The sequence below is a fragment of the Sutcliffiella sp. FSL R7-0096 genome (genome assembly GCF_038595065.1).
Taxonomy (GTDB): domain Bacteria; phylum Bacillota; class Bacilli; order Bacillales; family Bacillaceae_I; genus Sutcliffiella_A.
Genome location: NZ_CP152003.1, coordinates 2648850 through 2705603 on the forward strand (window position 1 = coordinate 2648850; position 56754 = coordinate 2705603).

65 protein-coding genes (2 of these 65 running past the window's edge) are annotated in these 56754 nt (G+C 40.3%); 16 read left to right on the forward strand and 49 right to left on the reverse strand.

Features of this window, described 5'->3' with window-relative positions:
* The 12 genes from MKY77_RS13470 to MKY77_RS13525 form a co-directional block, all read right to left on the reverse strand.
* On the reverse strand, positions 1-1383 hold the 5' portion of the coding sequence (locus MKY77_RS13470; RefSeq protein ID WP_339146387.1) for a VWA domain-containing protein. 1377 nt of this gene lie to the left of the window's left edge; 1383 of the gene's 2760 nt are visible here — the first part of the coding sequence; its start codon is at positions 1381-1383; its stop codon lies beyond the left edge, outside the window.
* A complete protein-coding gene (locus MKY77_RS13475; protein ID WP_339146388.1) occupies positions 1367-3178 on the reverse strand; it encodes a VWA domain-containing protein in 1812 nt (603 codons plus the stop codon). The genes MKY77_RS13470 and MKY77_RS13475 overlap by 17 nt, the downstream gene beginning before the upstream one ends.
* Positions 3178-4041: a DUF58 domain-containing protein gene (locus tag MKY77_RS13480; protein ID WP_339146389.1), complete on the reverse strand. Its 864-nt coding sequence runs from the start codon at positions 4039-4041 to the stop codon at positions 3178-3180. Before MKY77_RS13480 ends, MKY77_RS13475 begins: the two co-directional genes overlap by 1 nt.
* Positions 4042-4046: 5 nt before the next feature.
* Complete coding sequence (locus MKY77_RS13485) at positions 4047-5054, reverse strand: MoxR family ATPase (protein WP_339146390.1); 1008 nt, start codon at positions 5052-5054, stop codon at positions 4047-4049.
* On the reverse strand, positions 5055-6662 hold the full coding sequence (locus MKY77_RS13490) for a hypothetical protein (protein WP_342515356.1): 1608 nt from the start codon (positions 6660-6662) through the stop codon (positions 5055-5057). It abuts the gene before it with no gap.
* Positions 6663-7508: an ABC transporter permease subunit gene (locus tag MKY77_RS13495; RefSeq protein WP_339146392.1), complete on the reverse strand. Its 846-nt coding sequence runs from the start codon at positions 7506-7508 to the stop codon at positions 6663-6665.
* Entirely contained in the window at positions 7508-8440 is a 933-nt protein-coding gene (locus MKY77_RS13500; protein WP_339146393.1) for an ABC transporter ATP-binding protein, read from the reverse strand. Before MKY77_RS13500 ends, MKY77_RS13495 begins: the two co-directional genes overlap by 1 nt.
* On the reverse strand, positions 8437-10881 hold the full coding sequence (locus tag MKY77_RS13505) for a hypothetical protein (RefSeq protein ID WP_339146394.1): 2445 nt from the start codon (positions 10879-10881) through the stop codon (positions 8437-8439). Before MKY77_RS13505 ends, MKY77_RS13500 begins: the two co-directional genes overlap by 4 nt.
* A 113-nt stretch (positions 10882-10994) precedes the next feature.
* Positions 10995-12119 (reverse strand): Ger(x)C family spore germination protein, encoded by a 1125-nt coding sequence (locus MKY77_RS13510; RefSeq protein ID WP_339146395.1) that lies wholly within the window; start codon positions 12117-12119, stop codon positions 10995-10997.
* Positions 12116-13219 (reverse strand): GerAB/ArcD/ProY family transporter, encoded by a 1104-nt coding sequence (locus tag MKY77_RS13515; protein ID WP_339146396.1) that lies wholly within the window; start codon positions 13217-13219, stop codon positions 12116-12118. Before MKY77_RS13515 ends, MKY77_RS13510 begins: the two co-directional genes overlap by 4 nt.
* A 10-nt stretch (positions 13220-13229) precedes the next feature.
* Positions 13230-14729, reverse strand: coding sequence for a spore germination protein (locus MKY77_RS13520; RefSeq protein WP_342515357.1), 1500 nt, complete (start codon positions 14727-14729; stop codon positions 13230-13232).
* 66 nt (positions 14730-14795) lie between these two features.
* Positions 14796-15782: a nucleoside hydrolase gene (locus MKY77_RS13525; protein WP_339146398.1), complete on the reverse strand. Its 987-nt coding sequence runs from the start codon at positions 15780-15782 to the stop codon at positions 14796-14798.
* 127 nt (positions 15783-15909) lie between these two features.
* Here MKY77_RS13525 and MKY77_RS13530 point away from each other — a divergent pair, with 127 nt between their 5' ends.
* A complete protein-coding gene (locus tag MKY77_RS13530) occupies positions 15910-16173 on the forward strand; it encodes a hypothetical protein (protein WP_237662513.1) in 264 nt (87 codons plus the stop codon).
* A 145-nt stretch (positions 16174-16318) separates the two neighbouring features.
* Positions 16319-16834, forward strand: coding sequence for a PCYCGC motif-containing (lipo)protein (locus tag MKY77_RS13535; protein WP_339146399.1), 516 nt, complete (start codon positions 16319-16321; stop codon positions 16832-16834).
* A gap of 79 nt (positions 16835-16913) precedes the next feature.
* Here the strand turns inward: MKY77_RS13535 and MKY77_RS13540 are convergent, their stop codons facing one another.
* The 15 genes from MKY77_RS13540 to MKY77_RS13610 all read right to left on the reverse strand — a co-directional run bounded on the left by MKY77_RS13540 (position 16914) and on the right by MKY77_RS13610 (position 29142).
* A complete protein-coding gene (locus tag MKY77_RS13540) occupies positions 16914-17756 on the reverse strand; it encodes a DegV family protein (RefSeq protein WP_339146400.1) in 843 nt (280 codons plus the stop codon).
* A 175-nt stretch (positions 17757-17931) separates the two neighbouring features.
* Complete coding sequence (locus tag MKY77_RS13545) at positions 17932-18183, reverse strand: DUF2535 family protein (RefSeq protein ID WP_339146401.1); 252 nt, start codon at positions 18181-18183, stop codon at positions 17932-17934.
* 91 nt (positions 18184-18274) lie between these two features.
* Positions 18275-18940 (reverse strand): SOS response-associated peptidase, encoded by a 666-nt coding sequence (locus tag MKY77_RS13550; RefSeq protein WP_339146402.1) that lies wholly within the window; start codon positions 18938-18940, stop codon positions 18275-18277.
* Positions 18941-19016: 76 nt separating this feature from the next.
* A complete protein-coding gene (locus tag MKY77_RS13555; protein ID WP_339146403.1) occupies positions 19017-19727 on the reverse strand; it encodes a lysophospholipid acyltransferase family protein in 711 nt (236 codons plus the stop codon).
* A 48-nt stretch (positions 19728-19775) separates the two neighbouring features.
* Positions 19776-20258, reverse strand: coding sequence for a dihydrofolate reductase (locus MKY77_RS13560; RefSeq protein WP_339146404.1), 483 nt, complete (start codon positions 20256-20258; stop codon positions 19776-19778).
* The gene (locus MKY77_RS13565; RefSeq protein WP_339146405.1) at positions 20255-21049 is read right to left on the reverse strand and encodes a thymidylate synthase; all 795 of its coding nucleotides are present in this window, start codon (positions 21047-21049) and stop codon (positions 20255-20257) included. Before MKY77_RS13565 ends, MKY77_RS13560 begins: the two co-directional genes overlap by 4 nt.
* A 125-nt stretch (positions 21050-21174) precedes the next feature.
* Positions 21175-21924 carry a toxin gene (locus MKY77_RS13570; protein ID WP_339146406.1) on the reverse strand — a complete coding sequence of 250 codons (750 nt, stop codon included), beginning with the start codon at positions 21922-21924 and terminating at the stop codon, positions 21175-21177.
* A 222-nt stretch (positions 21925-22146) separates the two neighbouring features.
* Complete coding sequence (locus MKY77_RS13575; protein ID WP_339146407.1) at positions 22147-22683, reverse strand: phosphatidylglycerophosphatase A; 537 nt, start codon at positions 22681-22683, stop codon at positions 22147-22149.
* 19 nt (positions 22684-22702) lie between these two features.
* On the reverse strand, positions 22703-23290 hold the full coding sequence (locus tag MKY77_RS13580) for a YpjP family protein (protein WP_339146408.1): 588 nt from the start codon (positions 23288-23290) through the stop codon (positions 22703-22705).
* Positions 23291-23656: 366 nt separating this feature from the next.
* On the reverse strand, positions 23657-23788 hold the full coding sequence (locus tag MKY77_RS13585; RefSeq protein ID WP_339146409.1) for a YuzL family protein: 132 nt from the start codon (positions 23786-23788) through the stop codon (positions 23657-23659).
* Positions 23789-23849: 61 nt separating this feature from the next.
* A complete protein-coding gene (locus MKY77_RS13590; protein ID WP_339146410.1) occupies positions 23850-24623 on the reverse strand; it encodes a class I SAM-dependent methyltransferase in 774 nt (257 codons plus the stop codon).
* 330 nt (positions 24624-24953) lie between these two features.
* Entirely contained in the window at positions 24954-25391 is a 438-nt protein-coding gene (locus MKY77_RS13595) for a BrxA/BrxB family bacilliredoxin (RefSeq protein WP_339146411.1), read from the reverse strand.
* 15 nt (positions 25392-25406) lie between these two features.
* The gene (locus tag MKY77_RS13600) at positions 25407-26528 is read right to left on the reverse strand and encodes a conserved virulence factor C family protein (protein ID WP_339146412.1); all 1122 of its coding nucleotides are present in this window, start codon (positions 26526-26528) and stop codon (positions 25407-25409) included.
* A 72-nt stretch (positions 26529-26600) separates the two neighbouring features.
* On the reverse strand, positions 26601-28508 hold the full coding sequence (locus tag MKY77_RS13605; protein ID WP_339146413.1) for an ABC-F family ATP-binding cassette domain-containing protein: 1908 nt from the start codon (positions 28506-28508) through the stop codon (positions 26601-26603).
* 4 nt (positions 28509-28512) lie between these two features.
* Positions 28513-29142: an HD domain-containing protein gene (locus MKY77_RS13610; RefSeq protein ID WP_339146414.1), complete on the reverse strand. Its 630-nt coding sequence runs from the start codon at positions 29140-29142 to the stop codon at positions 28513-28515.
* A 219-nt stretch (positions 29143-29361) separates the two neighbouring features.
* On the opposite strand from MKY77_RS13610, the gene MKY77_RS13615 reads away from it, so the two are divergent.
* The gene (locus MKY77_RS13615; protein ID WP_339146415.1) at positions 29362-29613 is read left to right on the forward strand and encodes a hypothetical protein; all 252 of its coding nucleotides are present in this window, start codon (positions 29362-29364) and stop codon (positions 29611-29613) included.
* A gap of 4 nt (positions 29614-29617) precedes the next feature.
* Here MKY77_RS13615 and MKY77_RS13620 read toward each other — a convergent pair whose 3' ends face one another.
* The 5 genes from MKY77_RS13620 to MKY77_RS13640 form a co-directional block, all read right to left on the reverse strand.
* The gene (locus MKY77_RS13620; protein WP_339146416.1) at positions 29618-30460 is read right to left on the reverse strand and encodes a DegV family protein; all 843 of its coding nucleotides are present in this window, start codon (positions 30458-30460) and stop codon (positions 29618-29620) included.
* A gap of 44 nt (positions 30461-30504) precedes the next feature.
* On the reverse strand, positions 30505-31362 hold the full coding sequence (locus tag MKY77_RS13625) for a TatD family hydrolase (protein ID WP_339146417.1): 858 nt from the start codon (positions 31360-31362) through the stop codon (positions 30505-30507).
* A 167-nt stretch (positions 31363-31529) separates the two neighbouring features.
* A complete protein-coding gene (locus MKY77_RS13630) occupies positions 31530-32009 on the reverse strand; it encodes a glutathione peroxidase (protein ID WP_339146418.1) in 480 nt (159 codons plus the stop codon).
* Between the two features lie 128 nt (positions 32010-32137).
* Entirely contained in the window at positions 32138-32629 is a 492-nt protein-coding gene (locus tag MKY77_RS13635; RefSeq protein WP_339146419.1) for a hypothetical protein, read from the reverse strand.
* Complete coding sequence (locus tag MKY77_RS13640) at positions 32629-34320, reverse strand: formate--tetrahydrofolate ligase (protein WP_339146420.1); 1692 nt, start codon at positions 34318-34320, stop codon at positions 32629-32631. Before MKY77_RS13640 ends, MKY77_RS13635 begins: the two co-directional genes overlap by 1 nt.
* Before the next feature lie 225 nt (positions 34321-34545).
* Between MKY77_RS13640 and MKY77_RS13645 the strand changes: the two genes are divergently transcribed.
* Together MKY77_RS13645 and MKY77_RS13650 are read left to right on the forward strand one after the other, a co-directional pair.
* Positions 34546-35499 (forward strand): hypothetical protein, encoded by a 954-nt coding sequence (locus MKY77_RS13645; RefSeq protein ID WP_339146421.1) that lies wholly within the window; start codon positions 34546-34548, stop codon positions 35497-35499.
* Positions 35388-35684, forward strand: a complete 297-nt coding sequence (locus tag MKY77_RS13650; protein ID WP_339149819.1) for a hypothetical protein — start codon at positions 35388-35390, stop codon at positions 35682-35684. Before MKY77_RS13645 ends, MKY77_RS13650 begins: the two co-directional genes overlap by 112 nt.
* Positions 35685-35717: 33 nt before the next feature.
* Here the strand turns inward: MKY77_RS13650 and MKY77_RS13655 are convergent, their stop codons facing one another.
* The 3 genes from MKY77_RS13655 to MKY77_RS13665 form a co-directional block, all read right to left on the reverse strand.
* Positions 35718-35870: a DUF3934 family protein gene (locus MKY77_RS13655; protein WP_339146422.1), complete on the reverse strand. Its 153-nt coding sequence runs from the start codon at positions 35868-35870 to the stop codon at positions 35718-35720.
* 297 nt (positions 35871-36167) lie between these two features.
* Positions 36168-36857, reverse strand: coding sequence for an AIM24 family protein (locus MKY77_RS13660; protein WP_339146423.1), 690 nt, complete (start codon positions 36855-36857; stop codon positions 36168-36170).
* A gap of 15 nt (positions 36858-36872) precedes the next feature.
* Positions 36873-37553 (reverse strand): class I SAM-dependent methyltransferase, encoded by a 681-nt coding sequence (locus MKY77_RS13665; protein WP_339146424.1) that lies wholly within the window; start codon positions 37551-37553, stop codon positions 36873-36875.
* 70 nt (positions 37554-37623) lie between these two features.
* Here MKY77_RS13665 and MKY77_RS13670 point away from each other — a divergent pair, with 70 nt between their 5' ends.
* The 6 genes from MKY77_RS13670 to MKY77_RS13695 all read left to right on the forward strand — a co-directional run bounded on the left by MKY77_RS13670 (position 37624) and on the right by MKY77_RS13695 (position 41758).
* Entirely contained in the window at positions 37624-37848 is a 225-nt protein-coding gene (locus MKY77_RS13670) for a DUF3892 domain-containing protein (protein ID WP_082153463.1), read from the forward strand.
* 23 nt (positions 37849-37871) lie between these two features.
* A complete protein-coding gene (locus MKY77_RS13675; protein ID WP_339146425.1) occupies positions 37872-38015 on the forward strand; it encodes a hypothetical protein in 144 nt (47 codons plus the stop codon).
* Between the two features lie 163 nt (positions 38016-38178).
* Positions 38179-38811, forward strand: a complete 633-nt coding sequence (locus MKY77_RS13680; RefSeq protein WP_339146426.1) for an FMN-binding negative transcriptional regulator — start codon at positions 38179-38181, stop codon at positions 38809-38811.
* Positions 38812-39167: 356 nt separating this feature from the next.
* Complete coding sequence (locus tag MKY77_RS13685) at positions 39168-40196, forward strand: ATP-binding cassette domain-containing protein (RefSeq protein WP_339146427.1); 1029 nt, start codon at positions 39168-39170, stop codon at positions 40194-40196.
* Positions 40159-40950 carry an ABC-2 family transporter protein gene (locus tag MKY77_RS13690; RefSeq protein ID WP_339146428.1) on the forward strand — a complete coding sequence of 264 codons (792 nt, stop codon included), beginning with the start codon at positions 40159-40161 and terminating at the stop codon, positions 40948-40950. Before MKY77_RS13685 ends, MKY77_RS13690 begins: the two co-directional genes overlap by 38 nt.
* A gap of 4 nt (positions 40951-40954) precedes the next feature.
* Entirely contained in the window at positions 40955-41758 is an 804-nt protein-coding gene (locus MKY77_RS13695; RefSeq protein WP_339146429.1) for an ABC-2 family transporter protein, read from the forward strand.
* A 370-nt stretch (positions 41759-42128) separates the two neighbouring features.
* Here MKY77_RS13695 and fetB read toward each other — a convergent pair whose 3' ends face one another.
* From fetB to MKY77_RS13715, 4 genes are all read right to left on the reverse strand, one after another.
* Entirely contained in the window at positions 42129-42881 is a 753-nt protein-coding gene (gene fetB, locus MKY77_RS13700) for an iron export ABC transporter permease subunit FetB (RefSeq protein WP_339146430.1), read from the reverse strand.
* Complete coding sequence (locus tag MKY77_RS13705) at positions 42878-43597, reverse strand: phosphate ABC transporter ATP-binding protein (RefSeq protein WP_339146431.1); 720 nt, start codon at positions 43595-43597, stop codon at positions 42878-42880. Before MKY77_RS13705 ends, fetB begins: the two co-directional genes overlap by 4 nt.
* A 92-nt stretch (positions 43598-43689) precedes the next feature.
* Positions 43690-45861, reverse strand: a complete 2172-nt coding sequence (locus MKY77_RS13710; RefSeq protein WP_339146432.1) for a DNA topoisomerase III — start codon at positions 45859-45861, stop codon at positions 43690-43692.
* Positions 45862-45966: 105 nt separating this feature from the next.
* Positions 45967-46212, reverse strand: coding sequence for a hypothetical protein (locus tag MKY77_RS13715; protein ID WP_339146433.1), 246 nt, complete (start codon positions 46210-46212; stop codon positions 45967-45969).
* A gap of 199 nt (positions 46213-46411) precedes the next feature.
* On the opposite strand from MKY77_RS13715, the gene cspD reads away from it, so the two are divergent.
* Entirely contained in the window at positions 46412-46612 is a 201-nt protein-coding gene (gene cspD / locus MKY77_RS13720; protein WP_060663892.1) for a cold-shock protein CspD, read from the forward strand.
* 125 nt (positions 46613-46737) lie between these two features.
* Positions 46738-47019, forward strand: a complete 282-nt coding sequence (locus MKY77_RS13725; protein WP_339146434.1) for a DUF2564 family protein — start codon at positions 46738-46740, stop codon at positions 47017-47019.
* A 363-nt stretch (positions 47020-47382) separates the two neighbouring features.
* On the opposite strand, the gene MKY77_RS13730 is transcribed toward MKY77_RS13725, so the two are convergent.
* Positions 47383-47571, reverse strand: a complete 189-nt coding sequence (locus tag MKY77_RS13730; RefSeq protein ID WP_237664554.1) for a zinc-finger domain-containing protein — start codon at positions 47569-47571, stop codon at positions 47383-47385.
* A gap of 21 nt (positions 47572-47592) precedes the next feature.
* Positions 47593-48246, reverse strand: coding sequence for a reverse transcriptase-like protein (locus tag MKY77_RS13735; protein WP_339146435.1), 654 nt, complete (start codon positions 48244-48246; stop codon positions 47593-47595).
* Between the two features lie 176 nt (positions 48247-48422).
* Between MKY77_RS13735 and MKY77_RS13740 the strand changes: the two genes are divergently transcribed.
* Together MKY77_RS13740 and MKY77_RS13745 are read left to right on the forward strand one after the other, a co-directional pair.
* On the forward strand, positions 48423-48815 hold the full coding sequence (locus MKY77_RS13740; RefSeq protein ID WP_339146436.1) for a reverse transcriptase-like protein: 393 nt from the start codon (positions 48423-48425) through the stop codon (positions 48813-48815).
* 283 nt (positions 48816-49098) lie between these two features.
* Positions 49099-50238, forward strand: a complete 1140-nt coding sequence (locus MKY77_RS13745; protein WP_339146437.1) for a zinc-dependent alcohol dehydrogenase — start codon at positions 49099-49101, stop codon at positions 50236-50238.
* A 101-nt stretch (positions 50239-50339) separates the two neighbouring features.
* On the opposite strand, the gene MKY77_RS13750 is transcribed toward MKY77_RS13745, so the two are convergent.
* A complete protein-coding gene (locus MKY77_RS13750) occupies positions 50340-50612 on the reverse strand; it encodes a DUF6123 family protein (RefSeq protein WP_339146438.1) in 273 nt (90 codons plus the stop codon).
* Between the two features lie 62 nt (positions 50613-50674).
* Positions 50675-51163: a divergent PAP2 family protein gene (locus MKY77_RS13755; RefSeq protein ID WP_339146439.1), complete on the reverse strand. Its 489-nt coding sequence runs from the start codon at positions 51161-51163 to the stop codon at positions 50675-50677.
* Positions 51164-51265: 102 nt separating this feature from the next.
* On the opposite strand from MKY77_RS13755, the gene sspL reads away from it, so the two are divergent.
* On the forward strand, positions 51266-51406 hold the full coding sequence (gene sspL, locus MKY77_RS13760) for a small, acid-soluble spore protein L (RefSeq protein WP_237664547.1): 141 nt from the start codon (positions 51266-51268) through the stop codon (positions 51404-51406).
* Positions 51407-51435: 29 nt separating this feature from the next.
* Here sspL and MKY77_RS13765 read toward each other — a convergent pair whose 3' ends face one another.
* The 6 genes from MKY77_RS13765 to MKY77_RS13790 all read right to left on the reverse strand — a co-directional run.
* The gene (locus MKY77_RS13765) at positions 51436-52305 is read right to left on the reverse strand and encodes a 5'-3' exonuclease H3TH domain-containing protein (RefSeq protein ID WP_339146440.1); all 870 of its coding nucleotides are present in this window, start codon (positions 52303-52305) and stop codon (positions 51436-51438) included.
* A 398-nt stretch (positions 52306-52703) separates the two neighbouring features.
* On the reverse strand, positions 52704-52838 hold the full coding sequence (locus MKY77_RS13770) for a hypothetical protein (protein ID WP_010193767.1): 135 nt from the start codon (positions 52836-52838) through the stop codon (positions 52704-52706).
* 74 nt (positions 52839-52912) lie between these two features.
* Entirely contained in the window at positions 52913-53752 is an 840-nt protein-coding gene (locus MKY77_RS13775) for a sulfurtransferase (RefSeq protein WP_339146441.1), read from the reverse strand.
* A gap of 17 nt (positions 53753-53769) precedes the next feature.
* Positions 53770-54027 (reverse strand): YpbS family protein, encoded by a 258-nt coding sequence (locus MKY77_RS13780; protein ID WP_339146442.1) that lies wholly within the window; start codon positions 54025-54027, stop codon positions 53770-53772.
* A 182-nt stretch (positions 54028-54209) separates the two neighbouring features.
* Positions 54210-54968, reverse strand: a complete 759-nt coding sequence (locus tag MKY77_RS13785; protein WP_339146443.1) for a nucleotidyltransferase domain-containing protein — start codon at positions 54966-54968, stop codon at positions 54210-54212.
* 12 nt (positions 54969-54980) lie between these two features.
* Positions 54981-56754: the final stretch of a dynamin family protein gene (locus tag MKY77_RS13790; protein WP_339146444.1), read on the reverse strand. Its footprint extends 1913 nt past the window's final position; 1774 of the gene's 3687 nt are visible here — the last part of the coding sequence; the start codon falls outside the window, past its right edge; its stop codon occupies positions 54981-54983.

Sequence of the window (56754 nt, forward strand, 5' to 3'; positions counted from 1 at the left end):
AATCGGTTCCGTCTCCACCACTGTCCAAGGCTCTGTATCAAAGGCAATAAAACCAAATGTATCCTCATCCTTTAATAGTTCCACGGACCTCGCAGCTGCTTCTTTAGCCAATTCAAATTTTTCCCCCATCATACTTCCCGAACGGTCCAGGACAATGATTAATCCAAGTGAAGGTATTTCCTTCTTTCCTTTCACATCCATATCCACCGGAAGGATCTTCTCTATTGGGGTTTGGAAATAACCACCAAGGCCATATGATTCATTGCCGCCTGTCATCATAAAGCCGACGCCAAAGTCCCTGACCGCTGTTTCAATTAGTTCCATTTGTGGTCCACTTAAAAGATGACCTGAAACATTATGAAAAATGATGCTCTCATAGGCCAAAAATCCACTAAGTGTCGTCGGCAACAGGCTTGGATGTATGCGATCCACCTTCCAGCCGCTTGCATCCAACGCACGCAACACATTATCACCCTCACCATCTTGGTCCACCATAAGAACTTTAGGTTGACCAGAAACCTGTGTTAAAGAATGAGAGATGTTATTTTCTACAATTTTATCTTGATTCGGGAAAATTTCTGCCTTGAACGTGTACAAACCTGGGTCTGCTAGGGGAATGGAATAGGAATAGTTATTCGTCCCTTTTGACACGACAATTTCTTCTTTAATCACGGTTTCGTTATTCTGCGTGATATGCAAAGTGGCAGTTGTGTCCACATTAGCCTCTAAACCGATTTGAAATGGGACCGCCTCTCCTTTAAAGCTTGATTGCGGGGTATGGAAAGCTTGTAAGGATACATCCTCCACAAAGGGTGGTTGGAAAGCCATTGCATCCAATTCTAAATTTCTCCCCGAATAGAATGTGGATTGTTTGGCACTGTTCCCGTTTGTTTCTATTCCATCGGTCAATAAAACTATTCTGCCTTTACGATCTTCTGGAATATAATTTGCTGCAAACTTCAAGCCCTCTTCCAGATTAGTGAACTGTGGATTATCATTTATGGAAATTTGCTGAACGGTCTCTTGCTGATTAGTAAAAGATCGTTCCAATTTAGGCTTTTCCGAAAAAGTGACTATGCTATAACTGTCCTCTTCTTTCTTTTGTTTGATCGCCTCATTAATGGAGGATAGGATTTCGCTTTCCACCCTTTTAACACTATCTGACTGATCGACAAGGAAAACGGTATGTGTACCTTTTACAGGGGAAAGGAGAGAGGGCATGCATAGTCCAAGTATAAGCATTAAATAGATGATGCTTCGCAAGGAGAAAATGACATACTCTTTTTTCTGTTTCTTTTTCTTTTTACGCCAGAACAGGACCAGGCTGTATATTACCGGGATAAGAAATAAAAGCATGAGAGGGTGTTCAATTTGAAATTCCACGTCTATAAACCTCCCATTCTACCAAAAGTACGATAAGAGCAAGTATTAGAAACAAAAAAGAAATGTCCTTGCTAGTTGTTGTATCCTCTCCTTGTTCTATAGAAGGAACCGCCGATATTGTAAAGCTATCTTCTGTTTGGATCGACTTTTCCTCATCCTCTAGCATAATATAAAAGCTCTTCATTGCCTCTGTTTGGTCCTTTATCTCCCTGAGTGTGTACAATCCTGGTTTTAAGGGAAGGTCAATCGGCTGATCAAATGCTTCTGATGAGAAGACAACCTTATCATTCTTATCAACGATTTCCGCCTTTTTTACATCGGAAGCCGGGAAATAGTCCATGGCCTGACCTGGATAAAAGTAACCCAACATACTGCGATTCTGGGTCAATTCCTGTATCGAATGGAACATAAATAAGGGAAAGCCTGGATGGAGCGGCCAGTCACTGGAACCAAGTTCAAATGTCACCACAATAAGTGGATCACCCTCATATATTCCCGATAGGATCAGTGGAGTTCCCCCTCGGCTTGCCACCACATCCAAGGAAGAAAATTCCTCTGATGAAAAACTCTTTTCCACATATACCTTGTCCATTTCAACTGATTGCATCAACGGATTGGACATATTCGCTGTTACCTCACCTAAAAGATCCACCTGTTTTTCCCCATCTTCCCCGGTCAAAAACACAAGCTTTGGGCCAGATGGCCAGTCGCTTCTTGATTCCCCTTGAATAAGATGAACGCCTTCATAACTATTACCTTCATCTGGCCCAGAAGACAGATGAATGACGTTGGTGCTAGCAATTTCAACGGCTTTTCTTGCAAAGGGATGTATGTCCTTATGGACATATACCGTAGGGTCTTGTTGTTGCCCAAGAAAAGCGACCTGCTCATTATCCAACAGGTAATGATTGTCTCCACTAACTATAGCTTTATAGCTTGTCGCTATTGGGAGCTTATCAAGGTAAATGGTTTTAATCTTGTTGCCTTCGACCGTCTCAGAAAATTGTTGTATTATATCATCCTGATCGTCATATATGTTTAGTTTTATGTCCCTTGATTCTTTCCCTTCATTCTTTACGTTAACTACTCCGATTACATAATCTTCACGTAGTGCAACCCCAAACGTTTCCACTGCCAGATTCATATGGGGACTACCTATATTATGGGCAAAAAAAGCTGTGTTGGGATGAAACTCTAAAGTATTGTCCTTGGAAAAATTATCGGTCATAAGTTGTATGTTTCCTTTTTCATCCCCCAGTAGGCTTTTGGCCATATTGATGGAATCTATCAAGTTAGGAGAAGCGTAAGACGTTTCTAACCCTTCCAAAAGTTGTAACACTTGCTTTTTCGAGGTGGACCTTTCTATTAGAATTTCTGGAGGTTCCTTTGCCACAATAACGGTCAAGTCTTGATTATCAACTTTATCCAGTGTTTCAACCATTTTCTCTTTGGCCAATACCAGTCGAGATTTCTCCCCTTCCAAGGCGGTCATGGAACCAGATGTATCCATAATGAAAATGATATGATCTCCCTCTATGCCTTCCTTGTCAAAGAACGGCTGCGTTAAAGTGAAAATAAGGAACAATAGTGCCAGTAGCTGTAGGTATAAAAGGAGATGGTGCTGCAATTTCCTCCACCAAGCCTGGGCTTCGAATTCGTTCATCCATTCCTGCCACAATAAGACTGAAGGGATTGCTTTCTTTTCATATTGCTTCCGAAAAAAATACATCAAGATAACTAAAAGTAAAAATGCACTGAACATAAAATAAATTGGTGCCGTAAAACCCATTCCCATCACCTAATCCAACCTTTAGAGGTCATCCTTTTGAATAAAATGTCTTCCACTTTCTCTCCTGTACTGCACACTAGATAGGAGATTCCCCTTTCAAAACAGAAACCCTCTAGCATCTCCATCCTTTGTTTCATTTTTTCTTTATAATTCTTTCTAGTAAAATCGGAAACTGTCACATTCACTTCCTGATTAGTTTCGCTGTCAATCAGCATAAAGTCCCCATCAAAGCTTGGACTTAATTCATCCTCTTCCAAGACTTGCAACAGAAAGATTTGCTGTCGGTTGGCTTGGATGATTTTTAACGTGTGTATAACCGAGTCAATGGGTTCCATTAAGTCACTGATGACAATCGATACACTGCTTTTTCTTTGGACATGTTCTAAAGTGGCTTCTGAGAATAATAGGTATGATTTCTTTGCTTTTATCTCCTCTACGTATTGCAGCATCTGAAAGAGATGTCCTTTTCCTTTTCGATATAAGTAAGGTGCCTGCTCTCCATGCACATCAATGATCGATATTCGGTCATCCTGGCTTAGTCCTAAATAAGCAAATGAAGCTGCAAGTGTTTTGGCAAGTTTCCATTTTTCAGGAGAACTGGCCATGGAGTTGGTACAATCCAGATAAATGGATGCAGACAACTCCTGTTCATCTAGATACCGTTTAATATAATGCTTTTGGGTGCGGGCAAATATGTTCCAATCCACTTGCCTTAAGTCGTCTCCCTGCTCATACATCCGGTAGTCGGAAAAGTCATGGGAGGCACCATACCTTGTCGACTTCCTGGTTCCTTTATGCCAGCTTCTCTTGAGCTTGCCTGCTTGAAGTGTATAGGTTTGGAGCTGCTTGGTTAGCATAGAATTCAACATAGCATCTACCTTGTGTTCAACGCTTTATCAGTGTGTTGGATCACATCTTCTAGAATAATATCTTCCTTTATTCCAGAAGCTTCCCCTTCGAAATTCCTAAACAGCCTGTGTCGAAGGACTGGTATGGCAGCATGCTTGATATCACCTTTTGAGACATGAAAGCGCCCTGAGCAGAATGCCCTTGCTTTTGCCACCTTTATTAAACTTTGGACTCCACGTGGACCTACACCGTATCGGACATACTTCTTAACGAGCTCACTTGCATGTTCTTCTTCTGGATGGGTTGCCATGATGAGATGAACCGTATAGTCTAGCAACTCCTGTGAAACAAGAATTTCCTTTACTGCCAATTGGATTTTTTGCATCTTCTCCGTATTTAAGAGCTTTTGAACATGATAGGTTTCCGTTCCAGTCGTTCTTTTAATAATTTCATATAATTCTTCCTTTTTCGGATAGCCCATGTTAATTTTCAACAGAAAACGGTCCATCTGTGCTTCCGGAAGCGGATAGGTCCCTTCCATATCAATTGGATTCTGTGTTGCAAGTACAAAGAATGGAGATGAAACATTTCTCGTTTCCCCCATGATGGTAACCGTCTTCTCTGCCATCGCTTCTAAAAGGGAACTCTGTGTTTTTGGTGTTGCACGGTTTATTTCATCCGCTAGAACTATATTTGAAAAAATTGGCCCTTCATGGAACACGAAGGATTGCTTCCCGTTATCATGTATCTCAATCATTTTGGTACCGGTAATATCGGAAGGCATCAAGTCAGGAGTAAACTGAATCCTTGAAAATTCAAAGCTTAAAACTTCTGATATGGTGCGGATAAGCATGGTTTTCCCCACACCAGGCATCCCTTCAAGCAATGCATGGCCGTCTGAAACCATGGCCCAAATCACTTGTTCAATCACTCCTTCCTGTCCAACAATAACTTTTCCGATTTCCTGTTTCACTTCTTGCAATGTATCTTGATAGTATTTCAGTTCCTTTTCTTTCTCTTCCAAACTGATCACTTAATCTGCTCCCTTCGGATCCACTTCACTAAAATATTGTTTGACGATGTTCTCTAATCGAGATGGCAATTGCATTCTATCCAAGGATTCCCTGTAGGATTTTTCATAGGAAGAAAACACTTCTCCGTAAGGTCTTGCTTCCCCTCTTAGTGTTGGGGAGTCGGGAGCATCTTCATATTCAGATTGCCCTTCCCCGGTAGGGCCGCCGTCCGTTTCATTCCGGATGTCACTTTGAAGGTTGGATGGAACGGTAAAGGTCTGATCCCCTACCCCAACACCTGCACCGAGACCGCTTCCACCTTGGCCCTGACCTTGGCCCTGACCTTGACCTTGGCCTTGACCCTGGCCTTGACCCTGGCCTTGACCTTGACCCTGGCCTTGACCCTGACCTTGGCCCTGGCCTTGGCCTTGACCTTGGCCTTGACCTTGGCCTTGACCTTGGCCTTGACCTTGGCCTTGACCTTGGCCTTGACCTTGGCCTTGACCTTGGCCCTGGGCGGTTTGATTGGAAGAAGGTTCGTTTGAATTAGATAACGTCAGTTTAGAGGGGTTCATGCCAGCCTGTGACATTTTACCGTATTGGTTTGTGGCAGCTGATTGGAGTGCATTCTTTAATGCCTCCATATCTGAAAGTGCCGCGATATCCTGAAGCATTTCCTCAAGTTGTTCCAGTAAAGCCTCCAATTCCTCATCGGACATTTCATTCAAATTTATTTCTTCTTGATCGAGAAGACTTTTTGAAAGCTCAGAAAGCTCTTCTTTTTCCTCATCGGCCAATGAGCCAATTTTATTTCTCATTTCTTTCATAAGCTTTTCAAGTTCTTCATTTTTACGCTTCAAGGCAAGGTTTGCCATAGAGTTTTCTGGTTGATCTTTTGCCAATTCTTTTAGAGCAGATTCTTTTTCTTGAAGCTCTTTCAGCTTTTCGTCCAACCTGTTCTCTTTTTCCATAAGCTCCTTCAGCAATTCATCTGCCTCTTTATTCTCTTGTAACCTCTTAAGGTCTTCCAGCTCTTCTTTCAAGCCCTGTTTCTCCTGGAGGTCCTTTGTATCTTTTTTCACTTCTTTTAAGGTCTCTTCCACAAGCTCCCTTTCCACTTCTACCGCTTGGGCTTCCTGCATCTTGCTATTTGGGAACAGGATTAACAGGACAGCTACACTTGTCGTTAAGAATGTAAGTACGAGAAGTCTAGGTAAAAGATGTCTAAGCTTTGCTTCTTTTATTTGATGCTCCTTTTTCCTCAAATGCTTAAGTGCCTCATTACGCTGTAATTGTGCAAGCAAGGAAGAATCCTTTACGTAATCGAGTGAGGTGGTGAGTCTGTCTTCTTCTAAGTATTGATCGGAAAATCTTGCTGCATCCCAAGTAGACGGCCTGTTTTTCCAATAGAGTGCGATGACGGCTATAAACATTGCTATTCCTATCCACACAGCCTTTTCAAGCATATACGGAGTTACTACAAACCTCGCTACTATAAGTACGCTTAAAAAGCTCGCACAAAATGCAAACAAAGCGTATTGCGCATGTTTGGATAGCCTTTGTACCCTTAGTTTCCTTCTGATGGAGTGAAGAAATCTAACAATTTGATCGTTTTCTTTCATATTCATCTACCCTTTACGTGATTTCATATTGGGGCGTAACTTTCTTATACTAAGCAAAATTAAGCTGATGGAAATAATGATATACGTACAAACCAGTCCAATACCTAAGTGTGTTTCAATCCCTGTGAGAGTTTTCAGTTCCATTGCCGCTGCAGGTTCAAACAGGGCCAACATGACACCAAATGGATTAAACATAGCGATAAAATATGGAATTGGATTGGTCTGAGGGCCAGTTGCTCCGTATTGTGAAAAGCTTATCGTGAACATGGTGATGATGGCAGTACCTGCTGCAAGAAAAAATGCTACTCCATACGTACATACCATCGCAACGATTGTTTTTCTGATCAGTGTGGAGAAGAAAACACCGATACTTCCAAGTGTAGCCATCGAAAGGAGATAAACTCCAAATGTCATAAGCAAAAGCTTTGGAGAGATACCCCCAAACAAGAACACAATGCTATATAATGGCAAGCTTGAGATGACAATCAATAATAAAAATGAAAGAGACGAGACCAGCTTGCTTACAATGATACTTGTGGAAGTCTGCTGGGTAGTCAACAAAATATTCAAGGTTTGCTTTTCTCTTTCACTACTGATGATTCCAGCTGTGAGCCCTGGGGTCATAAAGAATATTAAGGCAAGCTGTACAAATGCCAAGATCATGAACATATTTCTACTATTTTCTGCCCGGAACATCCCCATGGTGTTGTAACGGGTTTCCATATAGATATAAAACAATGCAATCAAGCCAAGTACTCCAAGGTAGAAGAGAATCCCAAGAAAGCTTTTGAAACTTCTGAAACGTAGCTTGAATTCCTTATTTAACATGGGGTTGATTAATTGCGCCTTCATTATTCCACACCCTTTGTAATTTCTAAGAAGATGTCTTCAAGGTTCGATTCTTCCTGGCTAAGGCTTAAAATCATGACCCCTGAATCCAATGCTTTCTTTAGTAAAGCTACTTGCTCTTCATCCGACCCCTCAAAGGAGAAAGAAATCAAGTTCTCTCTTTGCTCACTAACCTGGATATTTGAGATGCTTGGTATATCCTCGAAGTAACGAATTGCTTTTTCTAGGTCTTGAAGAATCAAGACCTTTAATACTTTATTTGCCTGCAACTGTTGATGGATTTCTTCCACCCGTCCAGTAGCGACAAGCTTCCCACCATTGATGACACCAATTTCATCACACATCTCAGCAAGTTCTGGCAGTATGTGAGAAGAAATCATGATCGTTTTACCCATGCTCTTCAGTTCTCTTAATATTTCCCTCATTTCGATTCTTGCCCTTGGATCCAGGCCGGATGCCGGCTCATCCAGAATCAAGACTTCCGGATCGTGAATCAATGCCCTTGCTAGGCATAAGCGTTGCTTCATCCCCCTTGATAAAACATCCACATAGGCATCTTTTTTATCTGTCAGGTTCACAAGCTCCAGAAGTTGTGGAATTAGCTTCTGTCTTTCCTGTAATGGAATACCGTAGCTTGCGCCATAGAAATCCAAATATTCATCTGTTTTAAATTGGTCATATACACCGAAGAAGTCTGGCATATATCCAATGAATTTACGAACCATCTTAGGATTTTGGGTAACATCATACCCATTTACAAAAGCGGTACCGGATGTTGGCGCGAGCAAGGTGGACAGGATGGAGAATGTAGTAGATTTTCCTGCTCCATTATGACCGACAAACCCAAAAACAGTTCCTTTTTCAACCTTCAAATTCAAGGAATCCAATGCTGTGAATTTCCCATATTTTTTTGTAAGATTAATGGTTTCTATCATTCTTTTAACTCTCCCTCTATCTGGATTCCCGGCACTTGAATATCGCTATCCATATTATCTAATACTTTTACGGTCACGACTAAGGTCCCCTGCTCGCTAATATAATCTGCAAGATTCCCCTCTAACGTTATGGAAGCTTTATTCTCCAGTAGCTCCAGTTCTCCCTTTTTCTGATTGAGGATATAATACTCCTGATTGCTGTTTCTAGTACGTAATTTAACTTTCACTTCATTGATTGTATCCGTTGATCGATCTATCATCTCTGGCAGGTTATAGGTAAAATCATATGTCCCCGGGGCTAAGTATACATAGGGCTCGCCGAAATCGAGTCCGTTGTGATGAATCATGCCTGAAGCACTTTCTGAGACTGCTAAACTTGGTAAAAGATGTTCTTCTGTAAAGCTGAAGCTTCCTCCACCGGCGTTGTTAATCTCAATAGGAAGCACTACCAGGTTGGAGGCATTGGATTTTGCTGACTTCCCATCCACTTTCGCTTCCATCAAACCTTCTGTTACGTATCCCACGATAATTGGTTGATCTTCCATTAGAAAAATGTCTTTGCGATTTAATAAAAGATCCAACATCTGAAATCTCTTATACTCTTCCAGTTCATGTTTTTCTATCTGATTCGTTCCTGGACCATGATGATAATAGCTTGTGAAATTCGGAAATGCTTTTGACGCAGACGCATTATTAGGGGAAGTTATAGCATTAGCAATATTCCCACCTGATAATTCATACTCAACATTTATCGTTTCTCCTGCCTTGATATCACCAAGTGGTTCGGCATTTCTTCCTGATAATAGAAACGCATCTTTAAGTTCATATTTCATCTGATTAGATACCATCCCGGATACCTTTCCATTGTTCACGGACACCTCATACTCTATTTTACCTACCTGCATGTCTGATACATTACCAAGACTTGTACGGGTAGACCAATATTCCACATCATTGAACGTTATATTCGTCCCTTTGGATGTGGAATTAATAAATGCATACTTTCTCATGATGTCAAAATTATCATTATATCCATACATCACCGGAAAGAGTGTAGCGTGATTGTTCGTTTCCATCTTATAGTCGCCACCACTGTTAGTTAATATGCTAGCGACTCCATAGCCACTGACAGTTTCCGTTTGATTATCCAGCATCAGAATACTTGCTTCATTCACTTGTGTTCCGGAAATTCTGTCCTTTGCACCGATTCCAAATATCGCAATGCTCGTGAAAATGGCAGCTGCGGGAATGATCCACCAAGCTTGCTCTCGCTTGTCGGTCCTTTTCAGGATAAAATAAAGAACAGGTATCAATAGAATCAGATAGATGATAAATGCACCAATCAACAACGGCACCGAAACAATGGATCCAGGGAACGCTTCTCCAATTGGGCTGAGTTGATGCGACAGTTCCTCCATAGCAGGAGCCTTGTAATAGTTCGGTGTTTTCGTCGTAGCCTTCTGAAGCACACTTGACCACCATGTATTACCCTCTTGCCATTCCCCCCATAACGGAGAAGATAAATTACCAGTTATCTGCGTTACAGTTCCAGTCCCCACTTTGGAAAGTAGGGTAATCGGAATATCTTTATCCTTTGTGATCGCCACAGCATTTTCTTGTAATAAATCCCCAGTAAAAATCGAAAAATCTGGAAAACTACTTTCTTGGTTCAATTTAGAGATGGTGGTTTCGTTCTTAGGTGCCAACAAAAGTAAATCTTGAAGTTCCCCAAGATCCTGGGCTATTCCAACTTTCGTATCATACATTAATGATCCGCCATTGTGGACCCAATCCTTTATTGCCTGTTGCTGCACAGAGGTCAAAGTCGACAATGGAAAATCATGTACCAATATTACATCAAACATCTCAAGGCCAAATGACTCATTTGAAATATTTTCGTTATCTATGTTTAAAAGCTCCATACTTTCAGATTGATATTTAAATAGTTTCAAAAAGTTCACGGCGTCATGGTTGTTACTCAGAACTCCCAGTACTACACGGTTGTCACCAATATATCTAGGTTGCGAATTGGCATTACCCGAAAGCTTGATTTCTTTGCCTTTATCTACGCCACCTTCAAAGAAACTGACAAAATTATTTCTGGTACCTGAGTAACCACCATAAGTATAATGGTCGGAAGTCCCTTTAACTGAAAGCTCTACCGTTTTTGAGGCTCCTGCTTCCAATTCAATGGGAATGACATAACTTCCAGCCATATTATATGTAGGACTTGAAAAAACAACAATATCCCCTTTTATTGCGTCACCCTTGTTCATCACTTCAATTCTGATTGGATGACCCTTCCCCATTTGGACTTTATTGTCCACTCCATATTCTACTTTTACTTCTAGATTTGCTGCTGCTTCTGTTAAAGTCGGAAACATGAATAGACTCAAACAAACCAGCAACAAGCAGTATTTCCATATCGCCTTTGCTCTCACTTTTTCTTCCCCCTATGTGTATACTGTCTCTCTTTTTATCTAACTATATCTAAGACGTACACCCACAGGAAAAAGTTTCAAGTGCAATAAAAAAAGGGAGCTTTTTTCTCCCTTTAGTCCATTACACCTGTTCGTAGAATCTCCACATCAAGTTTTATATCATAATCAGCCTGTTTATATAAATCTCTCCATTTTTTTTTACTAAACGCCTTATATCCTACTTCTGCACGATAAATATTCCCAAAGCCAACTGGATCCGCCCCTAGATCCCTGCTTTGAATGATTACTTCCTTGAGTTTCTTCTCCATCTCCAAACTTATTGCCTCTTCTAATTTTTTTAGTGCTTCAGGGTTTCCTAAGTCGTAATCCACCGTTATTTCTTGCATCCTCGTTACAACTTTGGCGTTTATTTTAAATGAGGGCCTTTCTTTTCCTAATAGCTTTATATGTGTCTTACTTCTAAGTTGGTCTAAAGAAACATATATTTCATCTTCGGTCTTATTGTTTTTACTCATTATATGCTTTTCAACCTGTTCTTTTGGTAGTACTATTTCTACACTTCCCGCCTCAAAATGGCCCAGCAGTAATTTTAAATAGAATGCAGATTTTGTATCTATCTCTCCTATTACCTGGTCATCCTTAAAAAGTGCCATCCCATCAATTACAATGGTGTCTTCCGTAAAATTAAGCAATGGGAGAACCGGATCACGACCCTCGCTGTAATAGCACTGCATAAATTCATGTAAGGTAGGCGAAATCAGAGAATCTGCCTCCACATTTTGTCCTATAAGATTATAAAGATATGTACCAGCATTTGTGATATCACTTGACTGTTGCGAAAGGGATAGAAGATCATGAGCAGGTATGTTGCTTACAGCTAAATATGACATTGTTCCCACCTCTGCGTCACGGGAAAGTGTATCAATGACGGAAATGATACCTTCTTCGGCAAGTTCCCTCCCATAGATAGCCACCCTCAACTGACCGGAAACGAGCTTCCTGCTTGACGAAAGGTTCTCCTTGTGGCGGATGCCTTTACTTGTATTAGCCAAAGAAGTGACCATTTTAGTGTTATTTGGATGGAGGGGGTCAAATTCATAATAAACAATCGAGCCCATCAACTTATCTTCGACTTGATCATACCCAACTGCAGTTATAAGACCTAATTCTTCCAATTGCTTTTGTGAGGCACATCCACAAAGAAGGATAATGGTTATACTCCATACAATATATTTCATGCATTCCCACTCCTTGTTTTAAGGCGGTTCCTGATGAAGACGATTACGCAAAGAATTGGCGTATATAAGAATATGGCATATAATCCATACCAACCCACCATATCTACCAGTTCATTAATATTAGCTCTTTTTTTAAAGAAGAAACTACAGCTAAAAACCAAACCACTGATGAAAAGCACAAAAAACTTTTGTTTAAGATGAAAGATCCTCTTTAGACCTTTTGATGCAGCCCATAACATAAACAATGTATTGGGGAGGATAATGACCAACCATAAGGAAACCGCCAGAAATTCAAATCTTTCCAAGTTAGGAAACTGCACAATTTTAAATAATGATAAAGTGGCCCAGATAGTCTTCTCTAATTGCTCTCCACTATAATAACCAATCGCAACAAAAGTTACGGCAAAGAGAAGCAAAAATGTAAAAAACACCCCAAATTGAGCATAAAATTGAACTTTCTCCTTATTTCTTATGTAAGGATAGGTAAAATACAGCATTTCAAGTCCAAGTACTGTAAAGGAAGTTTTTAATGCCCCATTTAAAAGTTCGTTCGGTGTAGCCTCCATTACAGGAAGAAAGTTGCTCCAATCCATGTACCGAACAGGGACCACAAGCATGAGCACTAGCCATATAGTCAGAAAAAAACCCAAAAAACTTACTCCGACAATTGTTCTAATTCCTCCAAATACACCATAGATGGAAATCAACAGAAGGAGTGATATGATTGCCCATGTTTCCAAGTCCGGAAAAACCCAAGCTTGAACAATTTCTGTATAATTCAAAAGGATGGACAACAAACCCCCGATTATATAAACAATAATAATCAGGTTTAAAAACGTTCCGATTATTTTCCCGAATATTTCATTGTGTATCTGAAACAGATCCATGTCATTAAAAGAATGCAAGATATAGCACATTGCTGAAACGACAAGTGCCATTCCAAAATAGCTAATGAGGATAGAAATCCAAGCATCCTGCTTGGATTCCATAAAAATGATACGCTGCACACCCGCTATTCCCACACCGGTCTGATTCGTGTGAACAATGAAAAATACCAAAAAAGCAGAAAACATCATTTTTTTATTTATGTGGTCTTTCATGGATCCCACCTTATTCATCTATGTCTTTTGTTGCGCTTTTCTTAATTAAAAAAAAGCTTTCCTTCTTAGGATTCGACCTGATTAAGTTCACTGGCACACGTAATATGGTGTTTGCAGCATTCTTAAGATCCAATGGATAGACAGGTTGCAAATAAGGTTTCCCGACACTCGTTAGTCGGATTAAATGAATGAGAAGAAAACAAAGCCCAAAACTTATACCAACCCCACCCCAGATACCTGCAAGGATTAGTATCGGAAAACGGGTAATCCTTACTGCTGTCCCCATCAGATAGCTCGGAGCCGTAAAAGAACCAAGGGCACTTAATGCAACGACAATGATTAGGATATTGCTGGTGAATCCTGCTTCGACTGCAGCTTGTCCCAAGACAATACCTCCAACTATACCCATTGTCTGACCGACCTTTGTAGGTAGCCTTGCTCCAGCTTCGCGCAGTAATTCAATCATCACTTCAAGCAACAAAGCTTCTAAGATGGGGGTAAATGGCACTTTTGAACGTGATTCCCCAAGTGACACCAATAATGTAGAAGGTATCATCTCATAATGATAAGTGATGATGGCAACATAGGCAGGGGTTAGGATAACAGACAGAAACATGGTTACATACCGTAAAAATCTTATAAAGCTTCCCATATTCCAACGCATATAAACGTCTTCTGTGGATTCAAAAAAGTTAAAAAGGGATGCGGGTCCCAATAGAACCATAGGGCTTCTATCTACAAAAACGGCAACCATTCCCCTTTCCACACTGTAGGTCACCCTATCTGGGAGTTCTGTTTGAACAAATTGAGGAAAGATAGAATAGCTGTTATCTTCTATCAGTTGCGCCAATACAGAAGTATCCAAGATATCGTCCACCTCAAGAGAATTAATCTTTTCCTTGATTGATTGGACTATTTCCTTGTCTGCCATTTCTTTCAAGTAGACAACCCTAATCTCGGTTTCATTTCTTTTGCCGACACCCAGCTTGTCTGTGCAAAGATCCTCTGATAAGATATTTTGCCTTATGATACTTATATTAGTACTAAGGGATTCTGTAAAAGAAATCTTCGGTCCGAAGACAAGCGATTCTGTTTCCGCCTTTTCGAGGCTCCGTTCCACTTTCTTTGCCACATCTATTAGAATGCCCTTTTCGGCACCTGGGCTGAATATAAACAAATGGCCATCTAGGAGGTTATTTACTATTTCACTTTTTTCATTCGTCAAAACCGATTGTGTAGAAGGTAGTTTATAAATAAATTCATCCAGTAGTATGATTTCCTCTTCAGGATACTCGAGAAATGCAGATAAAATGGAAGTATTCAATGTTTGGAAGTCCACGAGGTTCTTCAAGTAAATAAAAAGAAAAGGAGACTCCTTTCTCTTCAATTCGTAAAAGTGAAGATCTGGACTATTCTGGAAGGTTTTAATAAGGTAGTCTTTAAGCTCTTCTATATTATAGGTGGAAAGACTTTTTTCCTTCACCACCAACACCCTTCCATTTTCCGCCATTAAGTAGTAGGGTGACCAATCTTACGTATTTTATGAATGGTTGTGAAGCAAAATTAAAGCCCTTCTCTATAAGTTCTGATTATTGTTTTTGACAAGTTCCTCGGTCAACACTTCCATGACACGGTTAATAAATGCAGTGTAGTTGAATTTCATGGCTATTCTATGGATTGGATACTCCGCCAATTGTACAAAATTCCGAAAATCTCCGATGGTTTGACCGAATGCAGCACCACCCGAAGTTACAATTCTTACCGGTTTTATTTCATACTGTATTTCTTCCTCATTAAATACTCCCCATAGAGTTACCACATCATGTAATGGCGCTCCTGGTATGGTCGGTATCTGCGATTTATAAAATTGCCAATAATAATCCATCATCGGTTTGATGATCATTCCTAAGGGATTATTTTTTTCTCTATTAATTTTATCGATATAATTAACCATGTCTGTTGTTAAAATAGCTTGCTGTGTTACATTTAGAGGAAAGATAGTCAGTTTTTGTGCATAATTGAACACAATATTTGCCGCATACGGGTCCCCAAAAATGTTCGCTTCTGCAACTGGTGTTACGTTCCCTGGAAAATTGAACGTACCACCCATGACGAAAATCTCTTTTACCTTTGCAACCGTCTCAGGATAGAGGATGAAGGAGGTTGCCAGTGATGTCAATCTACCTACACATACAATAGTTATTTCACCTTCATATTTTTCTATAAGGTCATAGATCTGATGGAAGTTTTCAAAGACATTATCCGCCTCTTCAAAGTCCTCCGCTAGTACATAGCCCCCAAACCCTTCCGGCCCATGAACCTCAGGATAATAGATTGGCGGATCACCTATCATAGACCTTTCCGCTCCACCAATAAGTGGAATATCATACCTTCCTGTATTTCTCTGAATATAACGGGCATTCCTTATCGCGGTTCTTTTATCTACATTTCCATATTCTGCGACAACTCCAACAATATCCACATTCTTTTCATTGTACGCATAAATGATAGCCATTATATCGTCTATCCCGAAGTCAGCAAACAAAAGGATTTTTCTAGTCATTTACATCCAACCTTCTTTCCGTACTACAATTTTTGATTCACGTTAGACAAACCAAGACAAACATACAGGCAAGTACGTAAACAAACGAATAGTCTAATATTGATTAATAGGATAGGAGGAAGGAAATATGTCACAAATTTATCATCAATGTTGCCGCTATCAGGGACAAATGGTAACAGTCAGATGTCGGGACGGCGCTTCTCATCACGGGAGAATCGTAAGAGTATCACCTAGTCATGTTTACATCCAACCAACAGGGAGAAATAGGTTTGGTGGATTTGGAATGGGATATTGGGGTGGTAGATATTACGGTGGTTACGGATACAACCCAGTAGCAGTTCCTCTAGCATTTGTCACCGGTGTCGTTTTAGGAGGACTTTTATTCTGGTAAGACCTTCACACTCTTGCCGGTAAATTGTCGATGTTACGGCTCTTTACCGGTGTATTTTCGATTCTTGTTCACAATAGTGTTAAAACGATTTTGCATCCATATGTTATATTATATAGGTACAGTTTATGTGAACGAGGTGTTAAATATGAAAAGATTGGCAATTACACTAAGCTGCATCATGGTATTCACTGTGGGATGCTCCAGTACACAAACAGAAGATAAGCATGCAAGTAATGCCGAACAACATAAACATCATGAAAAACCTTCATTCTTTCAAGGGGATATCCGAGAAGAGACAGCATCTGTCGATGAACTGCCCTCCTTCTTATCGGACAAGCCAGAGGATATGCAACTGATCTATACAGCTGCGGCAAAGCATAAAGAAGTACTCGATCATATACCTTGCTATTGTGGGTGTGGTACATCCGCCGGCCATAAAAGCAGTTATGACTGCTTTGTATATGAAAATAGAGAAGATGGTTCGTTAGTATGGGATGATCATGGCACCAAATGTGGTGTATGCTTGGAAATTGCGGCAACTTCTGTAATGGAATACAGTAAAGGGAAAAGTGTAAAGGAGATCAGGGATATGATTGATAATGCTTATAAAGAAGGATTCTCCACACCGACTCCCACCCCCGAACCACCAAAAGGAAGTTAAATAAACCTATATTAATGCATAGTTAAAAACAAAAGCCTTTCCATTTAACCGGAAAGGCTTTTGCTTGGGCTATTTTTTTCTATTCTACGTAGTACATAAATGCCAATGCACCAGGACCTGTATGGGTGGATATTACAGGAGTGGTGTATGATATCTGAATATCTTTAAATCCTGAAACCTCATACAAGGAATGCTTCAACGCTTCCGCCTGTTTAAGGGAACCAGCGTGTGCTATCCCGACACCTTTTACTATTTTACCTTCAATGTCTTCTTTAAATTGCTTGGTATAAAACTTGATTACTTGTGAATAGCTTCTAGCCTTCGTAACAGGTGTGTATACCCCATCAGCCAACGAAGCAATTGGTTTGATGTTCAATAAAGAACCGATAAGAGCTTTCCCTCTTCCAATTCTTCCTCCCTTAACCAAATTATCCAACGTGTCGACCATTATGAATAGATCCGTGTTCGAACGGATCTGATCAAGCTTGCTCAAAATCTCCTGCATTGATTTTCCTTCTTTGGCCATTTTGGCCGCAGCAACAACCTGAAAAGATAGGGCAAAGGAAATGAACCGTGAATCGATTACGGTAACATCGGCGTCACTTATGCTTGCAGCACTTTCGGCAGAACCAACTGTTCCACTCATACCACCGGTCATATGTATAGAAAGAATTTTGCTACCATCCTCGCCCAGGCGGTTGTAGACATCAACAAAGGTACCCACAGCAGGCTGGGAACTTTTCGGCAACTCAACGGAATCCTTCATCTTGTCCATAAATTCATCCGGCTTTATTCCAAATCTATCTATGTAGGATTCTCCATCAATTGTAATGGATAACGGCACTATTTCAATTTCTAATTCATCAATTATGGACTGATCAATATCAATGGTTGAGTCGGTCACTACTTTAACATTTTTCATCAAATTCACTTCCCCAATTATATCCTTATGTAGTATTATACCTTCCTAGCATGGATGTTGAAACCTAATCAGTACAACTTCCATGTAAAGTAGCACTATTTTCATTAACTTGACACAAAACAAAAAAAAATACAGGGTCACCGCCCTGTATTAATATTATCACATATACCAATCTTTAAGCATTATTTTTTAAAATATCTGTTTTTACGACATCACAGTAAACTGGCCACTTCAATACTGTGCGTAAATATTCTTTGAAGGAATAGATTTGCTTTGGATCTGTTTCAGATAGGATGATCCTTACAAATGCTTCCAGTCTGACCCGAACCAAAAAATGATATGTGCTATCGTCCTCCAATACTGGAATTTCAATGACTTTTACCTTCTGTCCCTCTTCAACCGTGAACTCTAGGCTTTTCCATAGCAAAATATCAATCCTCTTTTTTCACCCGTTTACCATTATTATACCCTAAATTTTCACAGAAGTGTCAAGATTCATTAGACAAAATGAAACATTTTTAGACTTTTTGTAAACATTCTGGCCCATTGTTCTTCGGTGAGTTTACAATCGATGATACTTCGTATGCCTGCATGTTGCTCTCTTCATAAGGCTGTAAAAAGGAAGTCAAAACTTTTACATCTTGCTCTTGTCTGGATAGCCAAGTTTGTTCGTGTTCCTTTTTTACAATGACCGGCATCCTGTCGTGAACACCTTTGACAAGTCTGTTTGGCTTGGTTGTAATTAGCGTACAACTTACCACTTCTTCCTCGCCATGCACCCAGCGATCCCATAATCCTGCAAAAGCGAATGGCTCTTCATACTTTAAGGTAAACCTCACTGGCTGCTTATCTCGGCCAATCTTTTTCCATTCAAAAAAGCCGTCTGCAGGTATTAAGCATCTTCTTCTTTCCAGTAACCTGCTAAAGCTTACTTTCTCATGAAGCGTTTCCGAGCGCGCGTTAATCATTTTATAGCCGTTTTTCCTATCTTTAGCAAAGCTTGGCACCAGCCCCCAGTGAAGATAACCGGCCCTATTTTTGGTGGATCCTTCTATAATGGTCAGTATTTGTTGTCCAGGTGCTATGTTGTAGCTGATTTGATAATTCAGGTCCTTTGCATTCTCCAGAAAGAAGCGTTCTTCCAATTTATGAAGCTCCGTGGTCAAGGAAAATCTTCCACACATGCCTAGTCTCCTCCAATATAAGATAATACCATTGTACTATAAGGAAAGACCGCTACAAAAGTAGCGGCCTTCATCTTTATAAGTATCGTTTTATTTTGCTCTGGATTTCCATGCCAAGTTGATTTCCATCAACCTTTTCACCTTCTGGCAAGAAAATCGGATCATGGACAGTCACCTTTACACGGGCTGGTTGAAAACCGAATTTACTTTCTTCCATGATTCTGTAAGATCCTGAAATGGAAATGGGAACAACCGGTACTTTGCTGTCAGTTGCCAGGCGGAGTCCACCTTTTTTGAATTCTCCCATTTCGTCCCCCTTACTTCTTGTCCCTTCTGGAAATATGACGAGAGAATGCCCATTTTTTAAGGTTTGTACCCCTTCCCTAATGGACTGAATTGCCTTTCTTCTATCCTTACGATCGATGAAAACACAATTCATTGCTTCCATCCACCTTGGAACTAACGGAATCTTTTTCACTTCTACTTTTGAAATAAATCCTAAAGGTTTTTGAAGAAAACCGATAAGGATCGGGACATCAAAATTCCCTTGATGATTACTTACAAACAGAACCGGCCCATGCGGTATTTTCTCCTGTCCAATCACCTCAATTTCCGATCCTGTAAGCTTAACCAATGTTTTGGCCCAATGTTTTGGTTTTTGATGAATAATTGTATCTTTTTCCTCCACTGTCATGGCAGGATCCAATTTTTGCACCTTTTTGATTGTCGGCAAACTATATATGAGATAGCCAAAAAAGTAAACAAACCACCAAATCGTACGTAACATTTCTTTCTCTCCCTAAATAACACAACCATTTTTTGCTCAAATGCAGTATTACTTTAATCTCTTATATTTCCTAAAATAGTAATCATATGGATTTTTTTCATCCTTCATACCTTTTTCTTCGAATATTAAGTCCCATTCCCTCTCATCAAGGGTCGGAAAATAGGTGTCACCCTCAAATTCTTCATCGATATAGGTTAAGTACAAGAGATCCGCAAACGGTAGTGCTTCCTTGAAAATATGTGCACCACCAATGATAAAGAGCTCTTTATTGTCTTCTTCCATCGATTTAACTTCTTCCAATGAATGGAGTGTTTCACATCCTTCTGCGAAAAAATCCTTTCTTGAAAGAATGATATTCCTTCTATTTGGAAGCGGTTTTCCGATGGATTCATACGTTTTTCTTCCCATCACAATGGTACTACCACTTGTAACCTTTTTAAAGTAAGCCAAATCTGCGGGGATTCTCCACGGAAGATCGTTATCTTTTCCGATAAGGTGATTTCTGTCCATTGCGACAATAATGGAAATCATACACTTACGACTCCTTTGATATGCGGATGCGCATCATAATCGACAAGTGTAAAATCTTCGAATTTGAAATCAAAAATAGACGTTACTTCTTTATTCAGTTCCATTTTCGGTAATTTTTTCGGTTCCCTTTGCAGTTGTAGCTTTACTTGATCTATATGATTTGAATAGATATGTGCATCTCCTAATGTATGAATGAAGTCACCCGGCTCCAGTTCACATACCTGGGCCACCATCAACGTCAACAAGGCATAAGAAGCTATATTAAATGGAACACCTAAAAATACATCCGCAGACCTTTGGTATAGTTGACAGGAGAGTTTTCCATCCGCAACATAAAATTGGAACATAGTATGACAAGGTGGGAGCGCCATAGAATCGACATTCGCAACATTCCATGCTGAAACAATCAATCTTCTGGAATCGGGATTACGCTTTATCTGATCGATCAGATTGGTTATTTGGTCAATATATTCACCGTCCGGAGTCGGCCAAGACCTCCATTGATAGCCATAGACTGGCCCAAGCTCTCCGTTTTCATCTGCCCATTCATTCCATATTCTAACACCGTTTTCTTGCAAGTACTTTACATTCGTATCCCCGGCCAAGAACCAGAGCAATTCATGAATAATTGATTTGAGATGTAATTTCTTTGTTGTTACAACAGGAAATCCTTCCTGTAGATTGTATCTCATCTGATAGCCAAATGTACTGATGGTACCTGTACCTGTTCTGTCTTCTTTCTTTGTTCCATTATGTAGTACGTGTTCGCATAAATCCAAATACTGTTTCATTTCCTTCACCTCATCAACGGTCATTTTTCCTTTCTACATTCTAACATAAAAAAGAAGAGGCAAGTCGCAAATTTTATTACATTTATGGAAAGGAAAAAAGCACTCCCAATTTAGGAATGCTCCATTTAATACTTTTTACCGAAGAAATCTCTTGTTAGTGACATTTTTTCCATATTTTCAAAGAACAAGAATGTTTGTGGGGCCTGCTTTGCCAGTTCAAGCCGTGAAACTTCATTTAAATAATACATGGCAAACGTCTCTGCGAAATACTCTTCAGGAAAGGTCTGGAAGTAGCTCCTGTTTGGAAATATGGAAGTAACCTCTTTTTTCCATGCTTCTTGGAAGGCTTGGTTATGACGGACATTTCCAAGTACATAACGGTCAATGGAATGTGCCAATTCATGTAGTTCAAGGTTAACGGAACCATGCCCCATTCCGTTATTACTATGTCCGATTTTTGCCAATACCAACTTCGATCCGCCTATTCCAGGCACATCTTCCCAGTTGGACCCATTCATACTATAGCCTCTAGGTTTAATCCCTTGCAAATGCTCAAACCCCTCCACTTCTGTCAGTTTTCCATTAAACAAGTAGAGGTGGACATTCTGCTGTACCAATACATTAAGGATATTTGGAGATATGTTTGCCACATGTTGAATCATTAATGCAGCATCTTTTTCCGAAAAGTCCCTAGTAGGAAGGTAGATTAATTGATTCATCGCTTCCCTATTTGGAATATCGTGAAGAAAACCATCCATTTGGGGAGAGTCGTAGTATTTAAGTTGGATGGCATCCAGACTTGCATATGCTTTCCAGTATATCGGAATAATTGTAAATACGATTAATAACATAATTGCCAGAATACGCCGCTTCATCTTTACTCTCCTTCTCATGGTGTCAGTACAAGGTGATAACCACTTGTTTCATTATCTGAAAATTCAATTCTTTTATACTAGTATTATATCAGGAAAAGGATTTAATTTAAATGATATTTTTGTAACATTTCATTAATATAGGGTATAAATTTTTACCAATTATCTCCTTGAATGCAAAAAGGGCTAACCCTCTTTTAGAAGATAGCCCTTTAACCAACCTTATTATACGATTACTTCCTCTTCGTTCAACTCAGCTTCCTCTATATCTCGTGAACGATGGGCAATCCGACTGGCAGCCGCTGCAGCAAGTGCACAGACAATGTCATCCATAAAGGTATGTACCTCTTCCCCTTCATGTTCATCAAGGCTTTTAATGATGCCGAATTTCTCTTTATCAAGAAAGCCAAAATTAGTCAATCCAATCGACCCGTAGACATTCACAATGGACAAAGGAATTATCTCATCAATCCCATATAATGGCTCATCGGTTTCAACGAGATATTGAAGAGGTTCAGGAAGCAATTTCTTTTCCGCTAAAATATCTAGGGAGATGCCGGTTAAAACAGCATGCACGATTTCTCTCTTTTCCAGGACTTTTTCTACATTGTGAATACAGTCTTCGAGCGTGACGTTCGTAATATATTTTTGTTGAAGAAGAAGAACAATCTCTGCGATGTCCTTGATCGTGACGCCCCTATTTTCCAACATTTTCTTTGTAGTTTCACGCATTTGTTGGAGTGTGTACTTTCTCAATGTCATGCCCCCTTTTTCTCTCTCTTTAGCTCAGCCATTTAGGCGGTGTGTTTTTTGCCCAATAGATGGATCCCAATGTATGGTGGCCTTGAAATTCATCATGGTATGTATGGTAATGGAAGTTGAAGTAATACCCATCCAAAGGTGGATGATCTTTTCTTACATGGAACCGAATCAAGTCCTTTCCGGTTTGGGCGTGATAGATGTGAAAAATCTTCTCACTATCTCCACCGGTTGGATTCTCTGAAATGGTCAAATTATTTAATTCTTCTTCCGGATGTTCTGTAGCAAGTTCATTTATTACTTCTTCCATTTTGGGAAAAATGATATCCTTGAACTCGTCCTGTATTTTCGGACCAATTCTGGAACCAAATTTTGTTAAACTTTGAATTTCTGCCTGTTCCTTCGCCAAAGATAGAAATGCTTCCCTAGTAAGTTCTTGCTCTATAGGTCCAATGTAATCAGCTGAATAGTTAAAGTCTTTATTGGTAAAATCACCAAATGTTGAATCATCTTTTTGGTCATCTACAGTCAAGTAGGCGGGTGGCGATACTGTACCGAATGTAAGGGCTGTTATAAGGACTACTAATGATTTTTTTAACCATTTTGGCATGCTAGTCTTCCTTTCTGTCTCTATCTCTAATGCAACAACTCTATTAAATAATAAAACTAGTATACCATAAAAGTAAGAAAATTTTATCAATTTATTTTCTCATTTTTCTATCTCTAAAACCTTTTGTTACAAATTCAGCAAAAATATGTTTGCTTAATACGTTTTCGAATATTTCTTATTCATTTATTTGTGGTTTTTTGTTAATATTAAGAAAGAGTACATATTGGAGGTAATTATTATGGCAGATGTTGCTATCATCGTATCATGCTTTGTGACTTTAGGGGCTTTAGTTTATTTATGTATCGTTGACTGATAAGAAAGTATAAAAAACTCGCGGTGAGCCTAGCTCACCGCGAGTTTTTTCCATTAATTTTTCTTAGTACTTTTCCTGCTTGAGGACATGGAATTTCCATCGATTTCTGTAGTCGTTGTCCCTTGTCCTTCTACTTGAGGAGAGGAAAGCCCTACATTCCCTGGCTTTTTCCTTTTACCGCCCATCTACTGACACCTCATTTCTCCTGCGATTTACCATCAAGAAATAGGGTACCCAACAAGGCTCTTAAGTTTTCAAATATCCGTAATGAAACTTTGCTGTTTTTCTCTTACATACAAAAAAACCAAATTGATCAAACCTCTTGCTTTGCCAATGATCTTTTAGTACCACTCGGTGCCTTGCGACTCTCATGGCGTCATTTATGACTTTTTCCGTTAATTCGTCATAAACAGCAATATTTCTAAGTGGGGCAATACCATTGGATTCCTCTAATAAATGATGAAACATTGGATCGAAATACACCACGTCAAAACTATTATCCGGCAATGTCGAAAGTATCTTCTGATGATTACCGTGAAGGACTTCAATCCGCTTCATCGCTTCATTCATTTCCACCATTTCCGATTCCCAATTCTTTAGGCCGGTTTTTACAAGATAGGCCATCATCTTACTTCCTTCGATCCCAACAACCTGACCATTCGGTCCTGTTGCCATGCTTGCCATTATACTATCGGAGGCCAAGCCTAGCGTGCAGTCCAGGAACTTCATTCCTTCTTTTAGATCAGTTGCCTGTAGGAAAGGTTCCACTTCGCCATTTTGCCACCTTTTTGCTCTGAATACAGCTGTATTGGGATGAAAGAATATCGGTTCGTCCTTACCTAGACAGTACCATTCAAAGCGGCTCTTTCCAATTACGAAAATATCCTGTTGCATTTCACTAGAAATTGTTGCGATTGATTTCTTGTTTCTATGATAATAAGGATAGCCTAGATCATCGGCAATTTTCATTGCAATTTGAATCATCTGTTCATTTGTTCTTCCAGCGGTGGTCACGATCATAGATTTTCTCCCTTTTAAATGGCTCTTTTCATTAGGATCTGTTAAACACCGCTGTTGATATCCGCAAACGGCTTCGCTTATTCAGAGGGCCACCTTGAGCCTCCTCAGGCTGCGCCCTGCGGGGTCTCAAGATTGTCGCTACCTCCCCGCAGGACAAGGAATGCTACGACAGCGATACATCGCACGAAGAAAATGCGTTAGCATTTTCGAGGAGTCTTCGCCTTTTGCTCCAATCAACAGCTAGGTTGCCACAAACATCAACAGTATGCTTTACCAGAGCTTTTCATTATCAAAGGGGATGTGCCAGGTTCGCACATCCCCTTTTTAACACTATTGACAGTATTGATGAAAGGCTCCTTGCAGATTGGTCATGATGTTTTCCATCGTATTTGCTTCTATATCATGGCGGTGGATGAAATGTACGACTTCTTTGCCTTTCATTAGTGCCATGGAAGGCGAGGACGGTGGAATATCACCAAAGATCTCTCTCATTTTCGAAGTGGCATCTTTATCTTGACCTGCGAACACCGTCACTAGGTGGTCGGGGGTTTTGTCAGCTTGAATAATGGACTGTGTAGCTGATGGACGGGCCAATCCAGCTGCACAACCACAAACGGAGTTGACTACCACCAGTGTTGTCCCTTCCACATTGTTGAAAAAGTCCTCAACAGCTTCGCTTGTAGTCAACTCTTCAAAACCCGCTCTTGTGAGTTCGTCTCTCATCGGTTTCACTAATTGTTTCATGTATTCTTCATATGCCATGGACATGGTATATTCCTCCTTTTAATTATTCCGTTCTGTCATCTGCTTCCACACGGAACCTTTTGCTTCTTCTCCACCTTCAATTCGTTGAATAGCCATTTTCACTTGCATACTCACTTCAAATTCAGGATCGTTCTCTGCTTCATGCAAAGCAGGTAGAGCAGTTTCATCCCCTACTTCATAGAGGAACATTGCAGCTCTCCAGCGCACCAATTTATTTTTATCTTTAAGTGCTTCGATCATGGAGGGCATTGCTGCTTTATCACCAAGGTCTGACATACAGTCTCCCGCTGTTCTTCTAACGGTTACCGATTTATCTTTCAGCGCTTTTGACAGGTAAGGTAATATATCTGATTCTTCTAGCATGCCAAGATAAACGGTTGCCAAACGGCGGATGGAACCCTTTTCATCTTCCAGAGCCTTTGCCAAGACAGGAATATCCTCTTCTTTTGGATCCATTTGATCAAGCGCCGCAAAGCGTTTGGACCAATCAGGGTCGTCTAACATCTCTAGAGTCACTTTGTAACGTTGCTTTGACTTTATGGTATTCGATTTATCTGTATTTTCTTCTTGTTTTAGCATTTTTTCTATCCGTTCTTCGGTAAAAGTTGCAGATAGTTCTTCTACGATTTCCGTACCTACTGCTTCAAGATCGCCATAACGGACACCATGCTCTTTCCATTCTCTCTCAAGTACTACATTATCTTGCTTTTGTTGAGCGGTTAAAATAGCTTGCATAAATCGGTCAGGTAATCCTACACGCTTTTCTTGTTCACCATCGGATAATTTCACTTGCATAGGAATTCCTTGGAACATCTGGACGAACACTTTTACCTCTCCAAAGCCTTCCAATGATTGTTGTTTATTACCTTCTTGGGTCTCTTCTTTTTCACCAAAAGCTGCCCGTACTTCAGAAAGTATCCCTTTCCAGTCAAAACGAGCGTTTCTCTCGACAGCTAAGAAGTCTGCAACATGGTAGACCCCTTTTACACCTTCGATCCCCAGTATTTCCTGAATGATTTCAGGTGCTTCATTTCCATTCTCTTTGGTGTAGTTATTCCTTGCTCCTGCTGGTAACTCTTCGCTTAAAATAACCTTCATTGTATTGGGACTAGGAGTAGGTTCAATGGATTGAATATTCACTAGAAAACACCTCTTCTATTTTTTCTTGCTACCATGGTAGCATACGTTTCCCCTACACTACACGTATGGCGCTCAAGATTGCTCTTTGATTTTCTCCACTTTTTCAGATAGCTCTTCCCATCTGTTCATGGCCTCATCCAACCGTTTATTTGTTTCTTCCTGCTCAGCAAGCCATTTGCTTACTTTTTCATAGTCACTGCCGGCTTTGGCAATTTCTGCTTCTATATTCTCCAGTTTCTCTTCCAGGCTCATGATCGTTTCTTCAATTGTATCCCAATCTTTCTGTTCCTGGTATGAAAGCTTCAACGTTTTCTGCTTTTGACGGGTTGAAAATTGTGCTTCCTTCTTTGCTGTTTCCATCTGTTTCTCTTCTTTTCGTTTCTGTTGCTGTTCCTGCACATAGTCTGTGTATTCACCAAAGATTCTTTTTATGCTCCCATTTCCTTCAATGATGACCAACTCCTCCACCACTTTATCAAGGAAATAACGGTCATGGGATACAGTGATAACCACTCCTGGGAACTCGTCCAAATATGCTTCCAGAATGGTCAAGGTTTCTGTATCGAGGTCGTTGGTCGGTTCATCCAGGAGCAGAACATTTGGTTGTGACATAAGGATCCTTAATAGATAGAGCCTTTTACGCTCACCGCCAGAGAGCTTTCTTATCGGAGTACCATGGGAGTGAGGAGGAAATAGAAATCTTTCCAAAAGTTGAGAAGCGCTGATGTGCTGACCATCTTCCCCTTTAATGACTTCCGCCTCTTCTTTAACATACTCGATCATTCTTTGTTCCAAGTTCATATCTTGCTGTTCCTGTGTATAATAACCAAGCTTAACTGTCAAACCTACATCGACCTTACCGCTTGTAGGAGTGAGTTTTTGTGCCAATATGTTTAACATGCTAGACTTCCCTACTCCGTTGGGACCAACAATACCGATTCGGTCCTTTTGCTTGATTAGGAGGTTCACTTTATCAAATATGACCTTTTTGCCGTACTGTAGGGACACCTCTTCAAGCTCCATTACCTTTTTCCCCAAGCGGGCAGAACCTGTAAGAAGTTCCAATTCCCCGGAGGAAGAGGTAGAAGCCACCTTTTCATCAAGCTCCTCAAAGCGCTTGATTCTTGCTTTTTGTTTCGTTGTTCTTGCTTTGGCACCTTTTCTCATCCATTCAAGCTCTTGGCGATAGAGGCTTTTTTGTTTTGCCTCCGTTTTTAGTTGCTCTTCCTGGCGTACCGCTTTTGCCTCTAAATAGTCTCCATAATTACCAGAGTAGGTATAAATAGCACCATTATGTAATTCGAATATTTTATTAGTGACCTTGTCCAAGAAATAACGGTCATGGGTGACGAGCAGGACTGCTCCCTGATACTTACCTAAATAATCCTCCAGCCATTCAATCGCTTCAAAATCAAGGTGGTTGGTAGGTTCATCAAGAATAAGCAGGTCCGCAGCTTCAACCAGTGTCTGGGCAAGTGCGACCCTTTTTTTCTGGCCTCCTGATAAACTTTCAATCCGTTGGTTGACTTCGTTGATACCCAGTTTGTTAAGAACCGCCTTAGCATTTGCGCTGGCATCCCAAGCTTGAAACTGATCCATCTGAGATTGCAGATTCGCGAGACGCTCATGCAACTGTTCATCTGTCGGGTTTTCCTGTACCTGCAGTAGACAGTTCTCATATTTCATGATGATGTTATTTGTTTGTGATTCTTTACTAAAGATTTGCTCCATCACAGTATTAGACTCTTCGAGTGCAGGTTGCTGGGAAAGAAATCCGATGGTGTAGTCATTTGATGTGGTAATGGAACCAGCATCAGCAGTTTCTAGACCAGCAATGATTTTTAATAAGGTTGACTTACCTGTCCCATTAACCCCGATCAAGCCGACCCGCTCTTTTTCCTGGATACTGAAATTAGCATTATCCAATAACACTTTCTCTACATATGTCTTTGACAGACTTTCTCCAATTAACATTTTCATACGATTATATCTCATTCCATTCTTTCATAAATTGATCAACGAATTGTTTCATGAATGCCTCGCGTTCTTCGGCAATTCTTTTCGCTTCTTCCGTCTGAAGCGTATCCTTCAAAAGAAAAAGCTTCTCATGGAAGTGGTTGATGGCTGTTGACTTTTCTTTCCGGTATTGTTCATATGTCATCTCACTTCTTACTTCTATTTCCGGATTATACATCTCTTGCCCTTTCGCACCGGAATACATGAATGTACGGGCAGTACCAATGGCACCAAGTGCATCCAATCTATCGGCATCCTGTACCACCTTCCCTTCAAGCGTTTCCAAAACGATTCCGTTTCCGCCTTTGAAGCCGATGTTTTCTATCGTATGTAGAATTTCATCAATATGTAATTTCGTTAATGGGAGTTCCGCCAGTAGTTCAGCTATTTCTGCTTTTGAATTTACTTTGTCATTAGTCAATTTATCGTCAAGCACATCATGCAGTAGTGCAATGATTTCTACCATCAATAGGTTTGCTTGTTCCACTTTTCCAATATGTAAGGCAAGTCTTCTGACTCTTTGTATATGGTACCAATCATGTCCGGTTGTATCATTCTTGAATATTGATTCTACGTATTCCTCTACTTTATGTATCACAAAAGTTACTCCCTTTTCGTTTGATTCCTTCTTATTTTACCATGAGTGAGAAGATATCCATACCATTTCGCAATCCGTGGGTTTTTATCACAGTAACATAGTCTTTCTAATCCTCATAAAATACAAGTACAGCCTCATGGAGTCAACAAAAAAGCCGATGGCAAGGTCTGGCTATCATACCAGAAGGGATGCACATCAGCTATTTAAGGAGGAGAGAAAATGTACTATCCTCGTACTTCAAACAGTTCACAAATTGGTACCGCTTGGTTCGGAACTCATATTGTCTTCATTCGTTGTAATTACAAAACAGATGAAACTTTATCTTTATTTAAAAGTGATCATGCCCCATTCGAACCTGCTGCAGAAACTTGCACTGAAACCCTATCAAGATTTATTAGTATCGGCTATACACTTATTGGGGCCTACCCTCTAAATGACAGTGAAATTCAGTTTGTTTTGCAGTACCGATGAGCCATTATTCGTTATACCATGCAATCCCTATCGTATTCACCCCGGCATGTACGGCAATGGCAGTGGATAAAGGGAATGGGTTAATCGGGATATCCGGATACTTTTCCCTAAGATTAGCAACAAGACTATCAGCATCTTCTATGTTCGTACCATGTAAGACAAACAATTCTTTGATAGTTGCTTGGGCATGTGCCTCCTCCAAAAAATCCACAATCTTTGACAGCGCTTTCTTATGGGTCCTTACTTTTTCGGCGACATCCAGCTTTCCATTTTCGATACGAATGATCGGTTTAATCTGGAGAAGACTACCCAATAATTTTTGCACCCCCGACATCCTACCGCTGCGGTGAAGTTGTTCGAGGCTGCCAATAAGAACATAGATATCACATTTTGTTGCCAGGTCGTGGAGGTAGTCAAGGATTTCCTCATACGCCTTACCTTCCTCCATAGCCTTTATCCCTTTCTTTACCATTGCAGACAATGGAAAAGAAATCACTTTTGAATCCACTGTGTGAACAGGGATTTCCACAAGTTCACCTGCCTGCATACTAGACGAAACTGTACCGCTTAGATGACTGGATAGGTGAACGGAAATAATTCGGTCATAGGATTCTGAAAGTTTACTGTACAATTCCACAAATGCCCCTACAGAAGGTTGGGAAGTTTTGGGCGGAGTATTGCTTGCCTCCAATTTTGTATAAAAATCCTCTAGGGATAAGGTCACCCCATCCAGATATTCTTCCTCTTCAAAATAGACGACCATCGGTATGCTAAACACATCCGGATGATTCTTCAACATCTCGTCCAAATATGCCGTACTATCTGTTACCCACGCTATTTTCTCCATCAAAAATCCCCCGTTCTCTATATCTTTTACCCTATTTTATTATACTATTCTGACAATAATGCTTGCAACCTAGGAAACACTTTTAAAGCAGTGTCATGAAATACCGCCTGATGATAGTCTTCAGGAATGATCCCCCTGATGAATTGAATATAGCTACCTACAGAAATAAGCGGCCAGTCGGTACCAAACATCAGCTTCTCATAGTGATCGCAGTAGTCTAGAGCATGCAATAAATGCTGTAGGAACCTTGTATGCCGGTGGCGATCAATTTCCCGTTCCGTGCCGACAATTAACCCAGAAAGGTCAGCAAACATGTTTCTGTTTTTATATACAACCTCTGCACCATCCAGCACCCACGGGTCACCGAAATGTGCCATCACAAAAGTGACATCCCTATTCGCAACAGCCACCTCGTCAAGCGTTAATGGATGTGCATATTTAAGCAGTCCTCTTTCTGAATACGTATCCCCTGTATGAAATACCACCGGTAATTGATACCTAGCTGCCAATCGATAGACCGGTTTGTATATCTCATCATAGGCATAGAAGGGGTAGTAACCCAGGTAGATCTTCATTCCTACCACATTCAATTTTTGTATTTCTCTTTCTAGTTCCCTAAGATTTTTCTCTTCCATTTTATAAGGGTTAATTCCTGGACAGTACCCCATGCTTGCTGGGATGGAAGGGGCAAGATCAAGGCCCATTGGTGTTTCACTGCGAGGGTCTGGAAATCCTAAGGGTTCTGTTTCGGTAACCCCCATTGCTACAGCTCCCACCACCTTATGTTGGTTCCACTCTTTCAGGAGTCCATCGTATGTATAGGATAGGCAGGAAAGGTTGTCAGCGGTATCTTGGAAACTCTTTATGGAAGAAAAATGCACATGCGCATCAATTACTTTCAAACGTTTACTCCTTTCTTCGAATAGTGATATTATTATTAATTCGATAATAATATAGGAAAACCCTTCTCCAAAATTAAGAAAAGGGTTTTCTTTTATAATAGCCTTTTATAATAGCCTTTTATAAGTAATAGTTATTCTTTCGAACTCAAGAATACAAGCAGAATTTATTATAGTAACTTTTCAATATCATTTTTCATTTTTGATGGGGAGGTTGCAGAAGCAAAGCGTTCCACCACTTCTCCGTTTCTATCCACAAGGAACTTGGTGAAGTTCCATTTCACTGCTTTAGAGCCCAATAATCCCTTTGCATTTTCTTTCAAATATTCGAACAGCGGATGGGCGTCCTCCCCATTCACATCCACCTTTGAAAACATCGGAAAGGAAACCCCATAATTCAATTGACAGAATTCGCTGATATCCTCTTCTTTTCCCGGTTCTTGGTTACCGAACTGATTACACGGGAAACCAAGTACCATGAACTGTTTGTCCTGATACTCCTTATAGAGTTCCTCGAGTTCTTCAAATTGTGGAGTAAAACCACATTTGCTAGCTGTATTGACAATTAGCAAGACATATCCTCTATATTCGGATAATGGGACCTCCTTACCTCTGATGTCCGTTGCAGAAAAATCATAAATTGTTGTCAATTTCTTCACCTCGTCTTTTTAGGATTCTATGATGCCCCCTGTTGATTTCCGCACAGAGCTTCGCTTTCCCCAGGGCACTATAGTTAGTATGAATCAAGGGTGAGTGTGCTGTCTATGTTGGGTATGCTTCATCTAAGGCTTTTGACCATATATGTCAGCATATCTCTCAAGTCATCTATATTCTCCTCATGGATAGGTCTAGAAAAGCCGACTACTGCTGTAAGTTTAATTTCTTCCTTCTTTTCATGATTAATTGTAGAAAAAATACGGATTTCTCTTTCTTCCCAAATTTGGGATAGAAGTTCTCTCAAGTTCGATACTTCAGTATCGATATCGGCTTCAGAATGAGCTGTTTTCGTAAATTTTAACTTTACTTGGCAACCAGGTTTATTATTAAGACGGAGTAATTCTCCTGAGATATTCTCTATATCAGAAGAAAGAATAATCTCTCCGAATACTGACCCATCCAACGTAACTTTCATACTGAAGGAACGAGACATCGTCGCAAGATCAATCCTATCCTTCCGGTCTGCGATTTGAATCTTTCCTTCAAGGTCCAAATCGTATAAATCCCCCTCTACAACCACTTTCAAATTATCAAAGACAGTAGGATCGAACATCAGAAAAGACCTACCGCTTTTCCATCCTCATCCACATCCATATTAAGTGCTGCAGGCTGCTTTGGCAGTCCCGGCATGGTCATGATATTTCCTGTCAGTGCGACAATGAATCCAGCTCCTACGGATGGCTTTAATTCCCTAATGGTAATGGTGAAATTTTCTGGTCTACCAAGCTTTTTGGCATCATCACTCAATGAGTATTGTGTCTTTGCCATACAGACTGGGAGATGTCCCCATCCTTCGCCAACAATTTGCTGTAGTTGTTTCTGCGCAGCCGGGAGCAGTTCGACACCTGAAGCACCATAGACGTTTTTCACAATCGATTCTAACTTCTGTTCGAGTGGGTCGTCCGATTTATAAAGAGGCGTAAAGTTCGATTGTTTATTTTCGATTTGCTCTAGAACTATCGTGGCAAGATCCATACCTCCATCCCCACCCTTTTCCCATACTTGGGTCAGTGCCATTGGAATCTGGTTTTTCTCGCACCACTGTCGCACAAAGTCTATTTCAGCTTCTGAATCGGTAATAAATTCATTCAAGGCGATCACATAGGGAAGCCCAAATTCCTCTACTGTTTCCACATGTTTTTTCACATTTTCTATTCCTTTAGCCAAAGCTTCAAGATTCTCTTCTTTCAACTGATCTTTTGCCATCCCACCGTGCATTTTGATCGCACGAATGGTTGCCACTATCACCACTACTTCTGGATTGAACCCAAGCGCAGGGGTTTTGATATGCAAAAATTTCTCAGCACCAAGGTCTGCTCCAAACCCTGCTTCCGTCACGACATAATCACCTAGTTTTGCCGCCATTTGTGTGGCAATGACACTGTTGCAACCATGTGCTATATTTGCAAAAGGCCCACCATGGATTATCGCAGGTGTATGTTCCATAGTCTGCACAAGGTTTGGCATGCAGGCATCCTTAAGGAGCAATGTTAATGCACCTTCTACATTTAAATCCTTTACAGTAACCGGTTTTTTAGTGATATCATATCCAATGACGATTCTTGCCAGCCTTTCTTTTAAATCACTTAAATCCTTTGCCAAGCAAAACACTGCCATTATTTCAGATGCAACGGTAATATCAAATCCATCCTCACGAGGAACACCTTGTGAAGGTCCTCCCATACCAATCACAACTTTTCGAAGGGCACGGTCATTTAAATCGAGCACTCTTTTCCAAGTAATTCTTCGTGTGTCAATCTGCAGTTCATTTCCTTGATGGATGTGGTTATCTATCATCGCCGCCAGAGCATTGTTGGCAGTTGTGATGGCATGAATATCGCCTGTAAAATGAAGGTTGATATCTTCCATTGGAAGCACCTGTGAATATCCTCCGCCTGTTGCGCCGCCTTTCATCCCCATCGTTGGCCCAAGAGAAGGTTCACGCATCGCAATCAACGCCTTTTTGCCAAGTTTATTCAGTGCCTGACCAAGGCCAACTGTCACCGTAGACTTTCCCTCACCTGCGGGAGTCGGGTTGATGGCCGTAACCAAAATGACTTTCCCATCCTGTTTTGTATGTAAACGTTTGGTGATATCAAGTGAGAGTTTGGCTTTATATTTTCCATAAAGCTCTATTTCATCTTCTTCAATATCAAGCAGACTAGCTATGTCCATAATTTTTTTCATAGATGCTTGCTGTGCAATCTCAATATCGCTAAGCACGGCAGTTTTGGTATGTTTCATCGTACATTCCCCCGTTAATAATAATAGACCTATACAATTGAGCTTAAATAACGTTATTATTGTACCACTTTTCCGAAAAATTATGGGGTGGTACTGCTCATCATCATATTCTATATCTTGATAATTCATAAAATCTTAACATATATTTTGAAAAACTTTAATTTTCCGACAACAAACGGTTGATATCATTTGTTTATATTCTGTTTACTTGTTAGGAGGTTAAAAATGGATAAGAAGAACCCGAAGATTATCATTTTGACTGCTTCTTATGGAAATGGTCACTTGCAAGTAGCCAATTCCCTTTACCAAGAATGCTTGAACAAAGGATTTGAGAATGTGAGTATCTGTAATCTATATGCGGAATCCCACCCCTTCTTTTCCGAACTGACAGAAAAGCTTTATAAAAAAAGTTTTACTTTCGGGAAGCAATTCTACAAACTTTTCTATTACGGTACAGATAGAATACAAAATAGAAAATTGCTCCGCTGGTATTATAATTACGGATTCAAACGGTTAACTTCTCTTATTCAATCAAAGGGGCCCGATATATTGATCAATACCTTCCCGATAAATGCGGTTCCTGAATTCAGGAGACGGACTGGCATGATTATTCCAACATTTAATGTTATTACCGACTATTGTCTTCATAGACTTTGGTTGCATGATGATATAGATAAATACTATTTTTCCACCATTGACTTAAAATCAAAAATACTATCAGAAGGCGTTAGTAATTCTAAAGTAGTCGTAAGTGGTATCCCCATCCGTCCAGCATTTTCAGAATTAGTAGACCAGAGGCTTTTATTCGAGAAATACCGAGTTACTCCTGGAAGAAAGCTTATCCTCCTTTTAGCCGGAGCTCAAGGAGTTATAAAGAATATAAAAGAAGTCTGTGAAACACTTCTTCAAGAAACAGAACATCAGATTGCAGTAGTATGTGGAAATAATCTTTCTCTACGGAGGGGGTTGTATCCATTGGTTTGTAAAAACGCCCAAAGATTCCACACTTACTGGCAAATGTGCTGGTTTCAAAGCCGGGAGGCATTACACTTACGGAGGCGACCGCTATCGGTACCCCACTTATCCTCTATAAACCGGTACCTGGTCAAGAAAGGGAAAATGCATTGTTTTTCACCAATAAGGGAGCTGCCATTACTGTTTGGAATCAGGAAGAATTAGTAACTACCATTCATTCTTTACTGGAGAATAGAGAGTGGCAAATTGCCATCGGTACTTCCTTAAAAAAGTTACACCAACCACAATCCCATAAAATAATCATGGATGATATCCTAAGGGTAAGTGATAAAATTGCTCAATCGAATTTAGCAACTATAAAGCCAGTAAACAAAAAACTTGGGAGCTGATATTTCCGCTCCCAAGCTTTTTGTTCCTTCTTATCATTCCGAACCACTGCCACCCTTAACTTTTGCTCCCTTACTTTTATAAGGCTTGTTGCTTTTAGCTTTATTAGCTGCTTTCTGCCAGCGGCTCCACCCCTTCTTACCCGTTCCTCGGCCTGTTCCTCCGCCCTTGCTCTTTGATCCACTCATTGCCTTCACTCCTGTATATGATCAATAATTTTAGACTCTTTTCGTCAACTTTGTTGCATTTACAAACTTATAAAATAACCGTTATATTCGTTATTGTCGTGCTCTTTTCCCTGTTGTACAAATTTATTACTGCATTTTTTAAAGTTTCTAATCAGTAAAAAGTCCAATTGCCGACTTTTTACTAGAAAATAGCAACAACCTTTGAGAAAAGTGCTTAATTTTATCATTTGATTAAACATCTAGCTTACTACAGGAGAGTGTTTATGAAAAGGTTTTTCATGTCTAGTGGCTAAAGCTTTATTCACTTGTGGTGTACACTTCCTCAAATGGCTGAACGACCACAAAGCCACTGCCAGCGAATTTCATTTGGATGGATTCCCCACTGCCTCTTCCAAAGAAGGTCTTCAACTGCACATCTGTGACAAATTCAGGCTGTAGATTGCCCGACCACGCTACAGTAGCATTCGGATCGGTATAGACAGGCTGTCCTGGATACACCATCAGTGTAAGTGGCTCATAGTGGGAGGTAAAGGCCACCATCCCCTGTCCTTCCAATCTAACATTGAATAACCCCCCCGCCATCATGCCGGCCACTCTTCTCATCAATTTGATATCCCATTCCATCCCCTTTTCAAATGCAAGAAGATCGTTTCCATTGATAAATATGCTATCCCCTTCTAGATCAAGGATGGTTATTTTCTTCCCTTGATCTGCAACGTATAGTTTGCCCTTTCCAGACGCCTTCATCAACTGGGAACCTTCACCGGTAAATGCCTTTTTCATAAGTTTCCCTAAGCCGTGCTCGAGGATCCCTTCCCGTTGAAACTTTATAGAGCCTTCATAGGAAATCATCGAACCCATCTTTGCCCAAATGTCACCGTTAAGGTTTATTTCAAGTATCCTTTCCGTTTCGAGTTCAAACAATCCCTCTCCTTTATCCTCCTGTTTGCTCTTTTGGATAAATTGTTGAATAGAGTATTTAGACATAGACAAATCGCCCCTTTATTTTTTTTGTAGCATGAACACCCACATAAATGTTAAGGATTGCTTCAGGATTCGTGGTAAGTTCGTCGTGTCCAGATTTTTCGCTTCTTCCTTATATACGGGCATCCCATCCAAAAGTTCCCAACCATTTTCCTGTGCCAGCTGTTCAAACTCCCAAGGCATCATTGTATTGCAGATGGCTTTCTGATTATATAGTCTTGGAAAGCTGTTTCCCCTTGGTCCCGCTGTAGGTCCAAGCAACCCTAGAAACAACTTCCCGTTTGGCTTTAAAACCTTGTGAAACTCTTCCAACACCATTAAAGGATGTTCTACCCATTCAATAGAGTTGATAGCCATGATGGCATCCAAGGAGGCTGTGTCCAAATGCAGTGCAGTTAGGTCTCCTTTTTGAAAAGTAACATGCTTATGTACTCTTTTTTCTTTTGCACGTTCAATCATTTTCTCTGATATGTCTATACCAGTTACGTGAAACCCGTTCTCAGCCATTAATAGAGACCCGAATCCATCCCCACATCCTGCGTCTAAAATATGTGAACCCTCAACAAGCCTCTGCTGGATGAACGGTACAATGGCCTTCCTGCTCCCCTGCAGCCACATATTTTCACTATTTTCATGCCAAAAATCAGCACGTTCATCCCAAGCTTTTTCTGTTTCTTCCTTCCAATCGAATGCTTTCATCTTATACACCCCCGAATAATTTTATTCTACAAGGAAACGCTACAACCGTATAGAGAAAGGAGGATAAACTTTGAGCGAAACATTTGTGGCAGTACAAAAAAATGGGGATGGAGACATCACAGGTTTCAAAACATCCACCGGAAGAGTCCTCTCCTATCAAGAAGCATTGAACGATGTAAATCAAGGTGTAGTCATTGGAGCAAATGTATTTAAAGGCAAGGACGGCGAAATGTATATCCGAGGCAACGCCGATGGCGATCCCACCAACAACTTGGATAACTTACCGATGTTCTAAAATATCAAAAGGAGACAAACACCATGACAAAGAAATATAACAGAGGCGGAAGCCAAAACCAAAACAGTCCTACAAGTAGCTTTACAGCTGGAAGCGAGAAAGTTGCAGGAGATAATAGCAAAGGAAATAAGCGAAACAAAGATCAAAAAGACAAAACGGACCTATAATATACTCAACCGCGGGATGCTGTCCAAGATTAACGTATATTGGACAGCTTTTATTTATGCCTGATACTTCTTGATTTTCCCCTAAACAACTCTACCCTTGGCTCCAATAATCCTTTATAATTTTCTGTAAGTGAAAAATATTTCTGTAAAAGGAGCCTACATCATGTATATACCAAAACAATTTAGAAAGGAAGACTCTGCTGAGATAATCGAGTTTATCCGATCACATAGCTTTGGCGTGTTATTTTCACAACATGACGGGGTGCCCACTGTCACACATTTGCCATTCATTGTATCTTCACAAGACGATGGCACCATCACCCTACTAACTCATATGGCAAAGGCAAATCCTCATTGGAGATCTTTGCACTCCCAATCCGGGGTAGCCGTTTTCACAGGCCCACATGCTTATGTTTCCGCTTCTTGGTATGAAGAGGAAAACACCGTTTCAACTTGGAACTACATAAGTGCCCATGCTCACGGAAATATAGAGATAATCCAAGAAGAGAATTCGCTTAAAACTATATTGAAGGAAGCAACAGATTTCTATGAGAAAGGGTTTGACGCACCCTGGAAACTAGAGGATCACGAGGAAACGGTGGATAGTATGTTAAGCGGTATCGTCGGGGTAAAAATGCATGTGGAGAAATTAGAAGGTAAATGGAAATTAAACCAACACCATTCAAACGTACGTAAAAAGAGAGTCATAGAACAGTTAAAGAAACAGACTCCATATGACTCAAAAGAAATTGCAAGATTAATGGAAAAGGAACTAAATAGAAGTAACAAAGGATAGATTCAAAAAGATCTATCCTCAGTGTGTAGACAAAGCTTAAAATAATGAAATTCTCTAGTTGATCGCAGTGGAAGGAGCGAAGACTCCTGCGGGAAGAAAGGACATGGAAGACCCCGCAGGGCGTAGCCGAGGAGGCTTCCGGACTGCCCGCGGAAAGCGAAGCTCCTGCAACGAAGATCAACTCTTCCAACACATAACCTAACTAGTTTATAGTTTGTCAACAGTCTGAGGATAGATTCAAAAAGATCTATCCTTTTTTCTTTTTTGCTAAAGAAAATTCTTCCATCTTTCAATAAAAGTGTATATAATATTCATTTGTCAGTGCTTTCATTTGGAAAGTCCAGGAGGTTGTGAAGATGATTGAAGTAAAAAACATCAGCAAGCATTACCGTTTGTTTGAAAGAGAGCCAGGTTTGACTGGGGCGGTTAAAGCATTATTCAAAAGGAAATACGTGAAGAAGACAGCGGTAAATGGCATTAGTTTCACGATACCTAAAGGTGAGATTGTAGGCTATATAGGATCAAACGGGGCGGGCAAATCCACAACCATTAAAATGATTAGTGGGATACTCACACCTGATGAGGGTTCTGTGACAGTCAATGGTATCACTCCATATTTGGAGAGAACCAAGAACGCCAAAAGCATCGGTGCCGTTTTTGGTCAGCGGACCCAGCTTTTTTGGGATATTCCGGTACAGGAATCTCTTGAACTATTAAAACATATCTACGAAGTTCCACAAGAAATCTATGAAAAAAATCTTGCGAAATTTAAAGAAGTGTTAGATTTGGAAGCGCTTTTACCCATTCCAGTAAGACAGCTCTCACTAGGACAAAAAATGCGCTGTGAACTTGCCGCAGCCTTTCTACACAATCCCTCTGTTGTGTACTTAGATGAACCGACGATTGGTCTGGACGCTTCGGTAAAAATAAAAATCCGTCAATTCATTAAGCACATGAACCGAGAACATCAGACCACCATTATTTTAACCACGCATGATATGCAAGATATTGAAGAGCTATGTCATCGCATTATCATAATTGACAAAGGCAGTGTTATTTATGACGGAAGCCTTCTTGCTCTAAAACAGCAAACTAGATTTAACCGGACAATCAAATTAGAAATAGATTCCACAAAGAATTTCATCCTTCCTTCTTCTTTTCAGATGGCAGTTCACCTCGAAGAACCCGAGGAAGAAAATCACTTTTTGCTCCACTATAACAGCACTATCATTACTGGGAGTGAGATCATCAAGGAAGTGATGAAAGAGTATCCGGTTCAAGACTTTACCATAACCGAACTTGGGATTGAGAAAGTGGTGCAGGAAATTTACGAACGGGGGCCAGAACATGCGGAAGTACTGGGAGCTTCTAAAGTCTCAAATTAAAGTCGAGACAGCCTACCTCGCCTGGTATTGGGCTGACGTCGTCTCTACACTGCTACGATTAGTCATCATGTACTTTTTCTGGGTGGCGGTGTTCCAGAACAGAACGGAAATCTCCTCCATTACTTTCGAATCCATGATTACCTATGTTGTTATCGCCATGATGCTAGAAAACTATGTTTCCGGTGCTGGAAATGAGATGGCTAGAAATATAAAAAATGGCGATATCGCTTTGGAATTATTGAAACCCTATGATTATTTAACTAAATTGATTTTTATGGATCTTGGTTCCAAAGCAAACAGTTTTGTCCGTACAACCATTCCTATTTTTCTGGTGGCCATCATATTCATCGGGATTCAAGCGCCTCTTTCCTGGCAGAGTGGTGCATTATTTTTTGCAAGCATGTTAGTAGGTATCTTAATCGGAACTCAGATTGACTTGATCATTGGAGTACTGGCATTCTGGACGGTTAATGTATGGGGGTTGCGGGTTTTGCGTGAGGCCATCGTCAAGTTTTTTTCGGGGGCACTCATTCCTCTCACCCTTTTCCCAAGTTGGTTCCAGGAAGTTAGTAGTTATCTCCCCTTCCAGTCCATGATCTTTGTTCCCGTAGCCATATACACAGGGCAAATACCAATGGGCACTGAAGCCTTTATCGCATTTTTCACCCAATTATTTTGGCTTGGCATCCTATTTATCATCGTACGCATTGTCTGGGCTCAAGCAGTAAAGAAAGTGACCGTGTTTGGAGGGTAGCACTATGTTGAAAAAGTGTAAAAAATATGCGTTCTTATACGGAAAATACTTTAGCAACCATTTAAAAGTAATGATGGAATACAAAGCAGACTTTTTCATCGGATTGTTCTCTGTTATGGTCCAACAATTTACCGCTCTTTTCTTCTTGAAAATAGTATTCGATCATATAGAAGTTCTTAAGGGATGGACCTATTATGAGATTCTATTCATTTATGCAATCGCATTTTTAGGACGCTCCATTCACCATATATTCTTTGATAATTTATGGACGCTTGGTTGGCAATATATCAGGTCGGGCAACTTTGACAGGCTTTTATTACGGCCAGTCAATCCCCTTTTTCAGATAGTCGCCGAAAGAGTACAGCAAGATGGATTCGGACAATTAATCATCGGCGGAATTGTCCTTACAATTGCCAGTGTAAACCTGGAAATTGAGTGGACAATACAGAGTTTACTCTTATTATTCATTTTCATTATTTCAAGTGGGGTCTTGTTCGTAGCCATCAACCTCTTTTTTATTACTTTTTCCTTTTGGATGGTGGACAGCCTTCCAATTGTAGTATCTGTATTTCAATTAAGTGAATTTGCCCGTTATCCATTAACTATCTATCCAAAGGTTATCACCTTAATCATCACCTGGTTGATTCCATATGGATTTACCGCCTTTTATCCAGCAACCTATTTTTTCGAGAAAGATTCGATGATAGCGATGGCTCTCCTCACTCCTGCTATTGCCTTCCTTTCATTTATGATTGCGTATTGGTTCTGGAATAGAGGGATACGGGCTTTTACAAGTACCGGGAGTTGATTTATATCATAAAAAACCGGGCAGTAACCGCCCGATCCTTTAAAGCTACAAACTTTAGTTGTTTGGTTAATCGCCGCTGTTCCTTTCTTGCAAATGGCTGCGCTTTCCGCGGGGCGACAATCTTGAGCCTTTGCTGCGGGGTCTCAAGATTGTCGCTACTCCCCCGCTGGAGACTTCGCCTATTGCTCCAATCCACAGCTAGAAACCAAAATGAAGATAGGTTTTTAGGTTTTTCAGTGGCCATCAGGCTTGCCTAGGAGGCTCCCGGACCGCCCACTGGAAAGCGAAGTGCCTGGAACGGAAATCAACATTATTATATAGTTTCCTATATTTTTAAAAAACCACAGGATGGCTTTTATATATTCCCACATTACCTTATCCTCAAAAGCTGTTTTCGCTCATTAAACAAGGTTGGATAAGATAAGAATCCAAGCATAATGCTTGTTACGGAGGCTGTTGTCAGGAGTAAAAATAAAATAAGCAACTGAAACTGCACTGCTTGAATAGGACTTGCACCAGCAATGATCTGTCCGCTCATCATCCCCGGAAGTTGGACAAGCCCGATTGTTTTTTGACTTTCTATAGTGGGAATCATGCTTGCTTTGATCGCCCGAATGAGTTGTGTATGTATCGCCTGTTTAGTTGTTCCACCAAGAGAAAGTATCAAATCGATTTCATCCTCTCTTGCTTCTACTTCAGATATAAATCTATTCAAAAATAAGATTCCTAGTACCATGGAGTTCCCGATGATCATGCCACTGATCGGAATGATATATTGGGCGGTTGGAGGAGTGATTTGGAACCCAATCAAAATTCCTTGTGTCAAGATTTCAATAAAAATGAAGGTTACAGCCACTTTCCAAGTGATCCCTTTAATCAGGGTCTTTTTTCTGGCAACATTTTGAACGGCCGCAGCAATCATGATGATAACCATTAACGTGATAAAGAAATATCCATCCGATTCAAAAACGAATGTAAGCAGATAACCGACGACAAAGAGTTGTATTACTGATCTTACTACCGAAATAATAGTATCCTTCTCCAAGTCCAGTCGAAAGGATTTGGAAAGTACAATAGGTATGAGGACAAATACGAGTGCTATCGAAAGAGTAAGTGCGTTCATTCCAAATCCCCCCTAAGAAAAGCTTGTACTTTTTCATTTCGGGAGTTTTTAATTTCATGGCTTTTTCCCGCTTCCAACAGTTGTCCATCCATTAAAAACCACGTGTAGTTTCCCACTGTTAGAGCCTGTTTCAAGTTGTGAGTGATCCACACAATAGTTGTACCGTATTTCTTGCTTACCCTTTGAATCAATTCATTGATTTCTTTTTGTGATACTTGATCTAGAGATGCCGTTATTTCATCCAATAACAATACCTTTGGTCGATTTACTAATGTTCTTGCGATGGACACCTTCTGCCTCTGACCTCCAGATAAATCCTTAATATTCTGATATAGTTGGCCATTTCCAAGCCCAACCACATTTAAGATATTCTTTGCGTCTTCTTCCGACAGTGAGCCATTCTGAAGACGCAATGGCAAGGAAAGATTATCATATACATTTCCGTCTACCATCGGTGCACTTTGTAAGGCAAGCCCAACCAGCCTTCGAAGTTCTGTCGGTTCATACTGATTAATCTCCTTTCCATTTACCATGATTTCACCTGAAGTAGGAGAAAGTAGACCGTTTAGCATCTTTAGTAAGGTTGTTTTGCCTGCACCAGAGGGACCGACAAATGTTGTGATTTCCCCCTCGATAATGGCTCCTGATATTCCTTTTAAAATATGTATGTCTTCCGTTTCATACTGCACGTTATGTAATCGTATTGCTTCCTGCAAGCATACCCCTCCTTCCCTGGTCTTTCCATACTACTATTCCCTTAGGGTGTAAAAAAATTTGGCCGAGCATTTTACACTCGACCAAACGCTGTTTAAAAAACAAATTGAATTCTTTCCTCTTTCCACTCAAGGGATGCATTAAATACTTTATCCCCTTTTTTGAACCCTTTTATTTCAGCAGATTTTCCTTCCGTTAACAACTTTTTCGCATTCGTTGCGGAGATTGTTTTTCCAAGTATCTTTTTGGATATGGTGAAATTGCATTTATTAGACTTGTAGTTGGAACATCCATAAAAAGACCCTTTATCCACTACATCTCCATCACATTTTTTACAGGCACCGACTTTGGTTCCCATTCCTGCAGAACCACGTCCTCGGCGCTTTCCTTTAACATATTTGAACTCACTGATGTCCATTCCCTCAAATGACCACTGCTCGCTTTGTGTTTTTGCATCCTCTATTAGTTTTATTGAGAGTTTTTTTGCCTGCTCCATGAATTCTTCGGGGGACGCCTTCCCTTCCCCAATTTCATGAAGCCGTTGCTCCCATTTGGCCGTCATTTCGGGACTTGCTAAAATACTTGGCCCGATAGATTGGATAAGTAGCTTACCTTTATTGGTAGCAAAAACCTGATTTCGTTTCACTTCGATATACTTCCTATCTTTTAGCACCCCGATAATTCCAGCACGGGTCGCTTCTGTGCCAAGACCCTCCGTTTTGTTGAGCACTTTCGTTAACTCCCCATCCTCCAAATGCTTGCCTGCCGTCTTCATCACAGTTATCAATTGACCTTCCGTATAGCGTTTAGGTGGTTGGGTCTTTCCTTCTTTTACTTTCACATCATGGACATGGCCTGTTTCTCCTTTTTCCAAGGAAGGGAGATCCTGATCTTCTTCATCTGTTTCCTTGTCCTTATTGTTACCATAAATGACGGTCCGCCACCCAGACTGCACCTCTTCTTTGCCTTTTGATAAAAATGTGGCACGCCCATCCACTAAGGTATTGATTGTGGTGTAGTCAAATATCGCTTTATCGTAATGAGCCGCGATAAGACGCTTTGCTATAAGCGTGTAGATTCTTTCTTCATCAGGTGACATCTTGGAAGGATCTGTAACCTGCTCGGTCGGTATAATGGCATAGTGATCGGTTACCTTCTTTTCATTTACCACTCGTTTGTTATTCATGACTGACTCAAATGGAAGAGGAAAATAATCCTTGAATGCATCAAACATACTCAGCTTCTGGAGGGTATCCGGAAACATAGCTGCCTCTTCCTTGGTCACAAAACTAGAGTCAGAGCGCGGATAGGAAATAATCCCTTTAACATATAGCTTTTGAGCTATCTCAAGCGTTTTCTGTGGTGAAAATTTATACATGCTGTTGGCTGTTGCCTGTAAGGAAGAAAGGTTAAAAAGGTAGGGAGGTTGAAATTCTTTGCGCTCCTTATCAATAGCTTCAATTGTTGCCTCTTTTTCTTTACAGAATTGCATAATTTTTTCAGCCAAGTTTGGATCATCCAGCCTCGACTCCTCATCCTTATGCCATTTGCCTTTATATTTTTTTCCATTCATACGGAAGGTTGCCAGCACCTCCCAAAACGGTTTTGATTGAAAATTCTCTATTTCCATCTCTCTTTTTACTATTAAAGCAAGGGTTGGTGTCTGTACCCTCCCAGTGGAAAATACATCGGAAATTCCTTTCTGTTGTAAGAGCAAAGTATAAGCCCTTGAAGCGTTCATTCCTACTAGCCAATCCGCACATGACCTGCTTAAGGCTTCATAATAAACATTCCTTGTTTGATGTTCCTCAAGAAGGTTTTCGAACCCTTTTTGTACCGCTTTAGGTGTCAAGGAGGATATCCAAAGACGCTTAAGTGGTTTGTGACAGTTGCTGACAAAAAGGATGATACGAATGATTGCTTCTCCTTCCCGCTCTGCATCACCTGCCATGATGACTTCTGATACTTCAGGATGATGAACTAATTTTTTCACTGTTTGGAATTGCTTCCATTTGGATTTGGTTACTTTGTGTAGGAAACGTTCGGGTATGATTGGGAGAGTTTGCAGGGACCATCTTTTCCATGCTTTGTCGTATTCTTCTGGAGATAACAATTCACATAAATGTCCTACCGCCCAAGTCAACAAGGCGCCCTTTGGGAACATCGGTTGCGGGGGGATTTCTACGTATCCATCCTTTTTTTTGAAGGAGAATGGAGCAGCAAGCTTCAATCCTTGATCTGGCTTCTCGGCAATTATTAATTTCACAACTTCTTCCACTCCGCTCTATGTAAAAATAAATGTAGGAAAAGAGTGCGCTTCCCCATCTCTTTTCCTACATTTATTATAAAACCAAAACATTTGTTTGTATAGTTACAAGGAAACAATATTTTTAATGGGTACAATATTCTGCACTGTGATAAGCGGATATGCACTCTGCTGGGTTTCTCCGACAACGAGATATTCTCCAATCTCTACTGCAAAGCTATCCATAAAATATATATCCTTTAATGCGGTGCATAAATCCTGGTAAATGATCTCCTCGCTTAAAGAATATAGATGAAGATTTGTTTTGATGCGCAAGATCATTTCCTTGCCTCCAAAATGTGTCCGTAGCATGGCTTATCCCTCCTTTTCCTATATATATGAGGAGATGTAGAAAATAAAACAGGTACAAAGTTTGAAACCTTGACTCTTATAGACGAAATATTGTATATTGAAATTGTCATTTAACCGCTTTCTTTTTATCGGGAAATTTGGTTATGATAATACAATTTTACGGCACAATTGTGCGCTATTTTTAGGAGGAAAAAGAACGATGCAAAACGGTAAAGTTAAATGGTTCAACAACGAAAAAGGTTTTGGATTTATTGAGGTAGAAGGTGGAGACGACGTATTCGTACATTTCTCTGCAATTACTGGTGAAGGATTTAAATCTTTGGAAGAAGGCCAAGAAGTTTCTTTTGAAATCGTTGAAGGAAACCGCGGACCACAAGCTGCTAACGTTTCAAAACTTTAATTAAAGGCTGGAAAACATAAATTATAAAGAAAGAGATCTCCTATAACTTTGGAGGTCTCTTTTGTTTTATCATGCATATCTTTTGCTTCTTTTACCGATTCTAAAAAAAGAAGGAGGCTGTAAAAATGGATAACCAACAACATAACAACGATACTGAATTACACACAGGATATAACGACTTAGCTCAAGTGGAAATTTCCATCCAATCTGCTGAAAAAATGGTCGGTTCAGCTACCATGAGCCTAGACTCAGAAGCGATGGATCATGCTGAAAGAGCTATTTCCAACGCGAGATCCCTACTTAATGATGCAAAGAGCGCAGGTACCGGGCTTGATACAGATTTTCTTCAAAACTGCGAATTAACGCTATCACAGTGCGAACATCAGCTATCTGAAGCACGAAAATGACCGCCTAATAGGCGGTTTTTTTAATAATAAGAAAGTAGATAATTCTGTTGATTTCCGTTCCAGGCGCTCCGCTTGCCTGCAGGCGTCTGCGCGCCTTCCACTACAATCAACAATGAAATACCATTCGCAAAAAGGATAACTAAAAACTATCTAACAGAGGTGACCGGTTTCTAGCTGTGGATTGGAGCAAATGGCGAAGACTCCAGCGGGGGAGTAGCGACAATCTTGAGACCCCGCAGCAAAGCGAGGAGGCTCAAGGTCGCCCCGCGGAAAGCGCAGCCATTTGCGAAAAGGAACAGCGGCGTTATCAATAACTAAAATTTTTCTTAAGCCATAATAAAAAACCAGCTAGCATAGCGCGAGTTATTTGCGCTCCACCAACTGATCTCCTAATTTCTTTATTTCAGCACCTACTGTACATTCACCGATGCAGAAAGATTGAGCATGTGTCTTCCCATAATCCTTCCGCAATGTCTGTTTCACAAGACATTCCGTACAATAAGTATCTAAAATTTCACCAACCTCCATCAGAATCTTTTTACGATTGATCATTCTCTCTTTTCACTCCTATGTTCACAGTAGCAATTTGCTTTCAATTGGGGTACCCTCCAAAGCCTGCTTGGCAAGCTGATGTGCCTCTGTGTTATCTTTCCGTGTGACAGGCTCATAAATTGGTCTAATCTTAAGTTCCTTTAGTTTCTGTTCTATTTTATCCAGCCAGCGATTGAAAAGTTCGTCATAGCAAGGCCACTCTCCAGAAAGTTGGTTCAAAACGACAAGGGAATCTCCCTTGAAGGTTACTTCCATCGCACGAATTTCCAGATGCTCCAGCTGTTGAACCAGAAAGTAAAAAGCAGCATATTCCGCTTCGTTGTTGGATTCAAGTTCCTCCAGCCTTGCATTTATTCTATACCTGTAGTCTTTTCTATTTTGATTATAATAAACCACATTTCCGATTCCCGCCAGTTTTGAATCTACGTCGTATCCTCCATCAAAGTAGGCAACAACGTCAGATATTCCCACCTCGCTCTGTTTGATCCATTTATTAATTTCTTTTTTCGTCCATTCCGATCCATCCCTGTCATAGAAGGACAGTCGTTTCACTCTTCCCGTCTTTTCTATATCTTCTGAAAGCCTAAGCGCTAGCCTTATATCAAGCTCATCACTTCTGAAAGTGGTTTCTATGTGCTTTGGAGTGTGGTAATGCCATTCCAAGGTTAATTTCATGTTTAGGAAATCCCCTTTGCATCTAAGTATTTCTTTCTTATACCCAATAGTGCTAAAAAGTAAAAGTATTAACTATTATGGCTTTATTCCTAGATTATAATTGTGTATTCTTATCTTATCACAGGACATATCAAAATATGTTTGTGTAACACTTATTTAATAGGTAGGCGATTGCGATGATTGAGGTATACATAGATGGTGCAAGCGCAGGGGATCCAGGTCCTTCTGGAGCTGGAATATTCATAAAGGGGCATGGGTCTGCTGAACAATACAGTATCCCACTCGGGATTATGTCGAATCATCAAGCAGAATTCCATGCATTAATTGAAGCATTGAAAATTTGTATGAAACAAGGTTATCAAATTGTTTCTTTTCGAACCGATTCTCAGGCTGTGGAGAGTGCAATGGAAAAGCGTTATGCAAAAAAGCAAGAATATCGGGTGCTTTTGGAAGAGGCCCTGACTCTTGCCGATCAGCTTAATTTATTCTTTATTAAATGGATACCGAGCAAAGAGAACAAAATGGCGGATGAACTTTCACGTAAAGCGATACAACTTAACCAAATATAAGCTAAAAAGCATTCCAGTAATAGATCTTTATTAAAAAATGATACATATCAAAAGAGGACTTTCCCAATTACAGGGAAACTCTTTTATTTTTGTCATAATGAGACTGAACCATACTGTCTTATTGGCAGTACAATCATTTATTTTTACTTTCAAACCAGCTTTTACTAGTCGTCGAATGGACAATTTCTCCCCCGCCATACGGAATAAATGGCTAAAATGTATCAGATTATATCTAAATCATTCGGGTATAGAAAGATTATTACATTAAAAGGAGGTTTTTCTATTGAAAGGAGTAACATTTCAAGGAATCAAGGATATGAAAGTAAAAGAGGTACCGGACGCAAAAATTGAGAAAAGTGAGGATATAATTGTCCGCATTACCTCTACGGCCATATGTGGATCGGATTTACATATCTACCAAGGGGCTCTGCCGACGGAAAAGGATTATATTGTCGGACATGAACCAATGGGGATTGTCGAGGAGGTCGGTCCAGAGGTTACGAAGGTAAAAAAAGGAGATCGGGTCGTCATCCCGTTTAATATTTCATGCGGAAGATGCTTCTATTGTCAGAACGACCTGGAGAGTCAATGTGACAATTCGAATCAAAATCCTGAAGTAGACACAGGAGGTTATTTCGGTTTTACAGAGAGGTATGGTAATCACCCGGGGGGTCAAGCCGAATACTTGCGTGTTCCTTATGGAAATTACCTTCCGTTTGTCATCCCGGAAACTGTGGAACTTGAAGATGAAGCACTGCTCTTCATGTCGGATGTGCTGCCAACCGCCTATTGGAGCGTCGAAAATGCCGGGGTGAAAAATGATGATACCGTTGTCGTCCTTGGGTGCGGCCCCATCGGCCTGATGGCTCAAAAGTTTGCCTGGATGAGAGGTGCCAAACGTGTTATCGCTGTTGATAACCTCCCGTATAGATTACAGCGAGCTAAGAAAATGAACAATGTGGAAATCTTCAATTTTGATGAATTCAAGAATATGGGCTCCCACCTGAAGGAAATTACTCACGGAGGAGCAGATGTGGTTATTGATTGCGTAGGGATGGATGGAAAGAAATCAGCCCTTGAAGAGATTGGCCAAAAGCTGAAAGTGCAGGGCGGAACTTTAAGCGCTATTGACATAGGTATCGATGCAGTCAGGAAATTCGGTACTATTCAACTTACAGGTGTATATGGATCAAAATATAATATGTTCCCATTGGGCAACCTTTTTGAACGTAATATCAACCTAAAAATGGGGCAGGCACCTGTCGTTCATTACATGCCAAAGCTGTTTGACATGATCACTTCAGGAGAGTTCGATCCAACAGAAATTGTTTCCCATAAGATGCCCCTTGAAAATGCTGCTGAAGCTTATAAGATTTTTAACGACCACGAGGATGAATGTGTCAAAGTTATCCTGAAACCATAAAACTGATAATACACAGAGCCTGGATGTTTTCCAGGCTCTTATATATAGACAATTGATTTAGCTTAGACGAGAGGACTTATCCATTAGAATTGGAAAGGCCTTTAAATAATCTTCTTTTCCTTGGCCAAATGAAAGGCAGCACTTTTGGAATGAATCTGTTCTTGTTTGATCATTTCAAGAAATGACACAAAGAAACTCCCATCAAATTGCTTTTGCGCCTTTAAAGTTACTTCAATGGCTATATTAACCAAGTAGTCGGAACTATCTGTATAATGCTTGCCAAATTCTATAAAACCAAGAGAATCTTCTCCAAATTTAAACCCTTTTGAGGTAAGTTGCTGAAGGTATTCTTCTGTACTCCAAGATTTTCTCATATCTATCCATCCTTTTGTTCATCCCCTTCTACAATCTTACCGCAAAATTTGTCGTTTGCACATTAAAGTTTGTCCCACAGTTCCATTTTTTTCTTTTTCGGTAGCAAGCGCATTCCAAGAAAAGCGAGTGCAATTCCGAACAATGCCCCACCAACCACTTCCTCCGGCTGGTGGCCCAAACGTTCTTTTAATCGCTTTTCCAATTTATCATGGACATTTTTATCAGGTTTTCCCTCGAGTCTATCCAACTTTTCCGCAAGATCATTTACAGCAAGGGTTATCTCTCCAGTTTGTCTTCTTACACCTTGAGCGTCATACATGACAATCAGTCCAAAAATCGTTGATAGTGCAAAATCTATGGTTTTATAACCCCTTTTTAACGCTATGATGGTTGCCAATGCCGATACTCCTGCGGAATGGGAGCTAGGCATCCCTCCTGTTTCAAAGAAAGTACTCCATTCCCATCTGCCTGTTCTAAAATATTTTATCGGAATCTTTAAGAATTGTGCCAAAGTAATGGCACTTAATGCTATTTTTAATGGTCGATTCAAACTAATCACCTCTAATGTAGTTTGAGTCAATTTGTACTTCAAGATGCAACATAATTTATAGAGGAAAAAGGAAACCTATGTTAGGTAACGGAGGTGAGAAACATGAGCAGAAATAAATCCGCAAATAGAGGAAAAAAAGCACCTGGTGTTAACCCTCAAGGTTACGGCCAAGATGCAGAGTTTTCACATGAAGTTCATTCTAAGCTTGAAAATAAAGCGAAAAAAGATAATACAAAACGATAAAAAAGAGAAGATGACTCGTTCATCTTCTCTTAACAAACCTTATTTATGAATCCATGTAAATTTTTAAATTCCAATTCATCAAATTTACTTGCGACTTTGCTGCGGTCAATAGTGATGGTCGCATCTTGCAATTCGCATGAAATTGGTACATCACACTTAATAGTTGCAAGCTCCCTTGACAGGTGCAATAGCTCCAAGCTGTCTTCGAATTTCTGGCGTTGACTTTTTGTAAGTGCAGAAAGGTTTTCTAAGATCCCATTCACTGTCTGGTATTCCATCAATAACTTTGTAGCAGTTTTTTCCCCGACACCTTTTACTCCAGGGTAGTTATCACTACTGTCACCCATTATTGCTTTGAGGTCGATGAGTTGTTGTGGCGTTAGTCCTTTTTTCTCATAGAACCCATTCTCATCCAATACTTCATAGTTACCATAGCCCTTTAACAACAATGCTACTTTTATGTTAGGTTTGATAAGCTGCAGGACATCCTGGTCACCCGTTAATATAATGACTTCTGCTTCTTCTCGGTATAATTCTGCAAGAGTTCCCAAACAGTCATCCGCTTCAAATCCTGCGAGACCAATATTCGGGATATCAAACGCCTCTACCACTTCTTTCACTAAATCAAACTGCGGAATCAACTCTTGTGGTGGAGCAGGTCTGTTTGCTTTATAGTCATCGAACATTTCCGTTCGGAACGTTTTGCTTCCCATGTCCCAGCAGCAGACAACATGTGTCGGTTGAAAGGTTTCCATGGATGTGATCATATGTTTAACAAATCCCTGAACGGCGTTGGTCGGGATTCCATTAGATGTGTACATAAAGCGATTATAAACACTTGTTGCAAAAAAGGAACGGAATAATAAAGCCATTCCATCGATCAGTAATACTTTTTTCATAAGGACACTCCCTCTCTATTCCGCTTATGATTATAGCATAAATTAGAGTTGAGGGACAGGCACCCCTACCTAGACGGCGAGGGTTAATGTTCAAAAAAGCAGGTGAATTAGTCAAATAAATTACTCAATTAGTCAAAAATCATTTGAAATTATCGAGAATCCATTTATCTCCTAATTTTTCGGAGATTTTTTTAATATTTGTGGGAGTTATTTGTCACACTTGAATTCCCCATTATTGTTATATTAAAGGATTTTTTCACAACAATCTTAGTTAAGTTACTAATTACTATCCGAAAACTCTGTCCCGATTCATAAAAAAGCCCAAAGTCAAAAAATAGCGACTTTGGGGTAGCTTTTTAAAAGATTAGCCATCACCCATAAAAATGATGGCGTTAATATTATTGGTTTTTCTTATTCGTCATCTTTGCTGCTTCGTATTCCGCATATGAAGCAAACTCTGAATCCATGTTGCCTTTTTGTTTAGCGTTATTGTTACGCTGTGCATTGGCATTTCCTTTTTTCGTACGTCCCATTCTAAATCTCCTCCTTCTTATGGTGAATCCCTTATAGTTTGCTCAAGGAAACTACCGTTTAAATGAGGGTAAATTTAGTTCTTTATTTTAGAAATTGGGTTGTCTGTGTAACTTATCCAGTCGCTCCAGCTACCAGCATAAAGCTTTACTTTTTCAAAACCAGCTTCTTTAAGTGCTATAAATGTCGGGCAAGCAGTTACACCAGAACCGCAGTAGACAACAATTTCTTTAGATGGATCCAGAGGAGAAAATCTTTCTCTCAGTGCTTCTGGCTCTTTCCACTTTCCATTATCAACGTTCTCCATCCAGAAATAGTTAAGAGCTCCAGGGATATGACCGGCAACCTTATCAATCGGTTCTTCTACCCCCATATAACGGTTTGGCTCCCTGGCATCAAGAAGATAGGCACCACCACTCTTGAAGGAAGATAAACGTGACTTAACGTCATCCATATCCATCACCAAATCTTCTTCAACCTTAAAAGTAAAACTGCCACGCTGTTTCTTTTGTGGCACTTCTTCTGTTACAGGATAACCCTGCTTCACCCATTCGCTGTAACCACCATCCATAATCCAAACATCCTCGTGGCCAAAAACCTTCAGCAAAAACCATAGCCTTGAAGCCATTGCACTGTTCTGGTCATCGTAAAGAAGTACCATGCCACCATCATGAACTCCAATTTCTTCAAGTTTACGATGAAATTCTTGAAAGTCAGGCATCGGATGTCTCCCGCCATGAGTACCCACTTTACTGGATAAGTCTTTGTTTAAGTCCATGTAGTGCGCCCCAGGGATATGATGTTCTTTATATTCAGCAAACCCCTTTTCCGGTGCAGTAAGATGGAAGCGACAATCAATGACCGTGAGCTCGTTCAAATGGTCCTTTACCCAAGTTACTGATACGATATGCTTCATGCTTTCCCCTCCGCACATTATTTACTTCGAGAAACGAACTCCTCCACCATTTCCTTCGTTACAAGTTGTCGCTGAGGTGCAATTCCTTTCCGTGCCAGTTCGTTTATTCTTTTAGTTACCTCGTTAATTTTTTCCGTTGTGTATGGTATATTCTGGCGGCAAAGTACTATTGCCTCTTCTATGTATGCTTCCCTTTGTTGTTCAAGTTGCAGAAAATTCATTACAACCTGATTTTGCTTTCTAGAATGCTCACTTATCGCTTTATGTACGCTCATTGTTGTTCCTCCAGTTTATCTGTTCTTTTTTCATTAATTGTATTATGTTCTCTTTCGGTTGCCAACAATCAAATTTAAAGTGCGGCTTTGTTTCGAAGCCAAGTCTACTGCAGCGGTAAACTGTATGAGTATCTAATTTTTTCACTTGATAATGTTTACAGGTGGCACAAGCATGAAATCGATTAACTTTTGTGATTTCTCTCACCCTCTATCCCCAACTGTTGGAAAAAAAGCTCGTCTAACAAGTGAATATTAACCGTTCCTTCCCCCAGATGAACGAGAGATGGTTCGGACGCTGTTAAAAAATTTCTTACTTTAGTTGAAATTTGATTAATAATAGGATGTTCGTTTAAAATCTCTCCCACCTTCAACTGGAATAACAGAGATAGCTCCTCACTGTTAAAAATTTCACTTTCCTTAATGAGCTCTTTAAACTCAATTGTTTTGGAATCGTGGTGCATCACCTGTTCAAGCAAAAGGGCAGCCCGGACTGAGTGGACAAGATTAGAGCTGTCTTTTTTGCCGCTCCATGTTTCCATATTTTTCTTTGACATGTTTACATAATGGTAGGCTAGCACTTTTCGTGAAAATCCATTAAGAATCATGTCTTTTAATGGTAGCATAACCGGGTACAACTCTCGATATATGATAGGAGAAATCATCCATTCATACAAAGAAGGATTGGACTTATTGGCTAAAAGCAGTGCCTTTTTCAGATCCCATCCCTGTATGTCATACATGTCCTCCTGCCTGGTGATTGTATCATGCTTCCTGGTCAAGGAAAGATAGTCCCTAAGAGGAGCAATATAGATGAACCGGACATCATAATCACTGTTTTCGGTTGCTAAGCCATATGCCCTGCTACCCGCTTCACAGGCATAGAGGATCTTCACATTATGTTTGAACTCTATTTCGTTGAGCAGATCCTCTATTCGGTTCACCTGTTTTCCTCCTTACTTCCTATTCTTCTGTATTTGTTCTAGTACTCGTTCAAGTTGCGGGATGTCCTGTTCTTGCTCGAGGGCTGCTTGCATCCCATCATAATAATCTTGAAGTTGTCTAAGAATATATGTCTTTACTTCTTCTAAGGAATTTTCCAGTTCATTTTTATAATGAATTGTCAGGTCTTCCCCGCTGCCCTTTAAGAATATATCCATTAGGGGAGAAAGCTGTTCTTCCAGAAATTGAGCCATTTTTTGCTTTTCGTTTTTCTCAAAAAAAGCTTTCGAATTGCGGTAATATCCTATTGTTTGTTTCTCAAGCTTTGAAGAGATGGAAGGAAACGAATTATTCACTTTAAAAGGTGTAAAATCCTCTGCTTCCAAAACACGTAAGGAAAGCTGCCCTTCTAATTTTTGAGCCTCCCCTTCCAATTCCTTTTGCCAGGAGTTTAAGTTCTTACGAATAAAGTTCTCTGTTCGGACGGTAGTTGCTCTAACTTCTTGGGAAAGATTGTGGGAGATATCTGTAACAAGCTCATGCAGACAACTGACAAGCTGTGTTTTCATATTCCTCCCATCCTCCCTAATTACTGCAGGATTGAAGCTTTCTTTAAAGAAGTCAGAAAAACGTAATAATGTGCGTTGCTTAATATAGTAAATCAGTTCATTTATTTCCTGTTCAAGCAGCGTGTAAAAACTTTCCGTCGAGTAATTCTTGATATGAGCTTCCAACGTCTTTTTATTATGGGAATAGAGTAACTGCAATTTTCCCTTTTCCTCTGATCCAAGCTTTGCTTGTTGAACAAAATGCTCAAATAAAGTAACTGCTCTGTTTAGGTCTGCTTGTGCTGCATGAAGACTCATCTCCACCAAATCAGCCTGTATGAAATCGGAAAAGGCCTTCTCAAATTTGTACATCAATGAACTTTCCAAAAATGAGTGTTTATACGGGCGATTTTCTTTTTCCTTAAGAGCAAGTAGGCTTGATACAGGATATAATCTTGGATGTCGGATTCCATAAGTAGTCAGCTGCTCTTCTACATAGTCACAGACTAATTCAAGCTCTTCCTCATTATTGGCAAGATCGGCTGCATTAACAAGGAAGAACATCTTATCCATGGCAAAGGCGTCTTTAACCCTGCCGAGCTGAATCAAGAATTCCCGGTCCGCTTTTGAAAAGGCATGCTGGTAATAAGTCACAAACAGGATGGCATCGGCATTCTTGATATAATCGAAGGATACATCCGTATGCCTTGCATTGATGGAATCCGCTCCAGGTGTATCCACCAACGTTAACCCCTGTCTTGTGAATGGGCAATCATAGAACACTTCAATCCACTCTACAAAGCAGGATTTCTCCTCCTGCGCAACATATGCTTCAAATTCTTGAAGTGTCACCTGTTTTAGCTTTCCTAAGTGAGACCTCATATTTTCCCAGCCTGACAAGAAGGCTTTCAAAAAGTGAAAGTGAGTTTTCTTACTTGCATCAAGTTCCAGATGCTCATTTTTAGAAATCATTCTTTTAATTGTCGGACCAGCTTCTTCAAGGTTAGTTAAGTTGGTGTCAAATATAAGTAGTGCCTGTTTCACATCCGCAAAAAGCTGTTCAGCTGTTTTCATTTGCACGCAAACCGTTCCATGTGGATTTTCCTTTGATACAGGAGAAATCTTATTTATGGAAGCCGTTGTGGGGTTTGGGGAAACAGGTAGCACCTTTTCACCAAACAAAGCATTAGCGAGGGAGGACTTACCTGCACTAAAAGCCCCGAATAACGCGACCGTAAAG

What these genes read in the sequence shown, in the direction of transcription:
- MKY77_RS13695 (WP_339146429.1), top strand. Translation starts at nt 40,955, where the DNA reads ATGTTGAAAAAGTGTAAAAAATATGCGTTCTTATACGGAAAATACTTT.
- MKY77_RS13490 (WP_342515356.1), bottom strand. Translation starts at nt 6,662, where the DNA reads ATGAATATGAAAGAAAACGATCAAATTGTTAGATTTCTTCACTCCATC.
- MKY77_RS13585 (WP_339146409.1), bottom strand. Translation starts at nt 23,788, where the DNA reads ATGGGCGGTAAAAGGAAAAAGCCAGGGAATGTAGGGCTTTCCTCTCCT.
- MKY77_RS13605 (WP_339146413.1), bottom strand. Translation starts at nt 28,508, where the DNA reads ATGAAAATGTTAATTGGAGAAAGTCTGTCAAAGACATATGTAGAGAAA.
- MKY77_RS13735 (WP_339146435.1), bottom strand. Translation starts at nt 48,246, where the DNA reads ATGAAATTAACCTTGGAATGGCATTACCACACTCCAAAGCACATAGAA.
- MKY77_RS13675 (WP_339146425.1), top strand. Translation starts at nt 37,872, where the DNA reads ATGACAAAGAAATATAACAGAGGCGGAAGCCAAAACCAAAACAGTCCT.
- MKY77_RS13770 (WP_010193767.1), bottom strand. Translation starts at nt 52,838, where the DNA reads ATGGGACGTACGAAAAAAGGAAATGCCAATGCACAGCGTAACAATAAC.
- MKY77_RS13655 (WP_339146422.1), bottom strand. Translation starts at nt 35,870, where the DNA reads ATGAGTGGATCAAAGAGCAAGGGCGGAGGAACAGGCCGAGGAACGGGT.
- MKY77_RS13550 (WP_339146402.1), bottom strand. Translation starts at nt 18,940, where the DNA reads ATGTGTGGAAGATTTTCCTTGACCACGGAGCTTCATAAATTGGAAGAA.
- MKY77_RS13580 (WP_339146408.1), bottom strand. Translation starts at nt 23,290, where the DNA reads ATGCCAAAATGGTTAAAAAAATCATTAGTAGTCCTTATAACAGCCCTT.
- sspL (WP_237664547.1), top strand. Translation starts at nt 51,266, where the DNA reads ATGAGCAGAAATAAATCCGCAAATAGAGGAAAAAAAGCACCTGGTGTT.
- cspD (WP_060663892.1), top strand. Translation starts at nt 46,412, where the DNA reads ATGCAAAACGGTAAAGTTAAATGGTTCAACAACGAAAAAGGTTTTGGA.
- MKY77_RS13560 (WP_339146404.1), bottom strand. Translation starts at nt 20,258, where the DNA reads ATGATTTCCATTATTGTCGCAATGGACAGAAATCACCTTATCGGAAAA.
- MKY77_RS13775 (WP_339146441.1), bottom strand. Translation starts at nt 53,752, where the DNA reads ATGAAGCATATCGTATCAGTAACTTGGGTAAAGGACCATTTGAACGAG.
- MKY77_RS13665 (WP_339146424.1), bottom strand. Translation starts at nt 37,553, where the DNA reads ATGAAAGCATTCGATTGGAAGGAAGAAACAGAAAAAGCTTGGGATGAA.
- MKY77_RS13525 (WP_339146398.1), bottom strand. Translation starts at nt 15,782, where the DNA reads ATGACTAGAAAAATCCTTTTGTTTGCTGACTTCGGGATAGACGATATA.
- MKY77_RS13555 (WP_339146403.1), bottom strand. Translation starts at nt 19,727, where the DNA reads ATGTTACGTACGATTTGGTGGTTTGTTTACTTTTTTGGCTATCTCATA.
- MKY77_RS13680 (WP_339146426.1), top strand. Translation starts at nt 38,179, where the DNA reads ATGTATATACCAAAACAATTTAGAAAGGAAGACTCTGCTGAGATAATC.
- MKY77_RS13495 (WP_339146392.1), bottom strand. Translation starts at nt 7,508, where the DNA reads ATGAAGGCGCAATTAATCAACCCCATGTTAAATAAGGAATTCAAGCTA.
- MKY77_RS13635 (WP_339146419.1), bottom strand. Translation starts at nt 32,629, where the DNA reads ATGTTCGATCCTACTGTCTTTGATAATTTGAAAGTGGTTGTAGAGGGG.
- MKY77_RS13640 (WP_339146420.1), bottom strand. Translation starts at nt 34,320, where the DNA reads ATGAAACATACCAAAACTGCCGTGCTTAGCGATATTGAGATTGCACAG.
- MKY77_RS13535 (WP_339146399.1), top strand. Translation starts at nt 16,319, where the DNA reads ATGAAAAGATTGGCAATTACACTAAGCTGCATCATGGTATTCACTGTG.
- MKY77_RS13540 (WP_339146400.1), bottom strand. Translation starts at nt 17,756, where the DNA reads ATGAAAAATGTTAAAGTAGTGACCGACTCAACCATTGATATTGATCAG.
- MKY77_RS13480 (WP_339146389.1), bottom strand. Translation starts at nt 4,041, where the DNA reads ATGTTGAATTCTATGCTAACCAAGCAGCTCCAAACCTATACACTTCAA.
- MKY77_RS13725 (WP_339146434.1), top strand. Translation starts at nt 46,738, where the DNA reads ATGGATAACCAACAACATAACAACGATACTGAATTACACACAGGATAT.
- MKY77_RS13575 (WP_339146407.1), bottom strand. Translation starts at nt 22,683, where the DNA reads ATGACATTGAGAAAGTACACACTCCAACAAATGCGTGAAACTACAAAG.
- MKY77_RS13595 (WP_339146411.1), bottom strand. Translation starts at nt 25,391, where the DNA reads ATGTCCATGGCATATGAAGAATACATGAAACAATTAGTGAAACCGATG.
- MKY77_RS13765 (WP_339146440.1), bottom strand. Translation starts at nt 52,305, where the DNA reads ATGAAAAAAGTATTACTGATCGATGGAATGGCTTTATTATTCCGTTCC.
- MKY77_RS13475 (WP_339146388.1), bottom strand. Translation starts at nt 3,178, where the DNA reads ATGGGAATGGGTTTTACGGCACCAATTTATTTTATGTTCAGTGCATTT.
- MKY77_RS13530 (WP_237662513.1), top strand. Translation starts at nt 15,910, where the DNA reads ATGTCACAAATTTATCATCAATGTTGCCGCTATCAGGGACAAATGGTA.
- MKY77_RS13515 (WP_339146396.1), bottom strand. Translation starts at nt 13,219, where the DNA reads ATGAAAGACCACATAAATAAAAAAATGATGTTTTCTGCTTTTTTGGTA.
- MKY77_RS13620 (WP_339146416.1), bottom strand. Translation starts at nt 30,460, where the DNA reads ATGGAGAAAATAGCGTGGGTAACAGATAGTACGGCATATTTGGACGAG.
- MKY77_RS13565 (WP_339146405.1), bottom strand. Translation starts at nt 21,049, where the DNA reads ATGAAACAGTATTTGGATTTATGCGAACACGTACTACATAATGGAACA.
- MKY77_RS13570 (WP_339146406.1), bottom strand. Translation starts at nt 21,924, where the DNA reads ATGAAGCGGCGTATTCTGGCAATTATGTTATTAATCGTATTTACAATT.
- MKY77_RS13645 (WP_339146421.1), top strand. Translation starts at nt 34,546, where the DNA reads ATGGATAAGAAGAACCCGAAGATTATCATTTTGACTGCTTCTTATGGA.
- MKY77_RS13690 (WP_339146428.1), top strand. Translation starts at nt 40,159, where the DNA reads ATGCGGAAGTACTGGGAGCTTCTAAAGTCTCAAATTAAAGTCGAGACA.
- MKY77_RS13660 (WP_339146423.1), bottom strand. Translation starts at nt 36,857, where the DNA reads ATGTCTAAATACTCTATTCAACAATTTATCCAAAAGAGCAAACAGGAG.
- MKY77_RS13615 (WP_339146415.1), top strand. Translation starts at nt 29,362, where the DNA reads ATGTACTATCCTCGTACTTCAAACAGTTCACAAATTGGTACCGCTTGG.
- MKY77_RS13750 (WP_339146438.1), bottom strand. Translation starts at nt 50,612, where the DNA reads ATGAGAAAATCTTGGAGTACAGAAGAATACCTTCAGCAACTTACCTCA.
- MKY77_RS13780 (WP_339146442.1), bottom strand. Translation starts at nt 54,027, where the DNA reads ATGAGCGTACATAAAGCGATAAGTGAGCATTCTAGAAAGCAAAATCAG.
- MKY77_RS13590 (WP_339146410.1), bottom strand. Translation starts at nt 24,623, where the DNA reads ATGATCGTGACCACCGCTGGAAGAACAAATGAACAGATGATTCAAATT.
- MKY77_RS13730 (WP_237664554.1), bottom strand. Translation starts at nt 47,571, where the DNA reads ATGATCAATCGTAAAAAGATTCTGATGGAGGTTGGTGAAATTTTAGAT.
- MKY77_RS13520 (WP_342515357.1), bottom strand. Translation starts at nt 14,729, where the DNA reads ATGGCGGAAAATGGAAGGGTGTTGGTGGTGAAGGAAAAAAGTCTTTCC.
- MKY77_RS13715 (WP_339146433.1), bottom strand. Translation starts at nt 46,212, where the DNA reads ATGCTACGGACACATTTTGGAGGCAAGGAAATGATCTTGCGCATCAAA.
- fetB (WP_339146430.1), bottom strand. Translation starts at nt 42,881, where the DNA reads ATGAACGCACTTACTCTTTCGATAGCACTCGTATTTGTCCTCATACCT.
- MKY77_RS13500 (WP_339146393.1), bottom strand. Translation starts at nt 8,440, where the DNA reads ATGATAGAAACCATTAATCTTACAAAAAAATATGGGAAATTCACAGCA.
- MKY77_RS13740 (WP_339146436.1), top strand. Translation starts at nt 48,423, where the DNA reads ATGATTGAGGTATACATAGATGGTGCAAGCGCAGGGGATCCAGGTCCT.
- MKY77_RS13685 (WP_339146427.1), top strand. Translation starts at nt 39,168, where the DNA reads ATGATTGAAGTAAAAAACATCAGCAAGCATTACCGTTTGTTTGAAAGA.
- MKY77_RS13510 (WP_339146395.1), bottom strand. Translation starts at nt 12,119, where the DNA reads ATGAAATATATTGTATGGAGTATAACCATTATCCTTCTTTGTGGATGT.